48 protein-coding genes and 1 tRNA gene (2 of these 49 cut by a window edge) are annotated in these 57,671 nt (G+C 44.6%); 30 read left to right on the forward strand and 19 right to left on the reverse strand.

What is annotated here, in order from left to right; genetic code table 11:
* Both csrD and L4D74_RS16195 read right to left on the reverse strand, forming a co-directional pair.
* Positions 1 to 207: the start of an RNase E specificity factor CsrD gene (csrD, locus tag L4D74_RS16190; RefSeq protein WP_428753291.1), read on the reverse strand. 1,785 nt of this gene lie to the left of the window's left edge; the window shows 207 of its 1,992 coding nt (coding positions 1–207); it begins with the start codon at positions 205 to 207; its stop codon lies beyond the left edge, outside the window.
* A 269-nt stretch (positions 208 to 476) separates the two neighbouring features.
* A complete protein-coding gene (locus L4D74_RS16195) occupies positions 477 to 1,037 on the reverse strand; it encodes a single-stranded DNA-binding protein (protein ID WP_428753292.1) in 561 nt (186 codons plus the stop codon).
* Between the two features lie 263 nt (positions 1,038 to 1,300).
* Between L4D74_RS16195 and L4D74_RS16200 the strand changes: the two genes are divergently transcribed.
* The 4 genes from L4D74_RS16200 to L4D74_RS16215 all read left to right on the forward strand — a co-directional run bounded on the left by L4D74_RS16200 (position 1,301) and on the right by L4D74_RS16215 (position 7,982).
* On the forward strand, positions 1,301 to 1,948 hold the full coding sequence (locus tag L4D74_RS16200; RefSeq protein ID WP_265676275.1) for a LuxR C-terminal-related transcriptional regulator: 648 nt from the start codon (positions 1,301 to 1,303) through the stop codon (positions 1,946 to 1,948).
* Positions 1,949 to 2,112: 164 nt separating this feature from the next.
* Positions 2,113 to 2,982: a UTP--glucose-1-phosphate uridylyltransferase GalU gene (gene galU, locus L4D74_RS16205; protein ID WP_428753294.1), complete on the forward strand. Its 870-nt coding sequence runs from the start codon at positions 2,113 to 2,115 to the stop codon at positions 2,980 to 2,982.
* 167 nt (positions 2,983 to 3,149) lie between these two features.
* Positions 3,150 to 5,990 (forward strand): excinuclease ABC subunit UvrA, encoded by a 2,841-nt coding sequence (uvrA, locus tag L4D74_RS16210; protein ID WP_428753296.1) that lies wholly within the window; start codon positions 3,150 to 3,152, stop codon positions 5,988 to 5,990.
* 204 nt (positions 5,991 to 6,194) lie between these two features.
* Complete coding sequence (locus L4D74_RS16215; protein WP_428753298.1) at positions 6,195 to 7,982, forward strand: PglL family O-oligosaccharyltransferase; 1,788 nt, start codon at positions 6,195 to 6,197, stop codon at positions 7,980 to 7,982.
* 269 nt (positions 7,983 to 8,251) lie between these two features.
* On the opposite strand, the gene L4D74_RS16220 is transcribed toward L4D74_RS16215, so the two are convergent.
* Both L4D74_RS16220 and L4D74_RS16225 read right to left on the reverse strand, forming a co-directional pair.
* Entirely contained in the window at positions 8,252 to 8,926 is a 675-nt protein-coding gene (locus tag L4D74_RS16220) for a general secretion pathway protein GspB (protein WP_428753300.1), read from the reverse strand.
* Between the two features lies 1 nt (position 8,927).
* Positions 8,928 to 10,613 carry an ExeA family protein gene (locus L4D74_RS16225; protein WP_428753301.1) on the reverse strand — a complete coding sequence of 562 codons (1,686 nt, stop codon included), beginning with the start codon at positions 10,611 to 10,613 and terminating at the stop codon, positions 8,928 to 8,930.
* 86 nt (positions 10,614 to 10,699) lie between these two features.
* Here L4D74_RS16225 and L4D74_RS16230 point away from each other — a divergent pair, with 86 nt between their 5' ends.
* Positions 10,700 to 11,920 carry a multifunctional CCA addition/repair protein gene (locus L4D74_RS16230; RefSeq protein ID WP_428753302.1) on the forward strand — a complete coding sequence of 407 codons (1,221 nt, stop codon included), beginning with the start codon at positions 10,700 to 10,702 and terminating at the stop codon, positions 11,918 to 11,920.
* 118 nt (positions 11,921 to 12,038) lie between these two features.
* Here the strand turns inward: L4D74_RS16230 and L4D74_RS16235 are convergent, their stop codons facing one another.
* The 3 genes from L4D74_RS16235 to folB are packed head-to-tail and all read right to left on the reverse strand — an operon-like array spanning position 12,039 to position 13,697.
* Complete coding sequence (locus L4D74_RS16235; protein ID WP_265676286.1) at positions 12,039 to 12,842, reverse strand: undecaprenyl-diphosphate phosphatase; 804 nt, start codon at positions 12,840 to 12,842, stop codon at positions 12,039 to 12,041.
* A 16-nt stretch (positions 12,843 to 12,858) separates the two neighbouring features.
* Positions 12,859 to 13,341, reverse strand: a complete 483-nt coding sequence (gene folK / locus L4D74_RS16240; RefSeq protein WP_428753304.1) for a 2-amino-4-hydroxy-6-hydroxymethyldihydropteridine diphosphokinase — start codon at positions 13,339 to 13,341, stop codon at positions 12,859 to 12,861.
* Positions 13,338 to 13,697: a dihydroneopterin aldolase gene (gene folB / locus L4D74_RS16245; RefSeq protein ID WP_428753306.1), complete on the reverse strand. Its 360-nt coding sequence runs from the start codon at positions 13,695 to 13,697 to the stop codon at positions 13,338 to 13,340. Before folB ends, folK begins: the two co-directional genes overlap by 4 nt.
* 105 nt (positions 13,698 to 13,802) lie before the next feature.
* Between folB and plsY the strand changes: the two genes are divergently transcribed.
* Entirely contained in the window at positions 13,803 to 14,399 is a 597-nt protein-coding gene (gene plsY, locus L4D74_RS16250; protein ID WP_265676288.1) for a glycerol-3-phosphate 1-O-acyltransferase PlsY, read from the forward strand.
* A gap of 30 nt (positions 14,400 to 14,429) precedes the next feature.
* Here plsY and L4D74_RS16255 read toward each other — a convergent pair whose 3' ends face one another.
* Both L4D74_RS16255 and tsaD read right to left on the reverse strand, forming a co-directional pair.
* Positions 14,430 to 15,242 carry an alpha/beta fold hydrolase gene (locus tag L4D74_RS16255; protein WP_428753308.1) on the reverse strand — a complete coding sequence of 271 codons (813 nt, stop codon included), beginning with the start codon at positions 15,240 to 15,242 and terminating at the stop codon, positions 14,430 to 14,432.
* A gap of 184 nt (positions 15,243 to 15,426) precedes the next feature.
* Positions 15,427 to 16,443 carry a tRNA (adenosine(37)-N6)-threonylcarbamoyltransferase complex transferase subunit TsaD gene (tsaD, locus tag L4D74_RS16260; RefSeq protein ID WP_428753310.1) on the reverse strand — a complete coding sequence of 339 codons (1,017 nt, stop codon included), beginning with the start codon at positions 16,441 to 16,443 and terminating at the stop codon, positions 15,427 to 15,429.
* Between the two features lie 232 nt (positions 16,444 to 16,675).
* Between tsaD and rpsU the strand changes: the two genes are divergently transcribed.
* From rpsU to L4D74_RS16310, 10 genes are all read left to right on the forward strand, one after another.
* A complete protein-coding gene (rpsU, locus tag L4D74_RS16265) occupies positions 16,676 to 16,891 on the forward strand; it encodes a 30S ribosomal protein S21 (RefSeq protein ID WP_001145625.1) in 216 nt (71 codons plus the stop codon).
* 27 nt (positions 16,892 to 16,918) lie between these two features.
* Positions 16,919 to 17,362, forward strand: a complete 444-nt coding sequence (locus L4D74_RS16270) for a GatB/YqeY domain-containing protein (RefSeq protein WP_428753312.1) — start codon at positions 16,919 to 16,921, stop codon at positions 17,360 to 17,362.
* A gap of 115 nt (positions 17,363 to 17,477) precedes the next feature.
* The gene (gene dnaG / locus L4D74_RS16275; RefSeq protein ID WP_428753314.1) at positions 17,478 to 19,232 is read left to right on the forward strand and encodes a DNA primase; all 1,755 of its coding nucleotides are present in this window, start codon (positions 17,478 to 17,480) and stop codon (positions 19,230 to 19,232) included.
* A gap of 97 nt (positions 19,233 to 19,329) precedes the next feature.
* The gene (rpoD, locus tag L4D74_RS16280) at positions 19,330 to 21,177 is read left to right on the forward strand and encodes an RNA polymerase sigma factor RpoD (RefSeq protein WP_428753316.1); all 1,848 of its coding nucleotides are present in this window, start codon (positions 19,330 to 19,332) and stop codon (positions 21,175 to 21,177) included.
* Between the two features lie 142 nt (positions 21,178 to 21,319).
* Positions 21,320 to 21,395 (forward strand) — tRNA-Ile (locus L4D74_RS16285).
* Between the two features lie 321 nt (positions 21,396 to 21,716).
* Positions 21,717 to 22,283 (forward strand): outer membrane beta-barrel protein, encoded by a 567-nt coding sequence (locus L4D74_RS16290; protein WP_428753317.1) that lies wholly within the window; start codon positions 21,717 to 21,719, stop codon positions 22,281 to 22,283.
* Between the two features lie 419 nt (positions 22,284 to 22,702).
* Positions 22,703 to 23,572: a phosphotransferase gene (locus L4D74_RS16295; RefSeq protein ID WP_428753318.1), complete on the forward strand. Its 870-nt coding sequence runs from the start codon at positions 22,703 to 22,705 to the stop codon at positions 23,570 to 23,572.
* 2 nt (positions 23,573 to 23,574) lie between these two features.
* Positions 23,575 to 24,621, forward strand: a complete 1,047-nt coding sequence (locus L4D74_RS16300; RefSeq protein ID WP_428753320.1) for a glycosyltransferase family protein — start codon at positions 23,575 to 23,577, stop codon at positions 24,619 to 24,621.
* Between the two features lie 30 nt (positions 24,622 to 24,651).
* The gene (locus L4D74_RS16305; protein WP_428753321.1) at positions 24,652 to 24,849 is read left to right on the forward strand and encodes a WavE lipopolysaccharide synthesis family protein; all 198 of its coding nucleotides are present in this window, start codon (positions 24,652 to 24,654) and stop codon (positions 24,847 to 24,849) included.
* A 31-nt stretch (positions 24,850 to 24,880) separates the two neighbouring features.
* The gene (locus tag L4D74_RS16310) at positions 24,881 to 25,522 is read left to right on the forward strand and encodes a WavE lipopolysaccharide synthesis family protein (protein WP_428753323.1); all 642 of its coding nucleotides are present in this window, start codon (positions 24,881 to 24,883) and stop codon (positions 25,520 to 25,522) included.
* Between the two features lie 287 nt (positions 25,523 to 25,809).
* On the opposite strand, the gene L4D74_RS16315 is transcribed toward L4D74_RS16310, so the two are convergent.
* From L4D74_RS16315 to L4D74_RS16355, 9 genes are all read right to left on the reverse strand, one after another.
* Positions 25,810 to 26,142 carry a DMT family transporter gene (locus L4D74_RS16315; protein WP_428753325.1) on the reverse strand — a complete coding sequence of 111 codons (333 nt, stop codon included), beginning with the start codon at positions 26,140 to 26,142 and terminating at the stop codon, positions 25,810 to 25,812.
* A gap of 192 nt (positions 26,143 to 26,334) precedes the next feature.
* A complete protein-coding gene (locus tag L4D74_RS16320; protein ID WP_428753327.1) occupies positions 26,335 to 27,483 on the reverse strand; it encodes an S-(hydroxymethyl)glutathione dehydrogenase/class III alcohol dehydrogenase in 1,149 nt (382 codons plus the stop codon).
* Positions 27,484 to 27,898: 415 nt separating this feature from the next.
* Positions 27,899 to 29,362 carry an amidase gene (locus L4D74_RS16325; protein ID WP_428753328.1) on the reverse strand — a complete coding sequence of 488 codons (1,464 nt, stop codon included), beginning with the start codon at positions 29,360 to 29,362 and terminating at the stop codon, positions 27,899 to 27,901.
* A 502-nt stretch (positions 29,363 to 29,864) separates the two neighbouring features.
* Positions 29,865 to 30,908, reverse strand: a complete 1,044-nt coding sequence (locus L4D74_RS16330; RefSeq protein WP_428753330.1) for a glycoside hydrolase family 88/105 protein — start codon at positions 30,906 to 30,908, stop codon at positions 29,865 to 29,867.
* Between the two features lie 178 nt (positions 30,909 to 31,086).
* Complete coding sequence (agaF, locus tag L4D74_RS16335; RefSeq protein ID WP_265676569.1) at positions 31,087 to 31,527, reverse strand: PTS galactosamine/N-acetylgalactosamine transporter subunit IIA; 441 nt, start codon at positions 31,525 to 31,527, stop codon at positions 31,087 to 31,089.
* 13 nt (positions 31,528 to 31,540) lie between these two features.
* A complete protein-coding gene (locus L4D74_RS16340) occupies positions 31,541 to 32,356 on the reverse strand; it encodes a PTS system mannose/fructose/sorbose family transporter subunit IID (protein ID WP_265676568.1) in 816 nt (271 codons plus the stop codon).
* Positions 32,357 to 32,369: 13 nt separating this feature from the next.
* Complete coding sequence (agaW, locus tag L4D74_RS16345) at positions 32,370 to 33,140, reverse strand: PTS N-acetylgalactosamine transporter subunit IIC (protein WP_428753332.1); 771 nt, start codon at positions 33,138 to 33,140, stop codon at positions 32,370 to 32,372.
* A 10-nt stretch (positions 33,141 to 33,150) separates the two neighbouring features.
* A complete protein-coding gene (locus tag L4D74_RS16350) occupies positions 33,151 to 33,639 on the reverse strand; it encodes a PTS sugar transporter subunit IIB (protein WP_428753333.1) in 489 nt (162 codons plus the stop codon).
* A gap of 21 nt (positions 33,640 to 33,660) precedes the next feature.
* Complete coding sequence (locus L4D74_RS16355) at positions 33,661 to 34,437, reverse strand: DeoR/GlpR family DNA-binding transcription regulator (protein WP_428753334.1); 777 nt, start codon at positions 34,435 to 34,437, stop codon at positions 33,661 to 33,663.
* Between the two features lie 439 nt (positions 34,438 to 34,876).
* On the opposite strand from L4D74_RS16355, the gene L4D74_RS16360 reads away from it, so the two are divergent.
* The 5 genes from L4D74_RS16360 to L4D74_RS16380 all read left to right on the forward strand — a co-directional run bounded on the left by L4D74_RS16360 (position 34,877) and on the right by L4D74_RS16380 (position 43,170).
* Entirely contained in the window at positions 34,877 to 35,830 is a 954-nt protein-coding gene (locus L4D74_RS16360) for a hypothetical protein (protein WP_428753336.1), read from the forward strand.
* 20 nt (positions 35,831 to 35,850) lie between these two features.
* Positions 35,851 to 38,268 carry a polysaccharide lyase 8 family protein gene (locus tag L4D74_RS16365; protein ID WP_428753338.1) on the forward strand — a complete coding sequence of 806 codons (2,418 nt, stop codon included), beginning with the start codon at positions 35,851 to 35,853 and terminating at the stop codon, positions 38,266 to 38,268.
* Positions 38,269 to 38,278: 10 nt separating this feature from the next.
* Positions 38,279 to 40,612, forward strand: a complete 2,334-nt coding sequence (locus L4D74_RS16370; RefSeq protein ID WP_428753339.1) for a polysaccharide lyase 8 family protein — start codon at positions 38,279 to 38,281, stop codon at positions 40,610 to 40,612.
* A gap of 18 nt (positions 40,613 to 40,630) precedes the next feature.
* Positions 40,631 to 42,466, forward strand: coding sequence for a hypothetical protein (locus tag L4D74_RS16375; RefSeq protein WP_428753341.1), 1,836 nt, complete (start codon positions 40,631 to 40,633; stop codon positions 42,464 to 42,466).
* A 410-nt stretch (positions 42,467 to 42,876) separates the two neighbouring features.
* Entirely contained in the window at positions 42,877 to 43,170 is a 294-nt protein-coding gene (locus tag L4D74_RS16380; RefSeq protein ID WP_428753342.1) for a D-fructose-6-phosphate amidotransferase, read from the forward strand.
* Positions 43,171 to 43,265: 95 nt separating this feature from the next.
* Here L4D74_RS16380 and L4D74_RS16385 read toward each other — a convergent pair whose 3' ends face one another.
* Positions 43,266 to 45,998 carry an ImpA family metalloprotease gene (locus tag L4D74_RS16385; protein WP_428753344.1) on the reverse strand — a complete coding sequence of 911 codons (2,733 nt, stop codon included), beginning with the start codon at positions 45,996 to 45,998 and terminating at the stop codon, positions 43,266 to 43,268.
* Between the two features lie 802 nt (positions 45,999 to 46,800).
* Here L4D74_RS16385 and L4D74_RS16390 point away from each other — a divergent pair.
* The 9 genes from L4D74_RS16390 to L4D74_RS16430 all read left to right on the forward strand — a co-directional run.
* Positions 46,801 to 48,483 (forward strand): ABC transporter substrate-binding protein, encoded by a 1,683-nt coding sequence (locus L4D74_RS16390; protein WP_428753346.1) that lies wholly within the window; start codon positions 46,801 to 46,803, stop codon positions 48,481 to 48,483.
* A gap of 159 nt (positions 48,484 to 48,642) precedes the next feature.
* Positions 48,643 to 49,629 (forward strand): ABC transporter permease, encoded by a 987-nt coding sequence (locus tag L4D74_RS16395; RefSeq protein ID WP_250617419.1) that lies wholly within the window; start codon positions 48,643 to 48,645, stop codon positions 49,627 to 49,629.
* A gap of 2 nt (positions 49,630 to 49,631) precedes the next feature.
* Positions 49,632 to 50,657, forward strand: a complete 1,026-nt coding sequence (locus tag L4D74_RS16400; protein WP_428753348.1) for an ABC transporter permease — start codon at positions 49,632 to 49,634, stop codon at positions 50,655 to 50,657.
* Positions 50,658 to 50,659: 2 nt separating this feature from the next.
* Entirely contained in the window at positions 50,660 to 51,649 is a 990-nt protein-coding gene (locus tag L4D74_RS16405) for an ABC transporter ATP-binding protein (RefSeq protein ID WP_428753350.1), read from the forward strand.
* A gap of 47 nt (positions 51,650 to 51,696) precedes the next feature.
* The gene (locus L4D74_RS16410) at positions 51,697 to 52,689 is read left to right on the forward strand and encodes an ABC transporter ATP-binding protein (RefSeq protein WP_265676554.1); all 993 of its coding nucleotides are present in this window, start codon (positions 51,697 to 51,699) and stop codon (positions 52,687 to 52,689) included.
* Positions 52,690 to 52,757: 68 nt separating this feature from the next.
* On the forward strand, positions 52,758 to 54,485 hold the full coding sequence (locus L4D74_RS16415) for a glycoside hydrolase family 9 protein (protein WP_428753352.1): 1,728 nt from the start codon (positions 52,758 to 52,760) through the stop codon (positions 54,483 to 54,485).
* Positions 54,478 to 55,353 (forward strand): glucosamine kinase nucleotide-binding domain-containing protein, encoded by an 876-nt coding sequence (locus L4D74_RS16420; RefSeq protein ID WP_428753354.1) that lies wholly within the window; start codon positions 54,478 to 54,480, stop codon positions 55,351 to 55,353. The genes L4D74_RS16415 and L4D74_RS16420 overlap by 8 nt, the downstream gene beginning before the upstream one ends.
* Before the next feature lie 12 nt (positions 55,354 to 55,365).
* On the forward strand, positions 55,366 to 57,279 hold the full coding sequence (locus tag L4D74_RS16425) for a beta-N-acetylhexosaminidase (protein WP_428753355.1): 1,914 nt from the start codon (positions 55,366 to 55,368) through the stop codon (positions 57,277 to 57,279).
* 76 nt (positions 57,280 to 57,355) lie between these two features.
* On the forward strand, positions 57,356 to 57,671 hold the start of the coding sequence (locus tag L4D74_RS16430) for a glycoside hydrolase family 94 protein (RefSeq protein ID WP_428753357.1). It continues 2,090 nt past the right edge of the window; 316 of the gene's 2,406 nt are visible here — the first part of the coding sequence; its start codon is at positions 57,356 to 57,358; the stop codon falls past the right edge of the window.

The following is a 57,671-nucleotide window of genomic DNA, read 5'->3' on the forward strand; positions in this document are numbered from 1 at the left end:
TTGCATCATATAAGCCGCATCAGGATCTTCAAGTTCTTTATCAATAACTTTAACAATGCCCGACAGATGGTGGTTAAGGTACTCTTGTCCCATTTTTTTTATCGACAATGTGCCACCGACAAACAAAATAAAAACCGCACTGAGTACAATCACGGTCACAAAGGCAACCAAGCGAGTGCTTAATTTAAGGGTGGGAGTTTGTCTCATAAATGTTCAAGTCCTTTTTGACCCATTTATCTTCTCTTAATCATAAGAGAAATATGCGCGTTATCCATCAATCATCACTTTGTCACACGGATAAACAACTGAGTGCGCTAACTGATTGTTATATCAAATTTACTCAACAGGGTTAAGCTTCATCCAATGCCCAGACTCTAATAGTTGCTCTAACTCTAATAAACGAAAAAAACCGCGATTACTCGCGGTTTTTTCAATTCGAGCAGCAAGTAGAATATCTACTCACAAGAACGGCCGATTTAGAACGGGATATCGTCATCAAAATCCATTGGCGGTTCATTGTACTGTGGCTGTTGTTGCGCAGGTTTTTGCTGTGCTGGCTGCTGTGGAGCAGACTGCTGCTGAACCGGCTGTTGTGGCTGACCCCAACCTTGCTGAGGCTGTTGAGATTGCTGCTGCATACCACCTTGGTTCATGCCGCCTTGCTGCATTGGAGCACCGCCACCTTGACGACCACCAAGCATTTGCATCACGCCATTAAAGCCTTGTACAACCACTTCTGTTGTATAACGGTCTTGACCACTTTGATCTTGCCATTTACGAGTCTGTAGTTGACCTTCAATATAAACTTGAGAGCCTTTACGCAAATATTCACCAGCAACTTCAGCCAGCTTTCCAAACAAAGCAACACGATGCCACTCAGTTTTTTCACGCTGTTCACCCGTTGCTTTATCTCGCCAAGATTCTGACGTTGCGATTGTGATATTCGCTACCGCACCACCGTTTGGCATGTAACGAATTTCTGGGTCGTTACCTAAGTTACCCACTAGAATGACTTTGTTTACTCCACGGCTTGCCATGTTTTGCTCCGTAACCACAATAGATATTTTAAATTTAGCACAATAGGATAACACGATACTTCATTTCGACAACAGCGCTTAATGAATCAATCCAATGATAGGGATCAAGCTCTAATTCTTGAACTGACCACCATCACCGACAACATAAGATTTATATCAATTACTTAGATTTTTTAACTGAGTCTCAAATGTATCCTTCCGGTCTAGAACCTTGCTCCGATACTCGTCAGCATGCATAAAAACAATCGGACTAAGTCATTCTTATGAGAAAAAATAGCTACAAACGCATCATTCAGCATGTGGCACTAAGCACGAGTTCGCCCGATCCTCTTGTGGAACAACTTTCCAAGTTAAGTATCAATGCCATCGATGTTATTCAACCCGAAGCCCTGATGGTGGCGAGAGACAAAGTACGTAACCGAATATTATTGTTTGATTACCACGCCTCGCTAGACATCTTCCAGCAAGTACTCAACCTCCCTTTAGTGAGTAAGCACTTTGAAACCATTTTAATCAACGTTCCGCATAGACTCACCACGGAAACCATCCTGCGCTACGGCAACATTAAAGGCTTATTCTATAGCCATGAATCACCAGAGAAGATCGTCAAAGGCTTTGATGAAATCATTAATGGCAAAAACTGGTTACCTCGGGATGTCTCGAGTCAATTATTACATCACTATCGACACGTCGTGTCCGCCAATACGTCTCCAGCAGTGGTTGACCTAACCGCTCGCGAAATTGATATCCTGCGCAGTCTTCAATCTGGGGCAACCAATATGCAAATGGCTGAGGATCTATTCATTACCGAATCCACCGTAAAATCACATCTTTATCAGATATTTAGAAAGCTATCAGTTAAAAACCGCTTACAAGCTATTGCATGGGCCAACCAACACTTACTCTCTTAACGAATAAAACTAGACTTACCACAAAACATTGAAAAATCAATCATGAATGCCTCACCCGCCCAACTTAGGATAAGGCTGTTATCTGAATTTAATTAGCGGTAGACTAGCGACAGAATATTCGTCAGTAACGCTAACTAAAGACTATAGAGATAAAGGGTTTTATCATGATTAAAAAGTGCCTATTCCCAGCTGCTGGGTACGGAACTCGTTTTCTTCCAGCAACAAAGTCAATGCCAAAAGAGATGATGCCAGTGGTGAACAAGCCACTTATTGAATACGGTGTCGAAGAAGCGATTCAAGCAGGTATGGATGGAATGTGCATTGTGACGGGTCGTGGTAAACACTCGATCATGGATCACTTTGATAAAAACTATGAGCTAGAACATCAGATTAGCGGCACCAACAAAGAAGAGCTGCTGGTTGAGATCCGCGATATCATCGATTCTGCGCAATTTACCTATGTTCGCCAACGTGAAATGAAAGGCCTAGGTCATGCTATCCTAACAGGCCGTGAGCTCATCGGCGATGAACCTTTTGCAGTCGTGCTAGCCGATGATCTTTGCGTCAACGAAGCGCAAGGGGTACTGGCGCAAATGGTCGCCCTGTACAAACAGTTCCGCTGTTCAATTGTTGCTGTTCAAGAAGTCCCAGAAAATGAAACACACAAATACGGCGTCATTTCTGGCGAAATGATCAAAGACGATCTATTCCGCGTTGACGACATGGTTGAAAAACCTGAGGCGGGTACCGCACCTAGCAATCTTGCCATCATTGGTCGCTATATCCTTACTCCAGATATCTTTGAGCTGATCGAGCAAACAGAACCAGGTAAAGGCGGTGAAATTCAAATTACCGATGCACTACTAAAGCAAGCAAAATCCGGCTGCGTCCTTGCCTACAAATTCAAAGGCCAACGCTTTGATTGTGGTAGCGTCGAAGGCTACATTGAAGCAACAAATTACTGCTTCGAAAACCTATATCTAAAAGACGAAAAAACCTCAGAGCTAGGCAAACACGCAACTAAAAAAGCCTAATTAGACTCGGCGTTCGCTCGCTATTAACGCCACTTTCCGTTATGAAGGTGGCGTTTTTATTCCCCCCTCTTCCCACCAAATAAACCTGTTTTTTTATCCAGTATTTCTTTGCACAAACTTCACACTATGTAATACTTATCGCACTACGTATTACATGAGTGGCAACAATGGATAAGATCGAAGTTAGGGGTGCTCGTACCCATAACCTAAAAAACGTCAGCCTGACGATTCCTCGCGATAAACTCACCGTGATTACCGGTCTTTCTGGCTCGGGTAAGTCATCGCTAGCATTCGACACCCTGTATGCAGAAGGGCAAAGGCGCTATGTGGAGTCATTATCGGCTTACGCGAGACAGTTCTTATCTTTAATGGAAAAACCTGACGTCGACCATATTGAAGGGCTATCGCCAGCAATTTCCATTGAGCAAAAATCCACCTCTCATAACCCACGCTCAACCGTCGGCACCATTACTGAAGTCTACGATTACCTGCGTCTTCTATACGCACGTGTCGGTGAACCTCGCTGTCCCGAGCACAAAACTCCATTGGCCGCGCAAACCGTTAGCCAAATGGTCGATAAAGTTCTTGAGCTGCCGGAAGGCTCTAAAATGATGTTGCTTGCCCCTATCGTGAAAGAACGAAAAGGGGAGCACGTCAAAACGCTAGAGAACCTCGCCGCACAGGGCTTTATTCGCGCAAGGATCGATGGCGAGACTTGCGATCTTTCCGATCCACCAACGCTCGAATTACATAAAAAACACACCATTGAAGTGGTCGTCGATCGCTTTAAAGTACGTGATAACCTGCAACAAAGACTGGCAGAGTCCTTTGAAACGGCATTAGAACTCTCTGGTGGCATTGTCGCGGTGGGTTGGATGGATGACTCCGAAAAAGAAGACATTATATTCTCGGCTAACTTTGCCTGCCCTTATTGTGGCTATAGTCTGCAAGAACTCGAGCCGCGACTGTTTTCTTTCAATAACCCAGCCGGAGCCTGCCACACTTGTGATGGGCTGGGCGTACAGCAGTACTTTGACCCTGCTCGCGTGATTCAAGATGAAACCATCAGTATTGCCGAAGGGGCAATACGAGGCTGGGATCAAAAGAACTACTATTATTTCCAAATGCTATCGTCGCTGGCCAAACATTACGATTTTGACCTGTTCGCACCCTTCAAATCCTTACCCAAGAAAATTAAGGATGTGGTATTAAAAGGCTCTGGCCGAACCGAAATTGAATTTAATTATGTCAACGACCGTGGCGATATCCGAGTTAAGCGCCACCCGTTTGAAGGGATCCTTAATACCCTTGAGCGTCGCTACCGTGACACTGAATCAAACTCGGTTCGTGAAGATCTGACCAAGTATATTTCCACTAAATCCTGCTCATCTTGTGGCGGTACTCGCTTAAAAGAAGAAGCTCGAAATGTCTTTATCCAAGACACGACGTTGCCTGAAATTGTCGAAATGAGCATCAGCGATTCTATGGAGTTTTTCCGCTCATTAACCTTAGAAGGTCAACGTGCACAGATCGCTGATAAAGTGATGAAAGAGATCAATGACCGACTTCAGTTCTTAATTAATGTCGGCCTCAATTACTTGAATTTATCACGCAGTGCCGAGACATTATCCGGTGGTGAAGCGCAGCGAATTCGACTCGCTAGCCAAATCGGTGCAGGACTTGTTGGTGTGATGTACGTACTGGATGAACCGTCTATTGGTCTTCACCAACGAGACAATGAGCGCTTGCTCGATACCCTGATCCACTTACGAGATTTAGGCAACACCGTACTAGTTGTTGAGCATGATGAAGATGCCATTCGTACCGCTGACCATGTCATCGATATTGGCCCTGGCGCTGGCGTACACGGTGGATCAATTGTTGCAGAAGGAACAATTGATGACATTCTGGCATCCGAGGCATCGTTAACTGGGCAATATCTAAGTGGTAAGCGCGAAATATCAATACCAAAGCAACGCACGCCTGTTGACCCTAAAAAAGTCGTCACCTTATCCGGTGCGACGGGCAACAACCTGAAGAATGTGGATTTAACTATCCCTGTTGGCTTATTCACCTGTATTACTGGTGTATCAGGTTCGGGGAAATCCACCCTTATCAATGACACCTTCTTTAAGATTGCTCATACGCAACTTAACGGAGCGACGACCGCAGAGCCATCGCCTTACAAGAAGATCGAAGGCTTGGAGCACTTTGATAAAGTTATCGATATCGACCAAAGCCCAATAGGCCGAACGCCACGCTCTAACCCGGCAACGTATACTGGCATATTTACGCCTATTCGTGAGCTTTTCGCGGGAACTCAAGAGTCTCGCTCTCGTGGCTATAAGCCAGGTCGCTTTAGTTTTAACGTCAGAGGGGGGCGTTGTGAAGCGTGCCAAGGGGATGGGGTCATTAAAGTTGAAATGCACTTCCTACCCGATGTTTATGTCCCTTGTGATGTTTGTAAAGGTAAGCGTTATAACCGTGAAACACTCGAGATCCGCTACAAAGGCAAGACGATAGACGAAGTACTACAAATGACCGTCGAAGATGCTCGCGCTTACTTTGATCCTGTGCCTGTTATCGCACGAAAGTTGCAAACACTGATGGATGTTGGGTTGTCTTACATTCGCCTAGGCCAAGCGGCGACAACGCTGTCAGGCGGTGAAGCACAACGTGTCAAACTGGCTCGTGAGCTTTCTAAACGCGATACTGGCAAAACACTCTATATCTTGGATGAACCAACAACAGGTCTGCACTTCCATGATATTGAATTACTACTTTCTGTTCTGCACCGCCTACGTGATCATGGCAACAGCGTGGTGGTGATTGAGCATAACTTAGATGTCGTCAAAACAGCAGACTGGGTGATTGATTTAGGACCAGAGGGCGGTCAAGGTGGCGGTGAAATTATTGCCGAGGGCACGCCAGAAGCGGTGGCGCAAGTCGACGGGTCACATACGGCAAGATTCTTAAAGCCAATGCTGACGGAAAAGGCAAAACGGTAAACTTACTCCACGCACTTAACCATCATACTTGCGATCAACTTTGCTTCTAAGAAATCTCATGACTTCTTGGAAGCAAAGTTGCGGGTTTAAAGCTAGGTTAGTTATTAAAAACTGTGCTAAAAAGGTAAATTAGTCCCCATTACCTTGGGTGCCCATTCAATGAGGTACTCATTTTCCCTTAGATATAGTGAAACAGCATCAACGATGGCAACCACATTAATTAATGGCACTGAGTTAGGCGCAAGCCGCACACGTCCACCGTTAAACCGAAAGTTCCTTACAGTGATGGCACTACTCTATCTCGTCGCCATGCATTTTTTCTGGCCTAACCCAGGTGGAGTCGGCCTGGCGCTGTCGTTTAACAATACGACGTGGATAGCATTTAGTCTGGCGTTTGCCATCGGTTTATACCAAATGGGCAGCAACCAATACTTACGATTTAGCAAACTTACCATTGGCTTGCTGGCGTCGTGCGTGTTTTTAACCCTACCGCTGATTTATAGCCAACCAGATTTTACCAATGTGCTACCACGCTTCATTACTCTGTGGGGCGGCTTTTTATTTTTTGTATTACTTCAACAATTCCAATTCACTAATAAACAGAAGCAGCGCCTGCTTTGGTTAGTGGTTCTCGCCTGCCTTATTGAAGCACTCGTTGGCTACATCCAACTTTTTTGCTTACCAAGTGACAATATTTTCGGCTACAACACCGAGCTGAATCGCCCTTATGGCATCTTTCAGCAACCCAATGTCATGGCCAGCTTCCTTGCCACTGGATTGGTCATATCAGGGTATCTATTAGCTCGTCAAAAACACAAGTACCATCGCCGTATTAGTGACGTTTCATTATTGTACGTCACACCGATTATTCTGATTCCCTTAATCATTTCGTTAGCGTCTAGAACGGGCTGGTTAGGCGCTAGTATTGGCGCTCTTTTCTTAGTCCCTTATTTATATCGCCATTCGACTCGTAAACGTTTTCGAGGTTGGACTCTCGCGAATTTAACCGGTGTCGCACTAGGTCTGTTGTTACTATTTTCTGGTCATGGCAATCAAGCGCTTGTGGAAGACAAAGCTCAACTGCACGACATCCGTCCTACGCTATTTAGTCAATCCATTGATATGTTGATTGAAAAACCGTTTACAGGGTATGGGCTGGGTAAGTTTGAGTCACAATACATGCTGTATACCGCGCGCCAGCACCAACTTAATGACCGATTTGAGCCAGGTCTCCCTGCGCTCGATCACCCACATAATGAGCTGCTTTACTGGGGAGTTGAGGGGGGCGTCGTCACGATTCTGGGCATTTTATTGGCGGCGGGGTTTGTCTTGAGCCGCATCTATACCTCTAAGCCAGGAACCCGACTGGCGATCTTCGCTCTGTTTATTCCTCTGGTGCTGCACACTCAGCTTGAATACCCTTTCTATCACTCTTTGATTCACTGGATAACGTTTATCGTGCTTATCTACTGGGTGGATCAACGAGGTTCACAGCTCAAACAAACGTCATTCTCTCGCATCACAAAAACCTTGCTGCGTGTTATGTCGCTTGTTATTCCAATTGTAACAACACTTTATATGGGAGCGGCCCTGCACACGAACTATGTGCTGACTAAGTTTGAACAAACCACACCAACTGACCCTGATATTCTTCAGCAAGTGAGTAACCCTGTCGTGTGGAAAGACCGATATGATTGGGACGTGTACAGCACCTACCTAAAAATAGGCTTAAGTAGCCAGCAACCGCAACACATTCAGCCGTATATTGATTGGTCTGTCGACATCATAAAACGTAAGCCACGACCGGCGTTTTATCAAAATTTGATTTTAGCGTATTACGCCATTGGGGATAGCAGTCGAGCCATACAGGTGCTGACTGAAGCTGAGTATTTATTTCCAAATGAGACCTTTACGACCGAGTATTCGCTAGAAAACAGCCTTGCGGTCTCTTCTGGTGCATCTGGTGCATTAGAAGCCTCAAGCGCTCAATAACACACATCGTTAGTTGCCACATCGCTGTTTACGCGATAGCGACATGTTTCGTTAGCTATTTCTACGGCAATAAGTCGCTATTTCGGACAAGCGATAACGGTTTCTACCCAACGACCGTTTGCGCTTAATCGAGTCATCGCTTATTGCTCTGACAAAAGGCCTCGCTCTCACTGCGGCCTTTCCCTGACGGGGTGCAGGACAATAAGCGTCTATCCGATAGACTTTTCGTTGATATCGCCCAATTAATATGACCTTAACTGAACTAGTCCCTAGCCTCCCCACTCATACAACGCAGGAATATCAATCAGTTCATTATCGAAACGAATCGTCACTAACTGCGGCGTGATCTCAACAATCTGGATATTATTAAGCCGATCGCCTTCTCTTAATTCCTGACCATTAATCTTAATCCAACGACGCTGAGAATCTGAAGAATACATATGGGTTTGCAAATTCAATGGCGGTAAACGGCCTTGATATTTACTGGTATTCTCTTCTAGCAAGATATGATTCGCTGACGCTGCGCTCTGTTGATCAATTTTATTCATCGCTGACGCCACTTTACGAGCGATATCAGGATCAAGTCCACTTAAATCTAAGTTATCTAGGGTGAACGGTTCATCTGATGAGGTTTGCTCCAGCAACGGATCATCAGCATTATTTTTATCTTCGTTCTGCACCTCAGTCACGTAAGGCTCTGAACGCTTTTTACCGGAGTAAATAGGGGGAAAATCCTTTTCTGGTAACATTTTCAACACGCCAAAATCGGGGTATTCCAATACAATATAGTCTGCCGATAGCAGCGCCTCACCATGCGTTTGCGAGGCTGGTTCAATAGCCGGCGATTTTGCAGTGCCCCCACTTTCAGAAGCCATCACGGTCGGCACGCCCATTGCTACCATCAAAGACGCTGAAACGGCAGCCCTAGTGAAATTCATAAGCATACTAGCTTTCCTCCCCTGCAATCTTTCCACTTAATGAAGGGGCATCGACCTGAGTCAATAATTCCAGTTTCTGTAAGGTATTACGTCCAGCGATCCCATCAACATCCATCTTCTGCCAACGTTGAAACACTTCCACCTTACGCTGTAATTGCCGGTCAAACACATCACTCCCAGAAGGGCGACTGCCGAGCACCTGAGAAAGCTTTTCATCCAATAGTCGCACCGCTTCCCCTTGCTGATTTAATCGTAGCGTGCTGGTTAGCGCCCGTTGCCAAATAAAGTAGAACTCCCCGGTCCATAAACTCTCAAGGGTGGCAACAGGGATTTGAAAACGCTCGGACCCATTGAGTAGCTCCGCATGGGTCTGGGAGAGTTTATACAGCACAACAAAGCTCTCCTTGCCATCAAGATACATCGGCATCACGACGGGTAGGTTTGTCGACACTACCTGTTGCAATGTTCCCAAACGCTTTTGGCACATAAACAAACTGTTACTTTCGCTCTCGCACATACCGTCAAGCACGCTCGCTTGATAGCCCCAGACGTTATAAAGCTCTTGTATCGCTGCGACCTTATCCTGCCTCAAAAACACCGACTGAAGCAGCGCTTCTGAATACGGTTGTGGCTCTGCAACAGGGGCTGATACTCTCGGCTCTTGCACAGCAGAACTCTCTAGCTGTGCGTGACTATTATCATTTTCAAGGCTTGTGGATGATTGACTCGCCTGCAGAGCCGTCATCACATCCGCCCCCTTAAAGTACATTAACGATGCAAGCGCAACTCCGATCGTCGCTAGGGCGACGTAACTGGCGATAGGCCGCCATCGGAATGCGATCTTTTCTGAGGAATGCTCACTGGCAGCATTTGCAAAACCTGGCGCTTGAAAAGACAAAATATCTTCACTGGCTTTTTGTGCCAACGATTTTGAAACCTCCTTTTGACCAGAATGATAAGCGTACTGCAATGACTTATCACCAATGAGGTTAATCAGTCTTGGGATCCCCTGGCTGGCACGGTTAATCACCGATGCTGCACCTTTTGAAAATAGACTCGTTTCTCCACCAGCCATCGACAAGCGAAACTCAATATATTGACGAGTTTCCCCTTCAGTCAGCGGTAGCAAGTGATACCGCCCGGTAATGCGCTGAGCGAGTTGGCGTAATTGCGTGGTACGCAGTTTATCTTGCAGCTCTGGCTGCCCGATAAGTAGTACCTTTAGCAACTTACGGTCATCCGTCTCTAGATTGGTTAAAAGCCTTAACTGCTCAAGAACGTCTGCAGATAAGTGCTGAGCTTCATCAATGACGACTAAGGTGTTAATCCCTTGCTCTTCGTTTTGTTGCAGGTAACGATAAATAGCCTGACTCAGCTGTTTTAAAGAAGCACTCTCTGGATAAACAATCGCAAACTCATCACAGATCGCTTCTAGTAAATCTTGGCTCGAAAAAGTGGGGTTGAGGATAAGACCTGACGCCGTTTTGTCGTCAAGCGCTGCCAGCATGGCTTTAGCAACGGTGGTTTTTCCAGTTCCAACTTCCCCCGTCAACATAGCAAACCCCCCACCTTGCCCTAATCCGGCCTGGAGGTGTTGCATGGCTTCACGGTGTCGTTGACTGAGAAACAGATAACGAGAGCTAGGCACAATCGAAAACGGTACCTCATGAAAACCAAAAAAATCCTTATACATTCTCTCGTCCTTACATTATGACAAAAAGCAAAGTACCATTGAGCTCAATGAATGCCAACGGCAAAGTATGAAAAAGGGGAGCCAATTTGCAAGTCTATCTTGTCGGTGGTGCAGTGCGCGATCAATTACTCAAGCTTGATGTTTATGATAAAGATTGGGTTGTGGTCGGCGCCACACCAGAACAAATGCTTAATGCGGGTTTTCAAGCCGTTGGTAAAGACTTTCCTGTCTTCCTACACCCAAAGAACAAACAAGAGCATGCGCTTGCCCGCACGGAGCGAAAATCCGGGCATGGCTACACGGGTTTTGAATGCTTTTCTTCCCCCGATGTGACACTAGAGGAAGACTTGCAACGTCGTGATCTCACCATTAATGCCATGGCACAAAACCAACAAGGCGATATCATCGATCCTTACCAAGGGCGCCTAGACCTTGAACAGCGTGTATTGCGCCATGTTTCACCTGCGTTTGTCGAAGATCCATTACGAGTATTACGCGTCGCTCGCTTTGCGGCGAAGCTAGCACACTTAGGTTTTACCGTCGCGCCAGAAACCTTGTCTTTGATGCAACTCATTGTTAATGATGGTGAACTCGCACACCTAACGCCAGAGCGTGTTTGGCAAGAGTGGCACAAGTCACTATCCACACCACACCCAGAGGTATTCCTTGACGTACTGCGACAGTGTGGCGCACTCAAAGTTGTATTACCAGAAATTGATGCTCTATTTGGAGTCCCACAACCAGAAAAATGGCATCCCGAAATAGATACTGGAATCCACACGTTATTAGTGGCTCAGCAAGCAAGTAAATTGAGCACGGAAACGACCATTCGTTTTGCAGCGCAAGTTCACGATTTAGGTAAGGGCGTCACACCTCGCGATGAATGGCCAAGCCATAAACTGCACTGCCACACGGGACAAAAGCTGATTAAACAGCTGTGTCAACGCGTTCGAGTGCCAAATGAATATCGAGATCTTGCTCTCGCCGTATGTGCTCAGCATTCTAATATCCACCGTGCGCATGAGCTTAAACCCGCGACTTTTGTGAAAATATTTTCGCAACTGGATGTATGGAGAAAACCGGCAAAACTTGCGCAAGTTTTATTGTGTTGTGAAGCTGACCATAGAGGGAGAAAAGGTCTTGAAAACCAGCCTTACCCACAAGCAGAAAGAGTAAAGCAAGCCTATCACGCCGCCATTAACGTGAATGTACAAACCATCATTGCTGATGGCTTTAAAGGCCAAGCAATTAGAGAAGAGCTAGAGAAGCGCAAAACAAGCGCCATTGCTGAAGCGCTAAGAAGCTAAGAAGCTAAGAAGCTAAGAAGCTAAGAATAAACGTCATCGATACCGACCGAGTCGTCGATCTTGAGTCGCCATGAACGCTGGCAACCTAATGACTAGGTGCCAGCAATATCATGTCTAATTAACTCATCAGCAAAAATGCAAACAGTCCCACACCTAACAACAATCGATAGATGACAAACGGCATCATTCCCATACGGGAGATAAGCTTCAAGAAATAGTGAATGCAGATGTAAGCACTGATAAACGAGACCACGATACCTGTTAACAAATAACCCGCATGTATTGGCTCAGAGCCTGTCACCAATTTCAAACCTAAGTAAGCGCCTGCTAAGGTAATAATAGGGATCGACATCAAAAAGGAGAATCGTGCCGCCGCTTCACGTGTAAAACCTAAATATAATGCGGCTGTGATCGTCGCACCTGAGCGTGATGTGCCTGGAATGATTGCCATTGCTTGTGCGAGACCAATAAACAACGCTTTTTTCCAGCCAGCTTGGTACTCATCCGCATTTTGTTTGGCATGCTTGTCTACCCACCATAGCAACAAACCAAATATAATCGTGGTGGTGGCAATCACGTAGGCACTACGTAGATACAATTCGATGAGATCTTTCATCAGTAAGCCAAAGATACAAGCTGGGATCGTCGCTAAGACAATCATCCATGCCAACTTTGATTCCTTACTGCGCTCGCCCTTAAAGATCGAAGCAAACAACGCCCGAAATAAAGTCACCACTTCTTTTCTAAAATAGATAACCACGGCGGCTAACGTACCCACATGCACCGCAACATCAAAGGCGAGCCCTTGATCTTCCCAACCAAGAATGGCCGATGGCAAAATTAAATGCGCGGAACTGGATATGGGTAAGAATTCGGTCAACCCTTGAATGAGGGCCAAAATAAAGGCTTCAAAATAACTCATTAATATTTACTACCAACTAAAATTGAAAATCGATTTTTCTAAGTGCTACCGGTTCTGACATTGTCTCTAAGATCTGACCGACTGTGCGATCATCATTCGGGATCACCAAGTTCGGTGCTAGATCATACAGAGGCTGTGTGACAAATGAATATTTAAAAATATCTTCACGCGGTACAAATGGTTTTTTTTGTGAGATTTCATTTCCAAACAGTAAGATATCAAGATCAATCGTACGATCTTGAAACTTAGCGGCATCCACATCACGTCCCCACTTCACTTCGATCTCTCTTAGTGCCGCACTGAGTTCCGTCAACGTTAATATGGTGTCTAGGCGAACCACCATATTGAAGAAATCGTTACCAGAAAAACCAAAGGATTCGCAGGCGTATACTGGCGAGTATTGCAAATTCTTGGTGATCAGCGACAACTCATGGCACGCGGCGCGAATGTGCTTCTCACGTTGCACATTCGAACCAATACCAATAAAGGCGGTGATCATGCCTCGCCTCGTTCAATCACCACGCCAACGCCTTTGGCCTGTGCGACCGCACCAGGCTTAGTTAAACGAATCTTAATCCAAGGCACAGAGAATTGCGTTTGAATAAGAGTAGCCACTTCTTCAGCCACACGCTCAACCAATAAAAAACGCCCCGTTTCAATGTGCTCAAGGACTGCAGTGCAGACTTGCGAGTAATCAAGCGCATCTTCAACATTGTCACTTTTCCCGGCTGGCGCATTATCGTGTGCCATTTCAATATCTAGAACCAACTTCTGTTTGATTTCTTGCTCCCAGTCATACACTCCGATAGTGGTAATGACTTCAAGTTGCTCGATAAATACTTTGTCCAATGCCATGATTTGTCCTTTATTAGAGGTCGGATACCCATTTGTTGGGAAAAAACGTACTATTGCCGATATGATATCAGTCCCCATTGATAATTTCTTGAGAAAAGGTATGCAATGACACCGTTAGCGCTCGCTATGATCATCATCGCTTATTTGCTCGGCTCAGTGTCGAGTGCAGTGCTGATCTGCCGTCTACTACGCCTACCTGACCCTAGAACTGTCGGCTCGCAAAACCCTGGTGCCACTAATGTATTAAGGCTGGGAGGTAAAGGGGCAGCCGTAGCGGTCTTGCTCTGCGATATGCTCAAAGGCACGATCCCTGTCTGGAGTGGTTACTACTTTAATATCGACCCTGTCATTCTTGGCGTCATTGCGATTGCCGCTTGCTTGGGGCATATGTACCCATTATTTTTCCACTTCAAGGGGGGGAAAGGCGTGGCGACGGCATTGGGGGCGATTGCGCCTATTGGCTGGGATTTAACCGGGCTTATTACAGGTACTTGGCTATTGGTCGCATTGATCTTTCGCTATTCCTCGCTCGCCGCCATTACAACGGTCATGCTTGCCCCGGTTTATACCTGGATGGTCAGACCCGTCTTTACTTTTCCAGTAGCAATGCTGAGCTGCTTAATCATTTTGCGCCACCATCAAAATATTCGACGCCTGTTTGATGGAACCGAGCCAAAAGTAGGACAAAAAAAGGCACCGTAAACGGTGCCTCGTCATGCCTATCTTACTGAATTAGGCGTGCTGAGCTAAAAACTCAACAAGTTTGTTGGTCACCAATTCTGGTTGCTCTAGGTTACTAATATGTCCTGCGGCTGGGATCACCATCAGTTCACTGCCTGAAACCAAATCCTGCATCAAATAAGACTCGAGTACCGGCCTTGGCTTATCTTCTGCTCCTACCGCGATAAGGGTAGGCAGAGCAAACTTTTCAATTTCATCACATAGATCGCGTCGCCCAAAGACCATCCGCCCGATACGAGCGATCTCAACAGCCTGCTCGCCTTGCACCTTCGACAATTGAGTCGCGAACTCATCAACCAATTTAGGTGTTGTATTTTTAGCATCTTGCGCAAAAAACATGGGTACAACCGCTTCTAATATTGGCTCTGGCACCGCTCTAACTTGCGTAATGGTATCGAGCATCGCAAAGTATTTGGTATGCATAACTTCAGGTTCTAACCCAACAAACGTATCCATCATGACCAAACTTTTTACACGAGATGGTGCAAGAGCTGTCAGCTCTGCGCCCCACATACCGCCGACGGACAAACCGACAATAGAGAAGGATTCTACCTCTAACTCATCCATTAGAGCCAAAATATGTTCGGCATAGTTTGTTAGATTACGCATAGAGGCGGGCGCTGACTCTGATTCTCCATGAGACCATAAATCAGGCACAATACAGCGATAATGTTGACTCAGCACTTCAATTTGAGGGGCCCACATTTTGCTATCCCATAAATAACTATGCCCGAAAATGACAACCGGTCCGGAGCCTATATCTTGATAAGCCATCGTATGGCCATCAATAGAAAACTGCTTCATGTTTCTTTATTCCCTATGTTTGTCGCTAATGTCGTTTTCACTAATGTAACACGTTTGCTTCGTCACAGACTTTAGGGTTTTTGTTTAAAACTGTCATAAAAAAGGCCACTTCCGTGACCTTATTCTCTTAACGTTGCGCCATAGAATGCCAGTAACATTCGTCTTCGCTGTCGCTATTTGCTTATCACTTGATCGGCGTTAACTGATCAATTGGCCAGCGCGGCGTAGCATCAACGGTCATGTCAGCCACATCACCATTTTTTAAACGCTGCATACCCGCATAGGCAATCATCGCACCATTATCGGTACAAAACTCAGTACGTGGATAATAGACTTCACCACCGACTTTTTTTGCTAACGCTTCAAGCTCTTGGCGCAAAAAGGTATTCGCACTCACGCCGCCAGCAATAACGATACGCTTCATACCCGTTTGCTTAAGCGCGCGCTTACATTTTATCGCTAATGTATCGCACACCGCCTCTTGGAACGCGTAAGCAATATCAGCACGAGTCTGTTCATCATCATCATTCGCTCTAATCGTATTCGCCGCGAACGTTTTAAGGCCGGAAAAGCTCATATCCAAACCTGGTCTGTCTGTCATCGGTCGCGGGAACTTAAAGCGCCCTTTTGTCCCTTTGTCCGCGAGCTTAGACAATAAAGGTCCGCCTGGATAATCCAAGCCCATCAGCTTCGCGGTTTTATCAAACGCTTCACCTGCGGCATCATCAATCGATTCACCCAAGATCTTGTAATCACCGATGCCGTTCACTTCAACGATCATGGTATGGCCGCCAGACACAAGCAAAGCAATAAAAGGAAATGGTGGCGGGTTATCTTCTAGCATGGGTGCCAGTAAGTGTCCTTCCATATGATGCACAGGCACCGCTGGCACGCCCCAAGCGTAAGCCATGCTGCGACCAATTGTCGTTCCAACCAACAACGCACCGACTAACCCAGGACCGGAAGTATAAGCAACACCATCAAGATCCTTTGGCGTTAAATTGGCTTCTGCCAACGCCGCCTTGATCAATGGGATCGTTTTTTTAACGTGATCACGAGAAGCCAACTCAGGTACAACACCTCCGTAATCGGCGTGCAATTTCACTTGGCTATAAAGTTGATGTGACAGTAAACCTTTTTCGTCATCATAGATGGCAATACCAGTTTCATCACAAGAGGTTTCAATACCTAGAATGCGCATAATGTTCTCGACTTATTTCGAAATTGGCGCAATATTACCTCGTCATCGCGTCTCAAACAAATTTTGTACAAGACATAGGCGGAAAAGTGCTTTACAAAGCCTATCTGATCGGATTAAAATTCCGCACCATTTTTGATTTAGCTGGTTTACCGCTTAGAACTAAGGGAATCCTTAGCCCTAACAACAAAAGCACCAGCATTAATGAACAGTTAAACCCTGAGGTGAAAGGCATATGCCAGTAGTTAAAGTACGTGAAAACGAACCGTTCGACGTTGCACTACGTCGTTTCAAGCGCTCTTGCGAAAAAGCAGGTATCCTTTCTGAAGTGCGTCGTCGTGAGCACTATGAAAAACCTACTACAGTACGTAAACGCGCTAAAGCAGCTGCTCAAAAGCGTCACGCTAAGAAGCTAGCTCGCGAAAACGCACGTCGCGTTCGCCTGTACTAATAACTAGGTCCCAGTAGGAATTTAGTTATGGCTCTTATTGAACAACTCAAAGAAGAGCAAAAAATTGCGATGAAAGCCAAGGACAAAGCTCGCCTTGGCACTATTCGTTTAGCCTTGTCAGCTATTAAGCAACGTGAAGTCGACGAACGGATTACTCTGAACGACGACGACATCCTTGCTATCCTGACAAAAATGGTTAAACAACGTCGTGATTCTGTCTCTCAGTTTGAAGCTGCGAATCGTCAAGATCTAGCGGATGCAGAGAAAGCCGAAATTACCGTTCTTGAGGACTTTATGCCTCAACCACTGACGGAAGATGAAGTAACAGCACTCATTGTTAGTGCTATTGCCGAATCTGGTGCAGCTGGCATGCAAGACATGGGCAAAGTAATGGGCGTGCTGAAGCCGCAAATTCAAGGCCGAGCAGACATGGGGAAAGTAAGTGGTTTAGTTCGCGCTAAACTGGCTTAGTCACCCAACCAAATTGCAGCAAGCCGTGCTATCCTCTGGAGTGCACGGCTTGTTTGTATCTCAACCCTAATAAAGGGTGATGTCTTTCTTGTAAACGTTTCTTGTAAAAGGTTTTATGTCCGGAATTATTCCTCGCCACTTTATTGACGATCTATTAGCTCGACTGGATATTGTCGATATTGTTGATGCGCGCGTAAAACTAAAGAAACAAGGTAAGAACTACGGCGCATGCTGTCCCTTCCATAATGAAAAAACCCCCTCTTTTAGCGTTAGCCAAGAGAAACAGTTCTACCACTGCTTTGGCTGTGGTGTACACGGCAATGCTATTGATTTTCTTATGGAATATGATCGTCTTGAGTTTGTTGAGGCCATTGAAGATCTTGCTTCATCCATCGGACTCGAAGTGCCAAGAGAGCAAAGAAACGGTAACAGCGCTTTCAGCAAAGGGCCCACTGCAAACAGCGAACAAAAACGATCCTTATATGATCTTATGACAGCTATTGGCCAGTACTACAAAGATCAATTAAAAGTCTCTGCAAACAAAATTGCTATCGACTACCTAAAAGGACGTGGGCTTTCTGGTGAAATCGTTCAAAAGTTTGGTATCGGTTATGTCCCAGATGAATGGGACAACATACGTAAAAACTTTGGGCAACAAAAGGCAGCACAAGACATGCTCGTGTCTGGTGGCATGCTGATCGAAAACGACAAAGGCAACCGCTACGATCGCTTCCGTGGTCGTATTATGTTTCCTATCAGGGACAAACGTGGACGTGTTATCGGTTTTGGTGGCCGTGTACTCGGCAACGATACACCGAAATATCTCAACTCCCCTGAAACGCCAATTTTCCATAAAGGTAAAGAGCTTTACGGCCTATACGAAGTGCTGCAAGCGTACCGAGAGCCGCCACAAATTCTTGTGGTAGAAGGCTATATGGACGTGGTCGCCCTTGCACAATACGACGTCGATTACTCAGTCGCATCGTTAGGAACCTCTACCACAGGGGAACACCTACAAAGCTTATTTCGCCAAACAGGTACCGTCGTGTGCTGTTATGATGGTGATAGAGCAGGTCGAGAGGCGGCTTGGAGAGCTCTAGAAAACGCCTTACCCTACTTAAAGTCAGGTAATACATTAAAGTTTCTCTTCCTTCCTGATGGTGAGGATCCTGACAGCTACGTTCGTAAATATGGTAAAGCAGCGCTTGAGGAACAAATCAATCAAGCCACTCCTCTATCAAAGTACCTCATAGGGAACCTTGTTGAACTTAACAATATCAACTTGGGTACAAGTGAAGGAAAATCAGCGCTGCGTAATGCGGCAAATGCTCTTATTGCCAAAATCCCAGATATCGGCTTTCAGGAAGAGTTAGATGAAAGACTCGATAAGATAACCGGTTTTATGGGCCATAGGGAAAAAAGAAAAGCCTCAGTAGAAACGCGACCACAACCGCAGAAAGCGATAAAACGCACCCCTATGCGTGATGTTATCGCTCTACTTTTGCAAAATCCGAGCTATGCTGAAATGGTACCGGATCTATCCACAGTGAGAGATTTATCACTTCCTGGATTAAATTTATTGGGCGAAGTGGTTGATAAATGTCAAACACACCCCCATATGACTACAGGTCAACTGCTTGAGCATTGGCGTAATACAAAAAATGAGGCGCTTCTGTCTCGTCTCGCGAGTTGGGATCTCCAGGTCGACGATGACAACCAAGAAGATGTATTTATTGACTCATTGGACAGAATACTCGCCCAATGCGTAGAACAACAAATCGAAAACCTGCAGGCTAAAGAAAGAAGCGTCGGCTTATCAGTCGATGAAAAACGGGAGCTGCTAGCCTTGATGCTAGATTTAAAAGCGTAACCCTATTTATTTAGTCAGCAACAAATAAATTTGTTACTATTAATGGTTTGCATTTCGCATACTAAACCCTTCACTAGATCTAAGTTGGATATCGTCTATGGAGCAAAATCCGCAGTCACAGCTAAAACTGCTTGTCATCAAGGGCAAGGAACAAGGCTATCTGACCTACGCAGAAGTAAATGACCACCTACCTGAAGAGATTGTCGATTCTGAGCAGGTAGAAGATATTATTCAGATGATTAATGACATGGGTATCAAGGTAGTAGAAACTGCCCCAGATGCCGATGACCTTGCTCTGAGTGATGAACAGTCTATCACCGATGAAGACGCAGCCGAAGCGGCTGCAGCTGCACTTTCAAGCGTAGAAAGTGAAATTGGCCGCACGACTGACCCAGTCCGTATGTACATGCGTGAAATGGGTACCGTTGAGCTATTGACTCGCGAAGGCGAAATCGATATTGCTAAGCGTATCGAAGACGGTATCAACCAAGTACAAGCCTCTGTTGCTGAGTACCCTGGTACGATTCCTTACATTCTTGAGCAGTTTGATAAAGTTCAAGCAGAAGAGCTACGTCTTACTGACGTAATCTCTGGCTTCGTTGATCCAGATGACGATGGCACCACCGCTCCTACGGCGACTCATATCGGTTCAGAACTAGCAGAATCTGATCTTGAAGATGAAGACAAAGAAGGTGATGAAGACTCTGACGAAGACGATGAAGAAGAAGATGTAGGTATTGACCCAGAGCTTGCTCTAGAGAAGTTCACAGCGCTGCGCAATACTTATCAAGACCTTCAACTTGTCATCAATGAGCATGGTTACGATAGCCCACAAGTGGCTAAGTCGCACGGCTTGGTACAAGAAGTCTTTAGAGAGTTCCGTCTAACGCCAAAACAGTTTGATCACCTAGTGAACGAACTGCGCACGTCAATGGATCGTGTACGTACTCAAGAACGTTTGATCATGCGTCAAGCGGTTGAATACGGCAAAATGCCTAAGAAATCTTTCATTACGCTATTCACAGGTAATGAATCGAACGAAGCTTGGTTAGATGAAGTTCTCGCTTCTGATAAGCCATACGCAGAAAAGATCAGACGTTACGAAAATGACATTCGTCGTTCTATCCAAAAGTTGGATATCATCGAAGAAGAAACGTCACTTTCAGTACAAAACATCAAAGACATCAGCCGTCGCATGTCTATCGGTGAAGCGAAAGCTCGTCGTGCGAAAAAAGAGATGGTTGAAGCGAACTTACGTCTAGTAATTTCGATTGCTAAGAAGTACACCAACCGTGGTCTTCAATTCTTGGATCTTATCCAAGAAGGTAACATCGGTTTGATGAAAGCCGTTGATAAATTTGAATACCGTCGTGGTTACAAATTCTCGACATACGCAACGTGGTGGATTCGTCAAGCAATCACTCGTTCAATCGCCGACCAAGCACGTACGATCCGTATTCCAGTTCACATGATCGAAACGATCAACAAACTGAATCGTATCTCTCGTCAAATGCTTCAAGAAATGGGCCGTGAGCCTCTTCCTGAAGAGTTGGCTGAACGCATGCAAATGCCTGAAGATAAAATCCGCAAGGTACTTAAAATTGCTAAAGAGCCAATCTCAATGGAGACACCAATTGGTGACGACGAAGATTCGCATCTAGGCGACTTTATCGAGGATACCACACTAGAACTGCCTCTAGACTCTGCAACAATGACGAGCCTACGAGTAGCAACAAAAGATGTTCTAGCTGGTCTAACGCCTCGTGAAGCAAAAGTACTGCGTATGCGTTTTGGTATCGATATGAACACTGACCACACGCTTGAAGAAGTGGGCAAACAGTTCGATGTAACGCGTGAGCGTATTCGTCAAATCGAAGCAAAAGCACTACGTAAACTGCGTCACCCTAGCCGCTCAGAAACTCTGCGTAGCTTCCTAGATGAGTAAGTCAGGTAAAAATTAAACAAAAGGTGAGCACTAGCTCACCTTTTTTGTTTCTATCGGTTTAAGTGATTAAAAAGCAAGCGCAATTAGCCCTAGTTACGTCTAGACAGCTCACCTGCCATCCCCTATAATCATTGCCCTATAAGGCCCCTTAGCTCAGTGGTTAGAGCAGTCGACTCATAATCGATTGGTCCGCAGTTCAAGTCTGCGAGGGGCCACCAAATTTTAGAAGGCTCATGGAGAAATCCATGAGCCTTTTTTATTTTTCCACGTTTATCTGAACTACTTAGCTAGCTGCCTTTCTAAACCATCAATCGTACGTGCTCTAGTGCTCCATCCAATTTCATAAAACACCCTACATTCATATCGCCAAATAGATTTTCACTAAGAATATGATTTCTCACATCAATTCGAGCTTCCAGTCCATGCAAAATATAAACTTATCATTTTCTTCTAAGTCTTTAGAATGCCCAGAAATTTAATAATCAGAACATCTATCCGCACCCCTCACTCAAAATGTGGATAGCTAAAGGGTACTAGAAATGAAAAGAACTATCACACTGGCAATCGTAACTGCACTATCCTCTTCAGCGATAGCTGATGGTTTCTATGCAGGCTTAGATCTCAAACAAGGAGACGTAAAGCCACTTAAAAATGGAAATAGCGAGATTGATGTCGCTAGTATCGACCTTGGCTACGAATTTCAGCTTGAAGAAAGCAACTGGTCTATCGCTCCTGAAGCTCGTATCGGCTTTGGCATCGGGGAAGCAAATAATCCAGGTGCACTCATCTATATTGATGGCAGCGTGGAACCCGCATCTAATAAAACTGGTCTGAATAGTTCGATTGGCCTCGCAGTCAACGCTAAATATGCTTTTGACAATGGTTTTTACCTAAGCATCGCTCCTGTTGTCACTCACGCTGAATTCAAATCTGAGTTTACCGGAGATATGACAGGTAATACCATTAGCTATCGCGATAGTGATACTCGTATCGGCGCCATTGCAGCCGCAGGATACAAGTTCAATGACTATTTTTCAGTTGAAGCAAATTACGAAGGCTATAGCGAAGTCAACTTTATGGGCTTAGGCATCAAAGCCTACTTCTAAAGTTTTGTCGCGCCCGCCTCGACAGACGATTTTGGGACTCACTCATAGTCAATCAGTCCGCAGTTCAAGTCTGCGAGGGATTTGAATCCATAATCCCCTTTGCTATTCACGATTTAATGTCCCATGATAATTATGGTTATCATTTAGAAGCATTTTGGTAGCGGATTAGCGCTATGCGTCATGTGAGCCGAACCAAACTATGGGTTATACCTACAACCAGCCACACTACTAAAAATGAACCAATGCCAGTTTTGGCTGTTCCCCAGTGTATCCTTGGATCAAAAGACAAAAAACTAAACATATCTTCGAGAAGAACATTGACTGTCGTAGCATCAAAATAATGGTAGTATTAACACTCAGCTTAAAGAGTTACGTTGCTAAAGTACCTCTTCTAATTATTCGCTAAGGCTTTATATTTCATGGATATTAATGCAAAGATACAGGCTTCCTCTCACTCCGGCGCAACTTTGCAGGTATTGCAGGAGTCCAGTGAATACTTTGTCAGAAAACAAATTCATTCTGATGTCGAGAAGAACCATAGTGCAATTTTGAAGCAGCGTCGTTTTAAACCCATAAAAACACCAACCTATGAAATTATCGCCATTCCAGTTACCGACATCACCCTAGATGAGCAATCATTATCGATTATGATGCCCTACATTGAGGGGCTTGGCGGTGAGCAAGTCGCTTATAAGGGTTCGAAAACTGTTGCCAAGAACCTAAAAAAAGCATTGGATTTTTACCTAATTAATAGCGTGGCGACTAGTGAAGATGGCGTCTACCCTATTAGTGATGTACACAAGAAACTTGATGACATTGCTTTAAAGTTAGGGGGTAAATGGCACTTATTTCCAGATCTTGAGAAGCACATTTCTCTTTTTAAAGCCTACTGCCAAGAAGACTTAAAAATGCCTCTTAGTGAGTGCCACGGTGATCTAACCCTGTCGAATTTAAAAGTCACGGAGGAGAATCAGCTCGCTCTATTTGATTTCCTTACCTGTGAAATTAACAGCCCCATTCAGGATGCTGCTAAGCTTATTCAAGACTTTGAGTACGGTTGGAGCTTCCGCAAAGAAAAAGAAAGTGTTCGAATTAAAGGGGAGATTTTTTGTGAGCATGCCGTTCCTTCGTTCCTTAAAACACTCAACCGACTTTTTCATTATGAAATGCGAGTCGTCGAAACACTAACCATCTTACGAATTGCTCCTTATGTCAGAGAAGAAGACGCCATTACCATTAAATGGTTTAATAAAGTGATGACAAAAACTATAAACAAGATTACAGGATAACTATGTTTACGCTACTTCTACCAGTTGCGGGACGCTCCTCGCGCTTCCCTAACATGCGCCCTAAATGGCTACTGACTATGCCTGATGGCAAGCTAATGATTGAAAAGTCCGTGGAGAAAATTGATTTAGCTCGTTTCGACCGTGTCGTTATTGTCTGTTTAAAAGAACATTTAGAAAAGTATACATCGGAACAAAATGTTGTAGAGAGCTTCGAAAAGAGTACAGGAGCAATACCCGATCTTGTCATTCTTGATGAGCCAACATCATCACAATCTGAAACGATTTATCAGGCAATAAAACAAGGTAATATTGAAGGTTCCATCTTCATTAAAGATTGCGATAATGTCTTTGCTTGTGAACCTAAACCCACCAATGCAGTGACAACCATCGATCTCAACGACATCGAATTAGTTGATGCTAAAAACAAAAGTTACGTGGAAGTTGATTCACTAGACGTCATTTCAAATATCGTTGAGAAAGAAGTGATCAGTAACTTTTTCTGCTGCGGTGGATACAGCTTCCGCTCTACAGCAGATTTCTGCGCTGCTTACGAAAACATTTCTTCTGATAATGAAGTTTATATCTCTCATGTCATCTATAAAATGCTGATGTCGAACGAAGAATTTGTTCGCAAAACGGCTACTGACTATACCGACTGGGGCACACTTCGAGAATACCGCCATTTCTGTAAAAAACATATGACTGTCTTCTGCGATGTAGATGGCGTTCTGCTTAAAAACGGTAGTAAGTTTGCGAAAAATGGCTGGAAAACTCCTGGATTAGACGCTAATTTACGCAAAATCGCTGAGTTACAAAAGGATGGCGGGCTATTCTTAGTCCTCACATCTTCTCGCCCTGAAAGTGAAATTGAATACACGACTCAAGAACTAGCAAAATTTGGCGTGCGTGTTGATCGCTGTTTGTTTGGCCTACCGCACACCCGTCGTTATCTAATTAATGATTACTCAGCAACAAACCCATATCCTTCTGCGGTAGCGATTAACCTTGAGCGCGATAGCGAAACTCTTAGCCACCTATTTGACGATTAATATTCATCGAGTAAAGCCCAATCAACAATTTTGGTTGTAGATTGGGCGGAACTATACGGACTCTTCATACCTCTATCAATAAACAACAAAGGCATCACCAACCAATGTCTGAATTCCATTCGTAAACACCTCCCTGGTGCAACGATAAATTTATCAACATGGGTAAAACAACCGACTAAAAAACTTGATTATGATCCGTTGATAGAGTCTGACGATCCGGGGGAGTAATATCGTCTACAACAATGATACCCCTGTCACGTTGAATAACAATCGCCAAATTGTGAGTACTCACAACGGATTAAAGGCAGTAAAAACAAAGTATGCTGTTAAATTAAGGACCGATAATCTAATCACCAGTCGTAACTTTGTCGCTATTTACGAAAAATATTGTGAGCTACCTAGAGGGAACGCATTTGCATATTTTAAACAACGCACGCTGACAACCAGTACATTCTTTCTGAGCTGTCATTACGAAATGCCAATCTATTTTCATAAGAGTGATTTATTTGACTTTGACTTTGACTTTGACTTAACAGAAGATTTGCTAAAAATATGTCCAAATCAACTCATCCACGAACCTCGGTTTGAATTACAAGCTGGTTTTAAAGTAAGGTACCCGGCAACCGAGCAGTTCCTATGCTTCTCATGGCTCAGTGCGCGTCTAAACCAATCACTTCATATTAATAATAAAGCTAATGATCACGCTGGCTTAGGTGTGGATTTTTGGTCTCACTTTGTAGCAAATAATATTATTACACAACCAGAGCAACTAGGCTTAGATGTTACCGACCGCTTTTATAGGCGAGGAGACCTAGCTCTAGAATATGATTTAGTGGATTGGTTAAACCTTGCAACAGGTAAGAAACCCCTATTGATTCAAAAAAACTGCATCGTGCATTAAAAGGGCTAATCGCGAATGTACGTCGACAGTTTTCAGGATTTAGAAGATAATTTAGTGTTAATCAACTTTAGATTACTCAAGAAATACGCCAGCCCTATTGATATATCTAGCTCTTCAGTTAGCTTTCTAAGGAGCGGTTAAAACTTCACAGCTGCAGTGGCAAAAAAATTTTTGACTATCACTAATGCCTCCGGTGCGTCTTTACTAGGCTAATCACACTTGCTTAACTTGGAGCGTAGCAGCGCTTCCTTATTGGCCTTACCTGCAGAGCTTATGACTCACGTTCTTTAATGAACATGCCCTTGAGAGAAGTTGATCATCGCTACTCCAACCACCACAAACAAAATTCCCGCCCAGACCATAGGATCAAGATGCTGACGATAAACGACTGTTGAGATAAGGCTCACAGCAACAATCGCTAACCCGGCCCATAGCGAATGAACAATACCTACAGGCATCCCTTTCATCGCTTGGCTTAAAAATGCAAATGCCGCTAGGTGACCGACAATAACCAGTATCGCTGGCAAGGGTTTTGACAAACTAAAACCATCGGTTGCTTTTAAAGCCACGTGTGACATTGCTTCTGCTAAAACGGCTAACGCAATAAATAACCAACTCATCAAACTATTCCTATTTATTTACAACACAGTGGGGTGAATCAAGCCGTCTTCAAGCGAGCAGCAATATTCAGTTGATGGTATTCAAGGTTCAAAAGCTTTGAGCCTTACATAAAAAAGCCCGAGATAAACGTTGAGATCTCGGGCTTTCAAATAATGAGCCTAAGAAAGGCTCATTAAGGTCAGTTTCGACGACTATTTGTCCATATGTAGAACGGTACGGATTGACTCACCTTTGTGCATCAATTCAAACGCTTCGTTTACATCTTGTAGACCCATGGTATGAGTGATGAACTCTTGAAGACCAAACTCACCTGCCATGTAGCGGTTAACTATTTCAGGTAGCTCTGAGCGGCCTTTCACGCCACCGAAAGCAGAACCACGCCATACACGACCGGTAACCAGTTGGAATGGACGGGTAGAGATCTCTTGACCCGCGCCAGCCACACCGATAATGACAGATTCGCCCCACCCTTTGTGACAGCACTCAAGTGCTTGACGCATCACGTTAACGTTACCGATACACTCAAACGAGTAATCAACACCGCCATCTGTCATGTCAACAATCACTTCTTGAATTGGCTTATCAAACTTCATTGGATTAATGCAGTCAGTCGCGCCTAGTTGCTTCGCTAGCTCAAACTTACTTTCATTAATATCTACACCAATAATGGTTTTTGCACCCGCCATACGTGCACCGATAATGGCAGAAAGGCCGATACCACCAAGACCAAATACCGCAACCGTATCGCCTTGCTGTACTTTAGCCGTGTTTAGCACAGCACCCATACCCGTTGTGACACCACAGCCAAGTAGACAGACTTCTTCAAGAGGTGCTTCTTTAGCGACTTTCGCTAATGAAATTTCTGGAAGTACGGTGTATTCAGAGAATGTAGAACAACCCATGTAATGGAAGATTGTTTCGCCATTAATAGAGAAGCGGCTAGTACCATCAGGCATTAGGCCTTGACCTTGTGTTTCACGTACCGCTTGGCAAAGGTTTGTTTTACCAGATTTACAGAACTTACATTCGCCACATTCAGCGGTATAAAGTGGGATAACATGGTCGCCAACTTCAACGCTAGTCACACCTTCACCGATCATTTCAACAATACCGCCACCTTCGTGACCTAAGATTGATGGGAAGATGCCTTCTGGATCGTCGCCAGAAAGCGTAAACGCGTCAGTATGGCACACACCCGTTGCCACGATGCGAACAAGTACCTCACCGGCTTTAGGAAGCTGTACATCAACCTCTTCCATTTTTAGCGGTTCGCCCGCTGCCCAAGCAACCATAGCTTTTGATTTAATGTGAGTTTGACCTGGTTTAATTTCAAGTGTCATTGGAATTTCCTTTATTAGGCTTGCCGACAAAACATGACGTCCGGCGTTAAATTACTCTAAGTTCAGATAGCATCAATGAGAGTACTTTCTCTCGCTACTTCGTTGTTGGAGCCAGTATAGAAGATTACGAATATTTGATAATCCCACCGTTTTGAAATTTATTATTACACTTACGTAATAATAGAGTAGCAAGGATATCTATAAGATGAGCGAGGCACCTGGGCGGCACGAGCAACCTAAAATCAGCAAGATAGCATGCCTATCTTGCTGTAAGTGCGGATTAGAAGGGTTATCGATACGTTCACTATAGATACAAATGCTACAGTAACAAACACAATAGTTACCAACACAACAGAGCATGCTACTTGTCATTAGTTCCACAGTGCATCATCAAACACAAACTGACTGCTAATACTTATAAGTGCTTCACCGAAATCGCTGGCCATTTATTAGCCCAAGGCTTAGCGGACTCTAGTGAGTAGGCCAGCTCATACAATATTTCCTCATCGCCAGATTTTGCTTGAAACATCGAACCCAGAGGCATTTTAATACCTGATTCTTCATTTCTAATTGAAGATAACGGTACGGACATTGATGGGTGGCCACATATATTTGACAAAGAGGTGAGACTTGAAATCGTATTAGTAATATTCGCCTTTTCAACAAACGAGTCTTTCATCGGATTAATAAACCCAACATTCTGTGTCTGAATAGGACAAACCGCTGATAGTAATACATCGTATTGGTCAAATAATTGCTCAAACACTTGAGGAATGTCATTCAATAGATACTTTTCCGCTTCGACAACCTGCTGTTGAGTGAATTTCTTTCCATATACTGCATTAGTACGCGTTAAGTAAGTCAACTCTAGGATATTCATAATCTCATTATTGTAGCTGGGCTTATTATCAAGAATCTGTTGAGCTAGACTCGTGAATTTCGGCATATAAAATGAGTGGTACCGCTGAAAGTAAAGCTCACCGTCGATTTTTAAATCTACTTCAACCACGTCGTGCCCTAGCGAACGACAAAGTTCTGCAACCTTGTCCTGTTTTTTCATAATTCTTGGATCAACGGCATAACCAGGTAACCCCTCTCGGATATAGCCGATTCTCAACTTTTGACTTTCTTTCGCTCGACTACGTAACGTAAAAGGCTTAAACAGTGGATTTCTTAAGTCTTGTGTATGGTAAAAAAGCATTTCGTTGTCTCTCACCGAGCGACTAATACCACTGTGTGTTTTTATGAGATCGTGAACACCACCGGTTTCGCCCGCAAGCAACCTTCCCCTACTAGGTTTAAAACCAAACACCCCACAAGCATTTGGCGGTACGCGATTAGAGCCTGCGCCATCGGTACCAAGGGCAAGAGGAGCGATCCCCGCAGCGACCGCAGCACTGCTTCCTCCGCTTGAGCCAAAAACTGTTTTCTCTGGATCCCACGGGTTCCTCGTTAGACCAAATCGTTCATTCCAAGTATTAAAACTTGAAGCAAACTCAGGAGAGTTGGTTCTTCCAAAGATATTAAGACCAATGGATTCAACCGCTTGAGTGTAAGGTACTGGAATCGTTGGATAGTCACTTTTTGAATTAGAGCAGTCTGTCCCGATCAAGTGTCCAATATCAACCATATCTTTTACCAGTATTGGGACTCCGGCAAAAGGTGTGTCTTTAGTAAGATGGGCAGCCCGTTCTCTTGCCACATCATAGTATTCAATATTCACCGCATTAATATGATGCTTTAGTTTATCCGCTCGGGAGATAAACACTTCCAATAGCTCTGAAGCGGTTACTTCGCCCTTTTTTATCAACTCCATCAGGCCAATGGCATCATAGTCAACAAACTCATCCATCCCTGTCGCTTTAGCAAGATCTGACATCGTTTCTAACCTCCGTGTTCTTTGATAGAGAATATTTCAATCACGAAGATAAACACTACCAAATAATATGCAATCAAATTCACTGCTATTTGCGAAGCGATCGCATACTTCACATCAGTGATAACGGCACCAACCAATTATGATTGGCTGCGTTATCTTAACTTTCAGTACTGACTGCACTTTGACCATAACAAGACAACCAATCACCAGGATCAAAAAATTAAAGCAACAAAATCATAGTGGTATGAAGAGAAACCATAGCGTTTGAGTCTGCTTATGACGTGGTTTGAAATACTCGAACCAGTAAGTTAAGCACAAGGAAGTCTTCTAGGAAGAGTTAAGCGTGATATCCCATACCTTACATGTACTCACACAGCTCTACTCATCCCCCCTGCTTATATCAACATCCGATTACTCGTTACGCATAGTAAATTCAACAGATACAAAAATGGCTTTCCCAAGAAAGCCATTTTTGTATCTGTTATGAAATTAGCCTACGATGCTAAACTTCGTATAGCGCTAACATCGTACTGGCCGCAAGTAAAAACGCACCAGCCCCATAATCAATATTATGCTCAAATTCAACGTCACGAGGGTTATAAGCAGGCAATTGTACCCAGCCAATCATGCCATTGTCATGGATGCATGTTTCCAGTGCCGCCCATGCTTTTTCTACGACAGGTAAATAAGTATCGCGATCAAGGTGACCGGCGTTAATTCCCCACGCCAAGCCATGACAGAATAACGATGTGGCACTGCTTTCGGGTGCAGGGAAACTGTCAGGATCAAGCAAGCTCGTACGCCAGAAGCCATCTTGTTTTTGGTATTTAATAACTTCCGCTGCAAGATCAGTAAACATCGTCACGTAACGAGAACGTGTTGGGTAATCTTGCGGCATAAACGCGAGGATTCGAGGGATAGCGGCCAGTACCCAACCGATGCCGCGACTCCAGAATACTTTTTCACCATTCGCTTCTCGCATTTCGGTGCCGTCAGCATTTGGAATATAACGCTTATCGCGGTAATACAACGCCGTTTCAGGATCAAAGAGGTTCTCGACGGCATCCCACCACGCGGTATCCATATAGTCAATGTACTTGCTGTCGCCAGTAAGTGCAGAGAACCCTGCAAACACCGGAGGTGCCATAAATAGCGAATCACACCACCACCAATCTTCGCGACCAGCTTTAGGCTCATTAATCATAAGATCAAGTGCCCCCTTACCGTACTCTTGCGCTTCAGCAACATCTATCAATGGGTAAAGCGGTAGATACGCTTGTAAACAAACATGATCATCTGCAAAGCGTGGGAGAGGCCCAGGACGGAAGCCAGTGTTCAAGGTGAAATCGAGTAAGCCGTTAAGATAATCATCATCTTGTGTCGCTTTCCATGCATCCGCCACAGATAACCAGAATACACCGCGTTCCCAATCCGTTGCTTTCAGAAAACGTTTCTTACCCGTACTGCGAACAACGTAACGAGTTCGATTATCACGTTGCCAACAATAGACACGTTTCATTTGTTCTAAAATTTTATTACTGTTCATCAGGTAGCCTTACCTCTTAACAATAAAACCATTGCTAATATTTAAATTAATAATGTTAATACTGAGTCGATATTGAAAAGTGAAAAAATGGCACGACTAAAGCTGACTAAGACAATCTAAATAGGAGGGAGTTAGATTAAATTCAGTCGTACCAAATTAATAGTTTAAGCTTTGTTAATTATAATTCATCTTCGAACGTGTCAGAATTATTACTTTCAAGTTGAGCTAGTTCTTTTTCCATGTCTTTTATCGACTCATTTCCGATTTCCGACACAATATCTACGAGTTCATTTATTGTTACACCATCGCGCTCAAAACAGGCGTTAGTAATCATCGGTAAATTAACGCCAGCAATAACTTTCACGTCATCTCGTTTAAGCATAATAGAGACAGCGCGATTACAAGGTGAACCACCTGGAACATCCGTTAGAATTAATACGCCTGAACCACTATTTATTTTTTCAATCGACGTCAACATAGATGCTTCTAGTTGCTCGGTCGTCATTGGTGGCACAAAATCTATAAACTCTAATCCACTTTGTTCACCAACAATCGCTTCTACTGCTGATTTCATACCGGAGGCAAAGTTAATATGCCCTGAAACTATAATACCAATCATAACTCAACCTTAATTAAAGAATACCCAATAAATGACCACCGACACCAACAAATAACGTTCCAAAAATCAATGCTGTTGGTGATTTCCCTTTCTTAACCAGGTAATACATTAACCAAACTAAGAGCATAGGTAACAAGTTCGGAATCAGCTTATCCAGCATCCCTTCTTGTAGGCTAATCATTGTCTCGCCAGCCTCCAGTTCAATCACGGTTTCAACTTTAACGTATTTCGCTACCATAGAGCCAATCACACCAAGACCGACAATATTCGCTGCTCGGCCAAGCTTCTCCGCATGATCTGAAAGGCGCTCTAGTGCTGACACTCCCGCGTTATAGCCCAAGAACAGCAGCCAAAAATACATTGGTATCCGGTAAGCTTGGTAGAGAATAAAGAATACTAAAACACCAAGTGGATTACCTTGCAGCGCGATTGAGCTACCTATAGCTAGCGTCAGTGGTAGCATCACCGAGTGGTCAAGTGCATCACCAACGCCAGACACCGAGCCCATTGTTGCCGCTTTCACTGAAGCAATCGTTGATGGTTTCTCTTTACTTTCTTCCATTGCAATTGCAAGACCCAACGGCAATGTAAAGAGCTTCGGGTTAGCGTTATAGAACTGTAAGTTATTCTTTAGCGCTCTCTTAAGATCCTCTGGGTCAGTGTGTATTTTTCTAAGCGCTGGGCTAATGGAATAACAAAAACCACCAGCCTGCATACGGTTATAATTGAAGTTGCCTTCCATCAATAAACCACGGAAACCAATTTTCCAAAGATCGTTTTTAGTAATAACCTTATTTACAGATTTATCTTGGTAGCTATCTGCATTCATATTTATGTTTGTCTTACAGTTCATCATCAAATACCTGTGCGTTTGCAACCTGAGGAGTGTCTGCTTTCTTGTTATTCATATAATCTAGAATCGCCACACACGTAAACACTAAAGCCACACCAAGAATGGGCATATCAAAATACGTCGAACATACGAAGCCTAAGAAGAAGTACGGTAGAATAGCGATATTAAACATAGTACGCAGTAACATCGCGAAACCGACAGCAGGCATCATGCCACCCGCGATTGCCATACCACTCACAATACTCTCTGGTAAATATTCTTGGATAAACGTTGCGCCAGTCGCACCAAAGTAAATCGCGCAGAAGCCAACGACACCGTACAGCAGCGCACGAGCGCTAAGACCAATATAAATCAGCTTATCAATGCCTGAGACGTTTAAATCCTCTGCGTATTGATCCGCTTTTTGCATCATAGGCGCACAAGAGGTAAATAGGAAAATCACCAAAGTCTGCATCGCTAGAGCAAAAGGTATTGCCATACCAATGGCAGCTTCTGGAGTCATGTTTAGCTTAATCGCAAACATGGTACCAACGATAGCGCCTATCGTGGTATCCGGCGGTTGAACACCCGCGTTTGAGACTAGACCCAGCCAAGCTAGCTCGAATGTTGCACCAGCGATCAACCCCATTTGTAAATCGCCAAGAATAAAACCAACCACAGTACCTGTGACTAATGGTCTATGAATACCTGAGAAAATATCGAACTTATCGATACCACATAGCGCCGCCCAAATAGCGACTAACACTGCTTCCATCAACATATTAAATACCTTAAATCACAAGATCTTTCGTCGCTTCAAAAATGCACTCTTTTGCACTTTCTGGCATATGCTGTAGCGTGCAAACACTACCATGCTCACGAAGTACTTCAAATGCACGCATATCTTCTTTATCGACATTAATATATTTATTAACCGCAGTGCGACCTTCATGAAAATGCATATTACCAATATTGATTTCAGGTAATTCCACTCCACCAGATACAATTCGAGCAAAGTCTGTTGGGTTTTTACAAAGCACTAATATTTTTCGGTCTGGTCCGGCTTTAGGTAAATTAGAAATAGCTTGGTCAATCGTTCTAAATAGCACGGAAAAATCGCTACCAGCAGAGGCTTTAAATGGCGCTTGAAGTGGTTCCATTTTCGCGATTTCATCATTTGCGACAAGAATAGTATTTGCGCCAGAATGCTTACCCCATTGCAAACGAATTTGCCCATGAATGAGACGCTCATCAATACGAGCTAGAACGATGTTAGCCATTATTTTCCCTTATTTACTACATTAGATTAACTTGATTATTCTTACATTATTCAACGCTAGTGAATCCTCTATTTCATCATCTAGGTTGCAATCAGTTATCACCATGTCGATATTACTTGGTTCACAAGCCCAAAATGCATCATTATTATTAAATGCTTCTGATTCGACGACGACAATTATTTTTTCAGACAATTCGCATAATAAACGAATCATATCCGCATCAAACTCACTACGTGCAAACACCCCTAATTTAGGGTTAAAGCTGCTCACTTTTACAATAGCGCTATTAAAGCGATATTGTTTTAAACTTCTAATCATATGTGAACCCGTCATTTTCATGAATTCGGTATTCACTCGTCCGCCAGTAACAAAGAAGTTACTATCTTTTATCTGCGGTAAGCTTTGTATTAAGTTTAAATCTCTTGTAACGATCGTCGAGCTTTTTAAATCACTTAAGTGGCGTAATGATTTTCTAATTAGCGGGCTACTATCGATAAATACGGTACTCCGCTCTTCGAGCCCGGAATAGACTGTATTAGCAATTAGCTCACCAAAATCCGACGCTTTTCCTTGCCTCTTCGATGTCGTTGACATGGCGAGTTGAGAAAGTACCGTCCGGTTAACCAAAGCATAGCCATGAGAGCGAACGATATAGCCATTATCATCTAAAAAGCGCAGATCGGCTCTAATGGTGGCACCGGTCACATTAAAATATTCGGCTAACTCGTCTACATGCATTTTACCGCGTACACCAACTAAGTTGGCTATTTCCATTCTTCTTTCAAGTGCTGTTGTCATGACTAACTCTTGAGGTGCTCTTTCACACCTAATTTTCATTCTTTTTCATTTTGATTGAAGTCTGCATCATGTCAGAACGCCAAACAAACCCTTTGTACTGCATTCTTGATCTCAATCACACAATATCGCATAGCCAAACATATCGTAACAAAATCCGGATTTTTTTGTCATTTCTTGCGCACAAATGCAACAAATCGCCCATTAGCGCTCAAATTTAATACTAAAAATCCATTTTTTATCTCAGCCATTCTATGACGTTCTTTCCGATAACCCTCCCCTTCCACAAGTTAATTAAATAGGCAAATTTTCACTTCAGGCTAAAATATCGCCATTTTTTCATTTTTTGTGATGAACATAAAAACAAATGAAAATATCACTAGCTCTAATGAAAATCATAGCTACTATTGCCACGGCCAATAGTGCTATTTGAGGGATTAAAATGAAATTCAGTGCTTATACAACCGCTCTTTTAGGGTTCTCGGTTGCCATAGCTGCCACACCTTTGCTTGCCCGAACCATCGTAGAAGTAGGCTCCGAATACGAAGAGTACTACAACGCAACCGATGAAACCGGAAAGGAGCATAAGTACGCTTCACTAACCAACTACGTGCCTTATATTCGCTTTAGCCATTCACCAAACAGTAATGAATGGAATATTTGGGGTCGCTACTTCTCCAAAGAGTACATCAATAAAGATCTGTTTAGTAACGGTATTGTAACCGCGATGGATAAACGCTATGAGCTTCACTACACGCAAACCAACCGTGTCGGTGATTGGCGTTTTCGTCCTGGGGTTGGGGTGCGCTACAACGGCTATGCGATCGATCGCTACGAAGTGGAATACCGTCTTTACCCTCAAGTTGAGTACTTTTTTGACAGCAAAAACCTGATTTTCTTGAATGGTCATGCGTACCTAGGCGATGGCCGTGGCAAGCGCTCTGGCGATACTGTCGCGCAGGATTACACCGACTGGGGCTATGAAATCGACGTAGGTTTACTGCACCGCTTCAATGCGTTTTCATCCATTCGTCCAAGTTTCTACACCGAATATGATGAATTCCAAAACAGCTACGATGTCGATTATTGGCAGTTCCGATTGGTCTATAGCCACAAGATAGGGCGAGTCACTATTAACCCGTTCATGCGTTTGGGATTAGGCCGCACCGTCACGGAACGCTCCCATTTTGACTATCAACGCTGGGGAGTAGAAATGGACAAAAACTATAGCCGTGCGGGGGTCTATGGCAACGTAGGGATTTCAGGAAAGTGGAATGTCATTTACGAAACCTATTACCAGATTGAAGACAACGAGTATTACACCAACGGCACTATTGAGCCGTTACCAGACCGTAATAAGTTTTTTGCCAAACTCGGCGTTCAATACATCTTTTAATCTAATACAGGAATACTCTCTTGAAAAACTTCAAACTTTCAATGCTATCCATTTCTGTGGCGATGGGATTCTTCAGCATCAACCTGCCTGTCATGGCAGAATCTGCCGCGCTTAACAACGCAACAGCTTCACAACCGTTAACGTCAGAGCAAGTGTCTTCAAATACCATGGCTTCCAAGCAAGAGCAACTCTCTCAACTACGACAGCGCTGGGCCACTTACTTTTTGGGTGATCCAAGCAAACCCACAACACAGCAACAACAAACAGAAATTGTGGCGATAAATAAACACGCCCAGCAACTATTGAATACCATTCAAATTGAAAAAACGGGCTTTTGGGATGATTTGCCATTAGACATCGACTCACATAATGGGCGTCAAACTCTAGGTGTACCACTGTTCGCCACTTATCAGCGCCTATTCAAACTTGCTCGCGCCTATAAATTGCCTGGTGGTGAATTGGAAGGTAACCCAGCACTGTTGGAGACCTTAGTTGAATCGCTTGCCTTCCTTAATGAAGAGTACTATCACGTCGGCATGCCAGAATATGGCAACTGGTGGCAATGGGAATTGGGTATCTCACGAGTGGTAAATAATACACTGGTCATGTTATACGATGATATTCCATACGAAATCGTCAGCAACTACGTTGATGCGACCCGTTATTTTGTTCCAAGCCCGACACACCTCAGCGAGGGGTATGGCGCGCCTTATTCTAGTGCCCCACTCATTTGGGAGTCCACTGGGGGCAACCGAACCGATAATGCCCAAGTCGTATTGATTCGAGGCTTGCTCGACAATAATGAAAAAGACATTGCCGATGCCGTGGCCGCGCTTTCTAGCGTGATTCCATACGTTGAATCTGGTGATGGTTTCTACCAAGACGGCTCCTACATACAGCACAAAGATCTGCCTTACTCCGGTACCTATGGCCAAGTGATGCTACAAGGCTTAGGCATGCAGCTAAGCTTAGTCGCGAATACACCTTGGCAGGCCACGGATCCAAACCTACAAAAAATCTATCCGCTCATTTTAAAGGCTTATGCGCCACTATTGGTGAATGGCCGCATGATGGATTTTGTGAATGGACGCGCGACATCAAGATCTTGGGAGCAAAATGACGTTGTTGGACAGGCGATTCTAAGTGCCATGTTGCTGTACGTCGACGGTACCCCTGAGCAATACCGTGATGACTTTATCAATGTTATCGCCTCCCAGCTACACAGCACTAATGGACTACGAACTTCACGTAACTTTAACAGCTACCAACTCGCACAGAACATGTTAGCGACACGTGATATCCAAGCGACACCAACAGCCTCTCATATCCAATTTTCTGATATGGACCGGGTTGTTCACCACCGAGACAACTGGACGTTTGGCGTTGCCATGCACTCCAATCGCGTCGGCAACTATGAATCCATCAACGGCGAGAACCTAAAAGGGTGGCATACCGCTGATGGTATGACGTATTTATACACTCAAAACGATCGCTATCACCAAGGATTCTGGCCACTTGTCGACCCTTATAAACTGCCAGGCACCACAACACTACTTATTGAACGAGAGCTTGGGGACGGGCAACTGTCTGCACAACGCAATGGGCGCAATGGGGCGATGAATTGGACGGGCGGTGCCGCACTCAATCAATACGGCGTCGCTGGTATGAAATTTGTGAACCACACTCGCGATCTGTCTGCCCATAAGTCATGGTTCATGTTCGATAATGAAATCATTGCCCTTGGTTCAGATATTGAAAACAGCAGTGATGCGCCTGCAATCACGACGATCGATAACCGACTGGTGGCAGACGGTGCGTCATTACAAGTCAATGGTGAGATAGTAGCGGACAGCTTTAAAGGTATCGCCAAGCGCTTTACCATTAAAGAGCAAGCCAGTGATGCCTCGGCGATCCAATACTCGCTACTGACTGATACTCCTATCGAGATTGTCAAACAATGCCGTGATGGCAATTGGTCTGATATTGGAACCAGCAAAGGGGACGTTTCTGGCTGCTTCTATGAAGCAACAATGCGTCACGATCAAGAGCGCAATCAATACGCTTATATGATCACGCCAAGTTTGGCGACACCAAGCCAAGATATTTCGATTCTAGCGAACAATCAGTCAGTGCACGCTGTTGACCATAAGGCATTAAACCTATTTGCCGCTAATTTTTGGGGTAAAGGTAAAGCCGGAGCGATTACAAGCAAATCGGCGATGTCGATTATGACGCAAGAATCCGACGGCCTCGTGCAAGTTTCTGTTTCCAACCCGACTCGCTCTTGGTTCAACCGAAAATTCATTATCGATGGTCAATTTGAATTACTGACCAATGACGATTCGCGCGTTAAATTGACAAACGGCAATGAGATTTCTGTCGATCTCGACGACTTAGGTGGCACAAGCTACACCTTTGCACTTAAACGCATTAAATGATGGTGAAAAAATGACATCATTTAAACAGCCCATCCTTGCTATTGTAATCGGTAGTCTTTTATTCGGCTGTGGATCAGAATCAAACAGCCCAACAAAAGAACCAGAAAATCAGCCAACGGTGGAAGTATTTCGAGCAAAATGGAATCACTATTTAATTGGTGATCCTGCCCTCGAGTATGACAGTGCGCTCCAAGCAAAAATCACGACTCTCAATACCCAAACAAAAGGTTGGCTCAATAGCCAACCTTTACGAGAGGACGGCACATTTGCCGATTTAGTGATCACACCAAGCAATATCGATAGCCAGTTGCGCGCAAACTATTTGCGCCTATTAGCTATGGCGAAAAGCTACACCCTTCCTCAGGGTGATCTCTTCGGTAATGTCACATTAAAAACAACCATAGAAAGTAGTTTAACTCGCTTAAACCAGCACTATTACCACGCAAATATAACCGAACAACCGGGAAACTGGTGGAATTGGCAAATCGGTACACCAAAAGCCATCAATGACATATTGATGCTGATGAAAGATGACCTAGACCCCGATCTCATTAGCCAATACATTTTAGCAACGCGACACTTTGTGCCCGATCCAACAACAATAAATGTCGGCGGTAACATCAAACCCTCTGTCGGTGCAAACCTTGTCGACACCTCTCAAGTCGTGTTGATTCGTGGCATCTTAGACAAAAACGATCAAGACATCGATACCGCATTGCAATCGGTGTCGGCGGTCATTGATACTGTGAGCCAAGGTGATGGATTTTATCTTGACCACTCCTTTATTCAACATACCGATATTCCCTATACCGGTACATACGGTAATGAGTTAATTAAAGGTCTTGGACTTATGGTGGGTTCAGCCGAGGCGGCCCAACTGCCTGCTCTCGATGACCTTAACCTAGAACGTATTTACCCCATTCTACTGGAGTCTTTTTACCCATTTTTGGTCAATGGGCGAATGATGGACAGCGTCAATGGACGCGCCATTTCACGTATCAGTGGCCAAAACGATAAGCTAGGGCATGCCATTATTAACGCGATGCTGCTCTATGTCGCTTCTACACCTGATAGCTACCAAGAGCAGCTCTCTCGTATCATAAAAAGCCAAATCCTGACGGATCTACAGGGCGACTTCTTTGACTCTATTGGTCTTTTCTATCCTTATCAAATGGCAAGAACGATCGTTGAAGATCACTCTATTGACATCATTAATAATCGTAGCGAGCATATTCAATTTCCAGCCATGGATCGCGTGGTCCATCACCGACCTGATTGGTCATTTAGTATCGCCATGCATTCGAATCGAGTAGGCAATTACGAGTGTATTAATAGTGAAAATACCCAAGGGTGGTATACCGGCGACGGTGTCACCTACCTTTACAACCAGCAAGATCATTACAATCAATACTGGCCTGTGGTAGATGCCCATAAATTACCCGGTATTACTGTACTGGATGAAGCCCGTAATCCGTGTTCTGGTCAACGCAGTGAGCAAGGAGAAGGTCGACAAGATGCCATTACTTGGTCTGGTGGTAGCCAATTAGATCAATACGGTAGTGTCGGATTCAACTTCACAAACTACAACAATCTTCTGTCAGCGAAGAAGTCATGGTTTTTATTCGACCAAGACATCATTGCGCTTGGCTCAAACATCACCAATAACAGCAGCAGTAATGCGTTAACCGTGATTGAAAACCGAAAAGTGGTTCATGACGCCTCTATTTATGTCAATGGAGAACCGCTTTCTGGGCCTGACGGGTTTACTGGTCGCTTGGAACGTTTGGAGATTCAGTACGATACGACTCAACATCCGATCCAATATATCGCGCTATCCGACAACACGGTCAACGTAAAACAAACCTGTCGCCAAGGTGATTGGTCTGATATTGGCGTCAACAGCGGCAAAGTCGAAGGCTGCTTTGTCAGCGCGACATTCGATAGCGACCTCCACAACAACTATCAGTATGCCATTGTACCCAATGCCGCATCAGGCTATGTCCCTGAAATTGAGGTGCTAAGTAATGATGCGACGGCGCACGTTGTCGTTCATCAGACGCTCAATCTCATCGCAGCTAACTTCTGGCAACGTGGCAACGTCGGCAATATCGAAGCGCAAACCCCACTCTCCATGATGATGAAACAACACGACAATGGCGACATGACAGTATCGGTTTCCGATCCCACATGGTCTTCACACGTCATCGCTTTTTCTCTTGGTCAAAATACAACCATCAGCAATGACCCAGACCATCGAGTATCAATCGATGCTTCCGGGATCATATCCATCGATGTCGATGGCTTAGATGGTCAATCCTACACCTTTTCACTAAAAAGAATTTAAATACTAAAGGACAATTCAATGTTTAAAAATATCCTGACAGTTGCTGTTTTACTTTCGTTAGCTGGATGCGGTAATGATAGTAGCGATAAGCCTAATCCACCTCCCATCATCCCACCACCACCATCAGAAGGCCACCAGCCAAATATTGGTGACCAATACACCAATGTGACAAAACTCGATATTGCACCACTTGCGGGTTTAGAAGGACAAGAATTAGTTCAAGGTATTGAGGATCAGCTCAACCATGGGCTAACAGCTCGCTCTGGCCTGTTTAATGTCACGCCTAAATGGGGAATGACAACTGGTGGAGACTGGGATGAACTCAACCTTAGTGTGGTACAACGCGACAATGGCGAATACGTCTTTGAAACCACAATTGCACCGCAAGCCGTCGGTATGCCGTCAGCCAGTAATGCCATTAAGAACGGATTCAGCTTTGTTGTGGAAATGCCAAATGGGTTAGTAAAAGAAGCCGTTTTAGCATACAACTACCAGCTCAGCACGCCATTGGGCTATGGTGGTGATGGCTCTCGCACACCCGACTATCTTTTCCTTGGCGGATTCACCAGCGGTGACCCTCTTGTCGAAAATAAACCACTGACTAACGGCAAAGGTTTTACTTATAAGCTCAGCACCGATCGCTACATCTATATGAACACTCGCTTTGGTGATGCAAAAGACAACCTACTATTCAATAAAGCACTGTCCCAAGACGGTGAGCGCTTTCGTATCAAGCATGGTCAGTGGAATTTAGTTCAGTTTGACTTAATGGCGAATAGTTTTACGCCAGAAGGGCTCCCGGTAGAAGATGGAAGCTTGGCGATGCACTACAACACTAAGGAAGCGATCCCGACGGATGGTAGTACAGGCTTCTACCCTGTCACCGAGCGAGTCATGATTGACGAGCAACACAATTACCAACTTGCGGGATTAATGGAGTTTTACCGCCACTATAAACACAGTGCAGACCAAGCGGAAGATTTGTTAGAGCAAACGTTGCAAATTAAAGACATCACCTTTGCTTGGACAGATGAGTCAGTTGAACTCCCTGAACAGCCACCAGTGAACCCAGATCCGACACCTGATAACGTGTGCTCTGATCAAGGCTTTACTCATTCACGCATCGTCGATCTTACTGGCTTAGAAGGCAGTGACCACCAAAAGATCATTGACGCTATTTCAAGTCAACTTGGTGATATTAAACATGGTGCTGCGCTATTCTCTGTGGATCGCAATAACATCAGTGTTGTCACACTAGGGGATGAACCTGCGCTCAAGATAACTTATGCGGCAGGCGCAGTCGGCCAGGATAATACCGAAAACGGCACTAGCCTACTCGTCAACTTCCCTGCGTTAGCAAGCATTTCATCCACCTGTATTGCCTACGACGTACAATACGAAAAAGACGTACACGCCAATCAAAATAATGACCTTGTCATTTTGCCAGGTCTTTATTTAACAGACACCACAACCAATACCGTTTTGGCTGAACATAACTATGTCATCAATCACAACAAGCGTTTAGGTACGAAATTCAACGCCTCGTTTCTAACTTGGTTCGATGGTTCAAGCAAATACTGGGCGCCTAATCGCTGGTCTAGCATTTCACAAACCCTCAATTTTGATGAACATAGCGGGCAAGGCACACTCGATAACCTATTAAATAACGACACGCACTTTAAACCAATAAACGGAGTAGAGTTCAACCAAGTTGAATACCCGCTTGTCACAGGAGACGCGATAGGAAATGTGGGTGCGGTAGCAAGCTTTAATTCATACCGTCCAGACGCGGCGCGTTCAGGTGTAGAAGATCAAGCGTTCTACTTTAAAAATATCGCGATTGGCTGGAAATAATCAACGCGAGCGGTGAAACCGTGTCTAAGCCATTTAAGTCTTTGCTTAGATACGGTTTTAACATAGGCACAATTCAATATGGGCACAGTTTCAGCATAGATACGATTTCAAAATCAATCAGCAAATCAGCTCAGTTAAACTGTGCTGGTTTGTTGTCATCCTTTCTCGGTGCGCGAGATATGCCATGATGAATTCGAGAAGCAACCTCAACCCCACTAACCCTATCCCCTTACACATCAATAACCTGCCCACCGATAAAACACGTTCGCTAGTCAATTAGGCAAAATCGTTAAGCAACAATTATCGCACTATTAGATTGCAATTTACCCAATATGAATATTGATGCAACTCAATAAATGCCGCGTGTTTGAAGAGTAGCTTATAGACGAATAAACAAGGAATGAGGATCAATGATGAGGCTATCTAAACCAATATTAAGAGATGCATTAGGCCTAGGGCTCATTATCTCTGTCGCGTTGGCGTCACTGAGTATATTACTCGATATTTTAGCTGTGCTTGCCTATTTCAATAATGAAGCAACCATCGCTACATTGCTGTTTCACGAATCATACAGTTTTCTGATTTTCCTTATACCGCCCTACTTCCTTGCCAGAGCCCTTATGCGCATTGAATTACCAAACACCCAACTAAGCGATTCTCTAAGAAGCTCTGCTCAGCATGAACGACCGCGTGCTGAGTTGTAGGGGGTGACAGAGGTCAATCTGTTCAGGAGAGACCTCTGCCTACCTATCACTCTATGCTTATAATTTTAGTACGCTGATGCTCGGCAGTTTTTCCACTAATTCAGTGGCCAAAGGTTGCTGCCATTAATACTGACAGGATTGGTAGCAAACTCGTCCAAACAATAACCCTGTGAAGTTGCAGCAAAATAAGTCATTGGCATGACATCTAAGCTCATCGCGGCCACTTGTTGCTTGGCTTTATCGCTAAAACTAAAACCCCACATATCAAGATAGCTACGCATATCTCGCTGAGTAATGTAGCTTAACGCCACCAACAGCCAATCATTATTATTCAACGCATTCGCTTCAGCCTGAGAGTAATGAGTAAAACCAATCGAGGCTTTACGCTCTTCCCAAAGGACCTCACTCGCTTTCAATCTATTGAATTCACGTTCAATAAGGTGCAAACGCCCTAACAGGTGCCAACCGTTCTTCAATACCCCTTGCTGCTGAGCTGACATCATCATTTGTATGTAGATACGCGCTCCCCAGCTCCAGCCAGTTTGATTTTGCGCCGCCATGAAAGCATTTGGGTCGGTTTGCAATCGGCTTTGCTGCAGTAATTCAAATTGCCCTTTAAAGTCAAGCCCTTGGCAGGAAGAGACCTTTCCAGTGTCGACATAATAGCGAGACTTACTGTAGTAGGAGTAATAGTTCGTGGTGGAGTGGCCATCCCAACCAGTAAATCGAAAGCGCCCTTTCTCTAAGCCATGACCGAGTTCATGCAAATCACCATGACCAAGCGGATGAAACGACCAGTAAGCATCATATGGATTGCCCGAGCAGCCATAACCACAGGTTGCTTGGTCAGCATTCATGTGCTTAACAATATCAATGGTCTCAATGGTCCAACCTTGATCTTTACCGTATTGGTGGATCTCATCGATCATATCAATGCCAGGCCCCTGAAAACCAGCCAGTGCGTGCGGGAAGTTATGCACATAGCGCTCGGTAGCTGCCGCCATATCTTGAGGCTGAGCCCAATCTTTTGAGCTCACTGATTCCAACATTTTGTCAGCCTTAGAGTGCACCTCAAATCCCGGAGTGATCAACTCCGCCCAATCAAACTGAGCGGACTTAAGTTGTGCGATAAACGTATCGTTGTCAGCGGCACTTCGCCACACAGGATGCTGAGCAACATTTTCGAAATAGAATTCGACAGGGATATCATTGGCATCAAACTGAACCTGAACGGTACCGCCATACGCTGAAGTTAAATAAATCGTTTCTCCTGGCTCAACTCGGTAACTCGTTGATGTCAGAAACTTAGGCCTTGCGTACCCTCCATTACTAGAAAATTCATGCGTTGCCCCGCTACGCAAAGTATTTAACACAATCGATGTCGTCACTTGGTGATTATCTTGACGTGTCACCTTAAAGGTTTGACCTGGAATGGCATACACACCTGCTGAACGGAAACTGCGTTTTGATTCCAGTGACACAGTCTTATTTACTAACGGAATATTTTCAAAAGATCGAGTACTAAAATTCCCTAAACTTGGCTGGGCATGATTAAGCTTGCGAGTATGGTACTGAGTATAATCACTGAAATAAGATTTCAAAAAATCAAGCGTTTCTGTGCTGTCTTTATCCATAGGAAATAGAACCGATTGACGGTAATGATCGGCAAGTAGCAGCAATAATTTTTCATAGGCATAATCCGGGCTTGAAAAGAGATCCACTTTATTGCTATCAAGCCGATTTAGATGCTGGCGTATACCCTCTGCTGCAGGGTAGAACTGCTCGGCCATCATCGAATCTGCACTACACGATTTATCATCGCATAAACTAAGATCGACGCTAAAGCTATCATGCTGTAGTCGCTGTAAAAGCGATTGCTGCTGCAATATCGAATCTGGTACTTTGTCGATAAGCGAGGTCGGGTCCCAATTGGTTACGCCAAGCTTACGCCAATAGTTATCACCAACGTAATTAATGTGTAAGCGCTCAAATAATCGGCTACCTAGTTCGGTCATGCCGCCATCTAAATGTAGATACAACACTGGAATGCCATGCTCTAACGCATACTCCACCCCTTGAAGTACTGAGTCAGCACTGTCTCCGGCATTTAACTGTTGGGATAGAATCAACATATCAGGCTTTTCTTGTAAACACGCAAGTAATTGCTCACCATCACATTGATTATCAGCATTCATCAGCAATGAATCTGAATAGGTTTCCGTTAACCAATTTCGTGTCGCTTGGGCGTCGGGGAAATAGTAGGACTGGTCAAGCTGAGCTAATACAATACGTCTCGGTGCTTGAGTTGAAGACATGACCCATTGCACAAGATTCTGTAACCACCTCTCCATTGGCTGGTTCACAGAGTTAGGAAAGCGCAGCTTAGTACGAAATGGATTGCTGCCAAGGGCTGCATAACGCACATTATTTGACGTAATGCCCGCAACACCAATGGTCAATACCTGATCATCATACCCGGCATTCATTGCTTTATTGGTGGTTAAAATAGTGTCATTAAACCCATAAGTAGGCGAGAGTATTGCTGCATCATGGGTAGGGTCCCAATGCAAATCAGACAAATTGTTGCCACTGGTATCTTGCGCTAATTCACGTTTAATGCCGCTATACGTATGCTTATAACTCGCCACCAAAGATTGACTCGCATCAATAAAGTCATTGGCGTCATCAACTAATGATGCATCACCACTTTCTAATGCAAGCTGGACAGGTGTTTTGCTAGGTGCGGGTGTAGCCGTCTCAGAGTCAGACCCACCACCGCAACCCACTAACCCCGCGAGTAAGGTTATCATTAGTGCACTTTTTTTCATTTTACCTCCCACGAAAAATGGAAGGCTAAATCATAAATTCAATACAGCCATTCACCCTATCTATGATTGGACTTAAGATCACGCAATAACTTGCTCGAAATACGATTTCTCATTCTGTATCGAGAATACTCCTACAAAATAGCAAACCGTCGCGACAAGAATTAATCAAACCAAAAGCACGCCCCGAAATTCAATTCGTCGATGACAACTTAAAAACGTATGCTCATAGGGAGCATCATGTATACAAAGAAACGAAATGTTCACTTTATATTCCATAAAAAAAAAGGGTATATTGCCTGCCTATGTAGTGAAAAAATTATACGTTCTCCCGGTAAAATCCCTCGGTAATTAGTGAGATAATAGTGACTTTGCGATGGTAATCACAACAAATTGCCATTACTAATTTTCAAATAAAATTAACGTGTCGTTTTATGGTGTGATAAGTATCACTTATTTATATCATAGACTTACAACCACTATAAAATATAAAAACATAACAATAGTAAGCACTAACATTTATCATTCTATAGTTTGCAGTTCGTGACGTTCATCACCTTAAAAACTCGTTCAAAAAACACTCAAAAAACCGCTATTTTGACGTTTTTAACGACTCAACAAGACTAATTGACGTTTTTGACGGAGAACCTAATTGATAAATTCTTCTTTAAGGTGTTTTCTTAGTAACGCCTAAGGCTTACAGGCCACTCTTTAGGAAACAGATAAGAGGTAGGCTTTAGCAAAACGTGAGGGTAAGTCTCCAATATTTACCCAGTGAAACAAAAGCAAATAGTAAGGAATAGCTATGCTTGCGCATATTAAAAAAACAGCACTCGCGACAGCAATTATCGCCACTGCAGTATCAGGGTTTAGCTCTGTTGCAACTGCAGCAGAACGTAATGAACTGACGGTTCACCCAAAAGAGTTCAATACTTTTGTTCGTAACTTTAACCCATACTTGGGTGCGACGAACCTACACACAACAACAGACTTTATTTATGAGCCGTTGGTTGTTTTCAATGAGATGCACGGTAATAAACCGGTATTCCGTCTTGCTGAAGGCTTCGAAATGTCAGACGACCTAATGACGGTCACCTTTGACATTCGTAAAGGTGTGAAATGGTCAGATGGCGAAACTTTTGATGCTAACGATGTCCTGTTCTCATTCAATCTTGTTAAATCAAAACCTGAACTTGACCAAAGTGGTATTAACTCTTGGGTAGAGAAAGTAGAAAAAGTTAACGACCACCAAGTGAAATTCTACCTCACCGAAGCAAACTCAAACGTGCCTTACGAAATCGTTAAAGTGCCTGTCGTCCCTGAGCATGTTTGGAAAGATATTAAAGATCCAGCTACGTTTACCAATGAAAACCCTGTAGGTTCAGGTCCATTTACTGAGATCGACACTTTTACAGGGCAACTTTACGTTCAATGTCGTAACGAAAACTACTGGGATGCGGACAACCTAGAAGTGGATTGTCTACGTGTTCCTCAAATTGCTAACAATGACCAGTTCCTAGGCAAAGTCGTTAACTCTGAAATGGATTGGACTTCATCATTCATCCCTGATATTGACCGTACTTACGCAGCAGCAAGTCCAAATCACCACTACTGGTACCCGCCATCAGGTACACAAGCTTTCATGCTTAACTTTAAAAACCCAGATCAAGTTAAAAATGAAGCGCTTAACAATGTCGATTTCCGTCGTGCATTCTCCATGGCACTTGACCGTCAAACCATCATTGATATCGCATTCTACGGTGGCGGTACCGTTAATGACTTCGCTTCTGGCTTAGGTTATGCCTTTGCAGCATGGTCTGACGAAGCAACGCACAACAAGTTTAAGGGTTACAACTCTTATGACGCGGAAGGAGCAAAAGCGCTACTTTCAAAGGCTGGCTTTAAAGACGTAAACAGTGATGGTTTTGTCGATACTCCGTCTGGTAAGTCTTTTGAGCTGTTAATTCAATCTCCTAACGGTTGGACTGACTTTAACAACACAGTACAACTAGCTGTTGAGCAACTTGCAGAAGTAGGCATTAAAGCAAAAGCACGTACACCAGATTTCTCTGTGTACAACCAATCCATGCTTGAAGGATCTTACGACGTCGCTTATACCAACTACTTCCACGGTGCTGACCCATACACGTATTGGAACAGCGCATATAACTCAACACTACAAAGTGGTGATGGTATGCCTCGCTTCGCGATGCACTTCTACCAAAACTCTGAGTTAGATTCGCTATTAAGCAGCTTCTACAAAACAGCAAACAAAGATGAACAGATGGAAATCGCACACGGTATCCAGAAAATCATCGCGCAAGACCAAGTGACAGTTCCTGTCATGTCTGGTGCTTATATGTTCCAGTACAACACCACTCGCTACACGGGTTGGTGGAACGAGCAAAATCCTCAAGGTCGTCCAAATATCTGGGCAGGTATTCCTGAGCGCCTATTGCACGTACTGGACCTAAAGCCAGTGAAATAAACAAGTAAGTATGTAAATAAAAGCGGTACATCCGTGCCGCTTTCATCCCCTTCCTGTATTCAATTGAATGAGTGGCGCTTGTCGTCAGGGGATAGCTCGTCTCTACGTTATGGACGGCAATACCAGCAACATTACTGCTGGGTTAACAAGGTGTAAGTTATGGGTTATTTTTTAAGACGATTGTCCTTTTATTGTATGGCGCTATTAGTCGCCGCCACTATCAACTTTATTATTCCACGCGCAATGCCAGGCGACCCCGTCACCATGATGTTTGCGCATACTACGGTACAAATTACACCAGAACGTATTGCCGCAATGAAAGAATTGCTTGGCTTCGTTGATGGTAACTATTTTGTTCAATACATCGCCTACATGAAGAACATTCTGAGCTGGGAGCTTGGCACCTCTGTACAATTTTTCCCATTATCAGTAAACAGCTTACTGGGCAGCGCATTTGGTTGGTCACTATTTCTAGCAGGCTGCGCAGTCGTGCTTTCTTTCTCTATTGGTTCAGTGCTTGGCATCTTCGCAGCGTGGAAACGTGGCAGTCGCTTCGATACGTTTATCACCCCTGGAATGCTGATTGTTCAGGCTATTCCTCAAGTCGTTATCGCGATGTTGGCATTGTTCATTTTCGCTATCGGTCTTAAGTGGTTCCCGACAGGTTACGCGTATACCGCTGGAACAACGCCAGACTGGACCAGCTGGACTTTCCTCAAAGACGTATTGTATCACGCAGTGTTACCACTGATTTGTGCGACGATCATTCAAATTGGCGGCTTCCTCGTCAATATGCGTAACAACATGATTAACCTTCTTAATGAAGACTACATCACCATGGCAAAAGGCAAAGGCCTGAGCGAAAACCGCGTGGTATTCAACTATGCCGCTCGCAACGCCATGCTACCCAGTGTCACCGCACTCTCCATGTCTTTAGGTATGGCACTCGGTGGGCAACTTATCATCGAAATTATTTTTAACTACCCAGGTTTAGGCAGTGTCATGCTAAACGCTATCCACGCTCGTGATTACCAAGTCCTTCAAGGTCAACTACTTATCATGACTCTATTTATGCTGTTCTTTAACCTTGTCGCCGATATGTTGTATGTCGTGCTTGACCCTCGCCTACGTAAAGGAGGCAAATAATCATGAAAGGATTTCTCTCTCTAGTGTGGCGAAATACCACCGCCCGTATCGGACTTGTCATCATCGGTCTATTTATCTTTCTTGCTGTCGCTGCGCCGCTTATTACTAAGCACGCTCCGGACAAGCGCACCGGCAATCCCCATGAGTACCCTGGATTTGTCGTCAAAATGGCACAAGCAAACCCAGATGGCTGGGTGGCAGAAAATCTTGCCGACAACCGTCGCTCGCTACTGATGTCTAAAAAAGCTGATCACACGCTAGGTACAACCCGTATGGGACGTGATGTATGGTCACAAGTCGTTTATGGCGCCCGCGTTTCTCTTATGGTGGGCTTTGGCGCAGGTCTTACGGTATGTATTTTAGCGACGATCATTGGTATCTCAGCAGGTTACTTTGGTGGCCGAGTTGATGATGTGTTAACCGCTGCCATGAACATTATGCTGGTGATCCCTCAATACCCATTACTGTTTGTTGTCGCAGCATTTATTGGTGAGGCGGGCCCGCTTACCATCTCCTTGGTCATTGGCTTTATGTCCTGGGCTTGGGGCGCAAGGGTAATACGCTCTCAAACCCTTTCCTTACGTGAAAAAGAGTTTGTTAAGGCAGCAGAAGTCTTAGGTGAGTCAAAGCTGCGCATTATTTTTGTTGAGTTACTACCAAACCTTATCTCTATTGTTGGCGCAAGCTTCATTGGCTCGGTCATGTACGCCATTTCTATGGAAGCCATCATCTCCTTCTTGGGTATGGGCGATCCGAATACCGTTAGCTGGGGCATCATGCTCTACAACGTACAAACGTCGTCGGCAATGCTGATTGGCGCTTGGTGGGAAATGCTTGCCCCTTGTTTTGCTCTTATCTTATTGGTCACAGGTCTTGCGTTACTTAACTTCGCTGTTGATGAAATTGCTAACCCTCAGCTTCGCTCTCACAAAGGGATGAAACGTTGGAAAAAGATGGTGAAAGAAGACAAAACTACTCGCGAGCCTGAACTACCACCACAAAATGCACTTTGGAGCGGAGACCGTTAATTATGTCTGAACCTTTAATTTCAATCCGCAACCTTTGCGTAGATTACATTACCGATGCTGGCGACGTCAGAGCCTGTAACAACGTCAGCTTTGATATCGCACCGGGAGAAGTCTTTGGCCTGGCGGGAGAATCTGGTTGTGGTAAATCCACCGTCGCCTTTTCACTGATGCGTTTACATAAGCCACCCGCATACATCAGCGGTGGCGAGGTTATCTTCAATGGTGAAGATATCCTTAAATACAGCGATGAACGTATGCAAGCGTTTCGCTGGAGTGAGATGTCCATGGTCTTTCAAAGTGCCATGAATGCATTAAACCCAGTACTCACGATTGAAGAGCAGTTCTGCGATGTCATCATGCGTCACACTAATATGACGCGTGAACAAGCGAAGAAACGTGCCGAAGGTCTATTAGAAATAGTGGATATTCACCCAAGTCGACTCAACGACTATCCACACCAATTTTCTGGCGGAATGCGTCAACGTCTAGTGATCGCTATCGCACTCGCACTCAATCCAAAGATGATCATTATGGATGAGCCAACGACGGCCCTTGATGTGGTCGTTCAGCGCGAGATCCTACAAAAGATCTACGCATTAAAAGAAGAATTTGGCTTCTCTATCTTGTTCATTACTCATGATATTTCCTTAATGGTCGAGTTCTCAGACCGCATCGGGATCATGTACTCCGGAGAGCTGATCGAAGTGGCGCCTTCTAAAGCTATTCTAGAGTCACCTTACCACCCGTATACCAAAGGGCTGGGAAGTTCATTTCCGCCATTAACCGGGCCAAAAACGAAGCTAACGGGCATTCCAGGCAACCCGCTAAACCTACTGGAAATCCCACAAGGGTGCCGCTTTCAGGCTCGTTGTGACCGTGTTCATGAAGCCTGTACTAAGGTGCCGACACAATTACGTCAAATTGAGTCCAACCGTTTCTCAAATTGCCATTTATACAATGAGCAAATAGCGGTAGCCGAAGTGTTGTCATAGACAACCACCAGTAAAACAGGACGTCACAATAAATTCTGGAGATGAATATGAGCAACTATGGTGAACTGCTAATTGAAGGCAACAATGTCGTAAAAGACTTCCCAATTAACAGTAATACGCTGTCTCAACCAATGATGCGCGCGATTAATGACGTGTCATTTAAAATGTATAAGAGCCGCGGTCTAGCCGTTGTAGGCGAGTCCGGCTCAGGTAAATCGACCACTGCGAAAATGATCGCAAAAATGTATGCGCCAAGTGGCGGCGAAATTAAATATCGCGGTCGAGATATTCAAGAGATTAAAAAACAAGCTGAGCTGACCCAGTATCGTCAGGGTGTACAAATGGTATGGCAAGACCCATTTGGGTCTCTTAATCCAACACACACCATTTTTCACCACATTGCGCGACCTTTGCTCATCCATAACAAAGTAAGCAAGCGCAATAAGAAAGAACTGGAAGAACGCATCTACGACTTACTGGAACAAGTTGGACTCATTCCAGCAAAAGAAACCGCGGCAAAATACCCCCATCAACTTTCTGGTGGACAGCGTCAACGTGTCAACCTTGCAAGAAACATCGCCATTGGCGCTGAAGTCGTCCTCGCGGATGAGCCAACCTCAATGTTGGATGTCTCTATTCGTGCGGGTGTTCTCAACCTAATGGAAGAGATGAAGTTCGAAAAGCAAATGTCACTGCTGTACATCACCCATGACATTGCAACGGCGCGATATATCGCTGAAGACATTTCCGTCATGTACGTTGGACATATGGTGGAATGGGGCGATACCGATGAAGTCATCGCAAACCCTCAGCATCCATATACACAATTGCTGGTATCAGCAGTACCCGATCCATCCAAGTCGATTCATGAAAAGCTGAAGGGTAATAAAGGCGATATTCCACTGTGGACACCACAGTCTGTTGGTTGCCCATTTGCTGGGCGCTGTACCCATGCCACCAGCCGCTGTAACGAAGCCCTACCAAGTGTGACTAAATTGGCAGAGAACCACTTCGTCCGTTGTTACCTTTACGAAAACTAATCAACGACAACTAATGAAACGCTCCCTCGCAAGAGGGAGTTGACTGACACCATTTGCTGGGATACATCATGCAACTTTTAACAAACCACATTGGTTATCAAGCAACCGGCTCCAAACGTGCGGTTGTCATGTCGCCAACGGCACTAACTGAGCTGAGTAATGCATTTCTGATCGATGCCAGTACTCATACCATCGTTTCAGAGCTGCCTCTCTCCGGTGGTGCGCAAATTGATGAATGGCATCAAGGTTACTTTTTTGACATTGATTTCAGTGAATGGACACAACCTGGCGAATATTATCTAAGCTACCAATCGGTTTGTTCCCATCGCTTTCAAATTGCACATCATCGCCTATTGGATCGCGCTTTTTCCGATATGATCCATTACTTCAAATCTCAACGTTGCAGCGGCAGTATTTTTGATAGCGCTGACCAAGCAGCAAAAGTGATTGGCAGTAACGAACGCGTTGATGTTCATGGCGGTTGGTATGACGCCTCTGGTGACGTAAGTAAGTACTTAAGTCATTTGTCCTACGCCAATTATCTCAATCCTCAACAAACCCCGATGGTGGTATGGAATCTATTAAAAGCAGATGACGTATTACATAGCTCTCTAGAACGCTCTTTTGTACAAGCTAGACTCCATGAGGAAGCACGTTACGGCGCTGAATTTTTACTGCGTATGCAGCACCCCGACGGTTACTTCTACATGACGGTATTTGATAAATGGAGCAAAGATACCGAACAACGCGAAATCTGCTCCTACGAAACTCAATTGGGCCACAAAAAATCCGACTATCAGGCTGGGTTTCGTCAAGGTGGGGGGATGGCTATTGCGGCATTAGCGAAAACAAGCCGGTTAGCCAACCTCTCTGCGGATGAAGCACAGCAATTTTTAACCGCAGCCGAATCAGGCTACGCGCACCTAAAAAAATTCAATACGCAGTACCTCAATGACTGCACTGAAAACATCATAGATGAGTACTGTGCACTGCTCGCCAGCGTCGAGCTTTATCGCTCTACCAAGCAAAGTCAGTACTTAAAAGAAGCAAGATACTGGGCCGATGCGCTAGCACAACGAGCGGCACACGATGAGCAGTTTACTTTCTATTGGTCGAGTAACGACGATGGATCTCGCCCTTATTATCACGCAGCTGAAGCGGGACTACCCGTTATCGCGCTCAATGAATACGTCGCAATTGAAGATGACTCTTCTCGCACTAAACGATTCATTGAGCTCATACACAAGGCTTGCCAATTCGAGCTTAGTATAACACAGCAGGTTTTTAACCCATTTGGCTATCCTCGCCAGTATGTAAAGCCCATTGATGATGCGAAACGCAGCGCATTCTTTGTGCCTCACAACAACGAAACCGGTTATTGGTGGCAAGGTGAAAATGCTCGACTCGCCTCGTTAGCCACGATGGCTCTCACCGTGCAACCTCTCCTTGATAGCTCGGTCTTGAAAGCCGAACTCGAAGATTATGCCGCTAGGGCGATGGATTGGATTTTGGGCTTCAACCCTTACGATATGTGCATGCTAGACGGGCATGGCCACAACAATCCCGATTATTTAACGGATCTTGGCTTTTTTAATGCTCATGGTGGGGTGTGTAATGGCATCACCGCAGGATTCGATAATGAATGCGACATTGCCTTTAATCCACTAAATCAAAAAGATGACATGCTGCAGAACTGGCGATGGGGCGAACAGTGGATCCCGCACGCAGCTTGGCTGCTGCTTGCTACCGCATTGACTCATAAGCACTACCAACAGAAGGAGACTTCCCATGCCTAAATTTATCGCCGGTATCGACGGTGGAGGCACCTCTTGTCGAGCACGAATCGTAAACGAACAGGGCGAGCTGATTGGTGAAGGAAAAAGTGGTAGCGCCAACATCATGCTCGGGGCTGATGTCGCGATGTCTGCGATCATCAAAGCACTCACCATCGCACTGACACAAAGTGGACTTAATCGAGATAGCCTGAAAAATCTCGACGTTGGGTTAGCACTTGCAGGTGCTGAGCATAAGTCGTCGTATCAAAAATTTACCGCCATCTCCCATCCTTTTGCCAGCATTACGCTCAACACCGATGCGTACGGTGCATGCTTAGGCGCACACCAAGGTCAAGATGGTGCCATCATGATTGCCGGTACTGGTTCTTGTGGGCTGCTACTCAAACAAGGCAAACAGTTTGTCGTAGGTGGTCGTGAGTTTCCAATTTCAGACCAAGGTGGCGGGGCGGTAATGGGACTGCGCCTTATTCAAGAAGTACTACTCATTCAAGATGGTATTCGTCCTACTTCTCCCCTAGCTGATTTAGTCATGACGCACTTTGAGCATGATGTAGACCGTATTGTTGAGTGGTCTAAGACCGCTCTTCCTTGTGATTATGGGCAATTTTCTCCCGCTATTTTCGACTATGCATTGCTTAACGAAAGATTAGGAAAATCATTACTGCAACAAACCGCAGATGACATTGAAATGTACTTAACGGCCTTGAATCAAAAAGGCGCACAGCATATTTGCCTGATGGGTAGCATTGCCCAACGTATCCATGAATGGTTATCACCCGCGGCTCAACGCTGGATTGTAGAACCAAAAGGTGACGCCATGGATGGGGCTCTGATGATGGCTGGACAAAGCCAGCATAATCTATATTAAAGGGAGGCGAGTATGGATTTTCGCGTCGATATTGCCGTACTAGACAGCCATAATAAAGGCAGTCGCTTTGGCTTAACATTGCATAATCTATCAGAGAAAAGTTACCCGCATTGGCGCCTTAGCTTTACCTTTGATCGCTATATTGATCCTGCCAGTGTTTCTGTCGGTCACATTACTCAAATTGGCAGTTTCTGTACGCTTGAGCTTGCCGACTCAGTGCTCTATTCCAACCACCATGTGTATATAGAGTTTTCTATCCTAACTGCGCCGTTTCGCTTCCTTTCTGATGGAATTAAAGAAGCGTATTTAGACACAGATTCACTATCAAGGGAAACGGTCAGTGTGTCACCTATCGTTCTTAAACATGCTTACGATAAACACACCGCTGTACCGAATGTCGTCGCACACAAACATCAGCTCATCCCTCATCCGGACAAGATCACCTTCACCGAGGGTCAATTTGAGCTAACTCGTTATAGCCAGATCTCATGGGATCATCCAGACAACAAAGACGCGGCTGCTTGGCTTCAAGAAGAAGTAGAGCGATTATTTGCGATAACACCTAAGTCGATTGGACAACAAGGTGTGCACTTTAAGCGTAGCCCTGTACTTGCCAGCGAAGAGTACAAACTCAATATCAACCATGACGGTGTCGTCATTGAAGCCACAGATACTGCTGGGTTTATCTATGGTGCAAGCACGCTACTGCAACTATGCGCCTTTGATGAAGATCGACAAACACTGTCAGTACCCTTTGTCTCCATACAAGATAAGCCGCGGTTTTCCTACCGTGGTGTGATGTTGGATAGTGCTCGCCACTTTCAGCCTATCAACGAAATTAAGCGCTTCATCAACTTGTTAGCACACTATAAGCTCAACACCTTTCATTGGCATCTAACTGATGATGAAGGGTGGCGCATCGAGATAAAAGCGCTCCCAGCACTAACTGAGATTGGCGCATGGCGTGGACCCGATGAAGTGATTGAGCCTCAATTTCACCATATTTCAGAAAAGTACGGTGGGTACTACTCTCAAAACGACATCAAAGAGGTGGTGGAGTTTGCCAGTGCACGTGGTATTCAAGTGATCCCTGAAATAGATATACCAGGTCATTGTCGCGCCGCGATCAAAGCCTTGCCACACCTGCTAGTAGACCATGAGGATAAATCCACCTATCGCAGCGTCCAGCACTATACAGATAACACCTTATCCCCAGGGATAGCCGGCACTTACCAATTTTTAGATACTGTGCTAGAAGAAGTCGCTGCACTCTTCCCTGCACCCTACCTTCATATTGGCGCAGATGAAGTTCCGCTAGGCTCTTGGGTCAATAGCCCAAGCTGTAAAAAGCTCATGCAAACCCATGACTATAACAGTGCCAAAGAACTACAAGGGCATTTACTGCGCTATGCAGAAGATAAGCTGCGCTCACTTGGCAAACGCATGTTAGGTTGGGAAGAAGCGCACTTTGGTAACAAAGTGAGTAAAGACACCATTATCTACTCTTGGTTAAGCGAAGAAGCGGCGATCAACTGTGCCAAAATGGGCTACGACGTCGTACTGCAACCAGGGCAAACCACCTATCTCGATATGGCTCAAGATTATGCGAGTGAAGAGCCTGGGGTCGATTGGGCGTCGGTCATCTCACTTGAGCAAGCTTACCAATACGAACCCTTATCTGACATCGCCCATGATGATCCCGTCAAGAAGCGAATTCTTGGCATGCAAGCCGCATTGTGGACAGAAATTATCACTCATCAAGACCGTTTAGACTATATGGTTTTCCCTCGCTTACTCGCGCTCGCTGAAACCGCTTGGTGTCGCGAACAGCGTAAAGATTACCCCTATTTTCTGGCAAGGCTAAAGTCCCACTTGACCTTGCTCGACAGGCAAAACATCCGGTATCGACACCCATGGTCTGAATAACAAACTCTCTGCAGAGACAGATTATAAATCGCGTACCTATCACTGAATAATTAGAAGTTTTTATAAGGAAATACTCATGCAATACGGCTACTTCGATAACGACAACCGTGAATATGTTATCACTCGTCCCGATGTTCCAGCCCCTTGGACTAATTATCTTGGTACAGAAAAATTCTGTACGGTAATTTCCCATAATGCTGGCGGTTACTCGTTTTACAATTCTCCAGAATACAATCGCGTGACTAAATTTCGCCCCAATGCGACGTTTGATAGGCCAGGACACTACGTTTACTTAAGGGATGATGAAACCGGTGACTATTGGTCTATCTCATGGCAGCCCGTTGCGAAAAGTTTAGAAGAAGCTCAATACGAGGTGCGTCATGGGCTTTCTT

This window comes from Vibrio cionasavignyae (assembly GCF_050337155.1).
GTDB classification, from domain to species: domain Bacteria; phylum Pseudomonadota; class Gammaproteobacteria; order Enterobacterales; family Vibrionaceae; genus Vibrio; species Vibrio nomapromontoriensis.

Bases quoted from the DNA above. Each gene is read 5' to 3' on its own strand.
- L4D74_RS16195 (WP_428753292.1), bottom strand. From the start codon at position 1,037: ATGGCAAGCCGTGGAGTAAACAAAGTCATTCTAGTGGGTAACTTAGGT.
- L4D74_RS16200 (WP_265676275.1), top strand. From the start codon at position 1,301: ATGAGAAAAAATAGCTACAAACGCATCATTCAGCATGTGGCACTAAGC.
- galU (WP_428753294.1), top strand. From the start codon at position 2,113: ATGATTAAAAAGTGCCTATTCCCAGCTGCTGGGTACGGAACTCGTTTT.
- uvrA (WP_428753296.1), top strand. From the start codon at position 3,150: ATGGATAAGATCGAAGTTAGGGGTGCTCGTACCCATAACCTAAAAAAC.
- L4D74_RS16215 (WP_428753298.1), top strand. From the start codon at position 6,195: ATGGCAACCACATTAATTAATGGCACTGAGTTAGGCGCAAGCCGCACA.
- L4D74_RS16220 (WP_428753300.1), bottom strand. From the start codon at position 8,926: ATGCTTATGAATTTCACTAGGGCTGCCGTTTCAGCGTCTTTGATGGTA.
- L4D74_RS16225 (WP_428753301.1), bottom strand. From the start codon at position 10,613: ATGTATAAGGATTTTTTTGGTTTTCATGAGGTACCGTTTTCGATTGTG.
- L4D74_RS16235 (WP_265676286.1), bottom strand. From the start codon at position 12,842: ATGAGTTATTTTGAAGCCTTTATTTTGGCCCTCATTCAAGGGTTGACC.
- folK (WP_428753304.1), bottom strand. From the start codon at position 13,341: ATGATCACCGCCTTTATTGGTATTGGTTCGAATGTGCAACGTGAGAAG.
- folB (WP_428753306.1), bottom strand. From the start codon at position 13,697: ATGGCATTGGACAAAGTATTTATCGAGCAACTTGAAGTCATTACCACT.
- plsY (WP_265676288.1), top strand. From the start codon at position 13,803: ATGACACCGTTAGCGCTCGCTATGATCATCATCGCTTATTTGCTCGGC.
- L4D74_RS16255 (WP_428753308.1), bottom strand. From the start codon at position 15,242: ATGAAGCAGTTTTCTATTGATGGCCATACGATGGCTTATCAAGATATA.
- tsaD (WP_428753310.1), bottom strand. From the start codon at position 16,443: ATGCGCATTCTAGGTATTGAAACCTCTTGTGATGAAACTGGTATTGCC.
- rpsU (WP_001145625.1), top strand. From the start codon at position 16,676: ATGCCAGTAGTTAAAGTACGTGAAAACGAACCGTTCGACGTTGCACTA.
- L4D74_RS16270 (WP_428753312.1), top strand. From the start codon at position 16,919: ATGGCTCTTATTGAACAACTCAAAGAAGAGCAAAAAATTGCGATGAAA.
- dnaG (WP_428753314.1), top strand. From the start codon at position 17,478: ATGTCCGGAATTATTCCTCGCCACTTTATTGACGATCTATTAGCTCGA.
- rpoD (WP_428753316.1), top strand. From the start codon at position 19,330: ATGGAGCAAAATCCGCAGTCACAGCTAAAACTGCTTGTCATCAAGGGC.
- L4D74_RS16290 (WP_428753317.1), top strand. From the start codon at position 21,717: ATGAAAAGAACTATCACACTGGCAATCGTAACTGCACTATCCTCTTCA.
- L4D74_RS16295 (WP_428753318.1), top strand. From the start codon at position 22,703: ATGGATATTAATGCAAAGATACAGGCTTCCTCTCACTCCGGCGCAACT.
- L4D74_RS16300 (WP_428753320.1), top strand. From the start codon at position 23,575: ATGTTTACGCTACTTCTACCAGTTGCGGGACGCTCCTCGCGCTTCCCT.
- L4D74_RS16315 (WP_428753325.1), bottom strand. From the start codon at position 26,142: ATGAGTTGGTTATTTATTGCGTTAGCCGTTTTAGCAGAAGCAATGTCA.
- L4D74_RS16320 (WP_428753327.1), bottom strand. From the start codon at position 27,483: ATGACACTTGAAATTAAACCAGGTCAAACTCACATTAAATCAAAAGCT.
- L4D74_RS16325 (WP_428753328.1), bottom strand. From the start codon at position 29,362: ATGTCAGATCTTGCTAAAGCGACAGGGATGGATGAGTTTGTTGACTAT.
- L4D74_RS16330 (WP_428753330.1), bottom strand. From the start codon at position 30,908: ATGAACAGTAATAAAATTTTAGAACAAATGAAACGTGTCTATTGTTGG.
- agaF (WP_265676569.1), bottom strand. From the start codon at position 31,527: ATGATTGGTATTATAGTTTCAGGGCATATTAACTTTGCCTCCGGTATG.
- L4D74_RS16340 (WP_265676568.1), bottom strand. From the start codon at position 32,356: ATGAATGCAGATAGCTACCAAGATAAATCTGTAAATAAGGTTATTACT.
- agaW (WP_428753332.1), bottom strand. From the start codon at position 33,140: ATGTTGATGGAAGCAGTGTTAGTCGCTATTTGGGCGGCGCTATGTGGT.
- L4D74_RS16350 (WP_428753333.1), bottom strand. From the start codon at position 33,639: ATGGCTAACATCGTTCTAGCTCGTATTGATGAGCGTCTCATTCATGGG.
- L4D74_RS16355 (WP_428753334.1), bottom strand. From the start codon at position 34,437: ATGACAACAGCACTTGAAAGAAGAATGGAAATAGCCAACTTAGTTGGT.
- L4D74_RS16360 (WP_428753336.1), top strand. From the start codon at position 34,877: ATGAAATTCAGTGCTTATACAACCGCTCTTTTAGGGTTCTCGGTTGCC.
- L4D74_RS16370 (WP_428753339.1), top strand. From the start codon at position 38,279: ATGACATCATTTAAACAGCCCATCCTTGCTATTGTAATCGGTAGTCTT.
- L4D74_RS16375 (WP_428753341.1), top strand. From the start codon at position 40,631: ATGTTTAAAAATATCCTGACAGTTGCTGTTTTACTTTCGTTAGCTGGA.
- L4D74_RS16380 (WP_428753342.1), top strand. From the start codon at position 42,877: ATGATGAGGCTATCTAAACCAATATTAAGAGATGCATTAGGCCTAGGG.
- L4D74_RS16385 (WP_428753344.1), bottom strand. From the start codon at position 45,998: ATGAAAAAAAGTGCACTAATGATAACCTTACTCGCGGGGTTAGTGGGT.
- L4D74_RS16390 (WP_428753346.1), top strand. From the start codon at position 46,801: ATGCTTGCGCATATTAAAAAAACAGCACTCGCGACAGCAATTATCGCC.
- L4D74_RS16395 (WP_250617419.1), top strand. From the start codon at position 48,643: ATGGGTTATTTTTTAAGACGATTGTCCTTTTATTGTATGGCGCTATTA.
- L4D74_RS16400 (WP_428753348.1), top strand. From the start codon at position 49,632: ATGAAAGGATTTCTCTCTCTAGTGTGGCGAAATACCACCGCCCGTATC.
- L4D74_RS16405 (WP_428753350.1), top strand. From the start codon at position 50,660: ATGTCTGAACCTTTAATTTCAATCCGCAACCTTTGCGTAGATTACATT.
- L4D74_RS16410 (WP_265676554.1), top strand. From the start codon at position 51,697: ATGAGCAACTATGGTGAACTGCTAATTGAAGGCAACAATGTCGTAAAA.
- L4D74_RS16415 (WP_428753352.1), top strand. From the start codon at position 52,758: ATGCAACTTTTAACAAACCACATTGGTTATCAAGCAACCGGCTCCAAA.
- L4D74_RS16420 (WP_428753354.1), top strand. From the start codon at position 54,478: ATGCCTAAATTTATCGCCGGTATCGACGGTGGAGGCACCTCTTGTCGA.
- L4D74_RS16425 (WP_428753355.1), top strand. From the start codon at position 55,366: ATGGATTTTCGCGTCGATATTGCCGTACTAGACAGCCATAATAAAGGC.